The 56379-nt window shown below is 72.9% G+C and carries 53 protein-coding genes and 1 riboswitch (2 of these 54 only partly in view); of the genes, 34 read left to right on the forward strand and 19 right to left on the reverse strand.

Translation table 11 applies throughout. The features are described from left to right. From ACQEVB_RS34225 to ACQEVB_RS34245, 5 genes are all read left to right on the forward strand, one after another. Positions 1-526, forward strand: a protein-coding gene (locus tag ACQEVB_RS34225) for an IS3 family transposase (RefSeq protein WP_432972188.1); it begins 751 nt to the left of the window's first position. Within the gene, positions 1-526 belong to an annotated coding region that runs on past the window's edge; the region does not span the whole gene. A gap of 281 nt (positions 527-807) precedes the next feature. After that, positions 808-1707: a DUF4333 domain-containing protein gene (locus ACQEVB_RS34230; RefSeq protein ID WP_432981635.1), complete on the forward strand. Its 900-nt coding sequence runs from the start codon at positions 808-810 to the stop codon at positions 1705-1707. Positions 1708-1805: 98 nt separating this feature from the next. Continuing rightward, positions 1806-2516 (forward strand): ABC transporter ATP-binding protein, encoded by a 711-nt coding sequence (locus ACQEVB_RS34235; protein ID WP_432981638.1) that lies wholly within the window; start codon positions 1806-1808, stop codon positions 2514-2516. Continuing rightward, a complete protein-coding gene (locus tag ACQEVB_RS34240) occupies positions 2513-4090 on the forward strand; it encodes a histidine kinase (protein WP_432981641.1) in 1578 nt (525 codons plus the stop codon). The genes ACQEVB_RS34235 and ACQEVB_RS34240 overlap by 4 nt, the downstream gene beginning before the upstream one ends. Beyond that, the gene (locus ACQEVB_RS34245; RefSeq protein WP_432981644.1) at positions 4087-6393 is read left to right on the forward strand and encodes an FtsX-like permease family protein; all 2307 of its coding nucleotides are present in this window, start codon (positions 4087-4089) and stop codon (positions 6391-6393) included. Before ACQEVB_RS34240 ends, ACQEVB_RS34245 begins: the two co-directional genes overlap by 4 nt. A gap of 18 nt (positions 6394-6411) precedes the next feature. Here ACQEVB_RS34245 and ACQEVB_RS34250 read toward each other — a convergent pair whose 3' ends face one another. Together ACQEVB_RS34250 and ACQEVB_RS34255 are read right to left on the reverse strand one after the other, a co-directional pair. Continuing rightward, positions 6412-6798 (reverse strand): response regulator, encoded by a 387-nt coding sequence (locus tag ACQEVB_RS34250; protein WP_432981647.1) that lies wholly within the window; start codon positions 6796-6798, stop codon positions 6412-6414. A gap of 80 nt (positions 6799-6878) precedes the next feature. Next, positions 6879-7532, reverse strand: coding sequence for a response regulator transcription factor (locus tag ACQEVB_RS34255; RefSeq protein ID WP_432985435.1), 654 nt, complete (start codon positions 7530-7532; stop codon positions 6879-6881). A gap of 188 nt (positions 7533-7720) precedes the next feature. Between ACQEVB_RS34255 and ACQEVB_RS34260 the strand changes: the two genes are divergently transcribed. Continuing rightward, positions 7721-8476: an SDR family NAD(P)-dependent oxidoreductase gene (locus tag ACQEVB_RS34260; RefSeq protein ID WP_432981650.1), complete on the forward strand. Its 756-nt coding sequence runs from the start codon at positions 7721-7723 to the stop codon at positions 8474-8476. 165 nt (positions 8477-8641) lie between these two features. Here ACQEVB_RS34260 and ACQEVB_RS34265 read toward each other — a convergent pair whose 3' ends face one another. Both ACQEVB_RS34265 and ACQEVB_RS34270 read right to left on the reverse strand, forming a co-directional pair. Then, positions 8642-10540 (reverse strand): primary-amine oxidase, encoded by a 1899-nt coding sequence (locus ACQEVB_RS34265; protein ID WP_432981653.1) that lies wholly within the window; start codon positions 10538-10540, stop codon positions 8642-8644. After that, a complete protein-coding gene (locus ACQEVB_RS34270) occupies positions 10537-11964 on the reverse strand; it encodes an APC family permease (RefSeq protein WP_432981656.1) in 1428 nt (475 codons plus the stop codon). The genes ACQEVB_RS34265 and ACQEVB_RS34270 overlap by 4 nt, the downstream gene beginning before the upstream one ends. Before the next feature lie 158 nt (positions 11965-12122). On the opposite strand from ACQEVB_RS34270, the gene ACQEVB_RS34275 reads away from it, so the two are divergent. Genes ACQEVB_RS34275 through ACQEVB_RS34300 form a run of 6 tightly spaced genes read left to right on the forward strand, consistent with a single transcriptional unit; the run spans position 12123 to position 17310 of the window. Next, positions 12123-13550 (forward strand): APC family permease, encoded by a 1428-nt coding sequence (locus tag ACQEVB_RS34275; protein ID WP_432981659.1) that lies wholly within the window; start codon positions 12123-12125, stop codon positions 13548-13550. Beyond that, positions 13547-14287, forward strand: a complete 741-nt coding sequence (locus tag ACQEVB_RS34280) for an IclR family transcriptional regulator (RefSeq protein WP_432981661.1) — start codon at positions 13547-13549, stop codon at positions 14285-14287. The genes ACQEVB_RS34275 and ACQEVB_RS34280 overlap by 4 nt, the downstream gene beginning before the upstream one ends. A gap of 21 nt (positions 14288-14308) precedes the next feature. Continuing rightward, the gene (locus ACQEVB_RS34285; protein WP_432981664.1) at positions 14309-15109 is read left to right on the forward strand and encodes a helix-turn-helix domain-containing protein; all 801 of its coding nucleotides are present in this window, start codon (positions 14309-14311) and stop codon (positions 15107-15109) included. Between the two features lie 26 nt (positions 15110-15135). Further along, positions 15136-16032 (forward strand): alpha/beta hydrolase, encoded by an 897-nt coding sequence (locus tag ACQEVB_RS34290; RefSeq protein ID WP_432981667.1) that lies wholly within the window; start codon positions 15136-15138, stop codon positions 16030-16032. Further along, positions 16029-16862: an NAD(P)H-binding protein gene (locus ACQEVB_RS34295; protein ID WP_432981670.1), complete on the forward strand. Its 834-nt coding sequence runs from the start codon at positions 16029-16031 to the stop codon at positions 16860-16862. The genes ACQEVB_RS34290 and ACQEVB_RS34295 overlap by 4 nt, the downstream gene beginning before the upstream one ends. Before the next feature lie 4 nt (positions 16863-16866). Continuing rightward, the gene (locus tag ACQEVB_RS34300; protein ID WP_432981673.1) at positions 16867-17310 is read left to right on the forward strand and encodes a nuclear transport factor 2 family protein; all 444 of its coding nucleotides are present in this window, start codon (positions 16867-16869) and stop codon (positions 17308-17310) included. A gap of 9 nt (positions 17311-17319) precedes the next feature. Here ACQEVB_RS34300 and ACQEVB_RS34305 read toward each other — a convergent pair whose 3' ends face one another. The 5 genes from ACQEVB_RS34305 to ACQEVB_RS34325 are packed head-to-tail and all read right to left on the reverse strand — an operon-like array spanning position 17320 to position 22687. After that, positions 17320-18753: an aminobutyraldehyde dehydrogenase gene (locus tag ACQEVB_RS34305; protein WP_432981676.1), complete on the reverse strand. Its 1434-nt coding sequence runs from the start codon at positions 18751-18753 to the stop codon at positions 17320-17322. 10 nt (positions 18754-18763) lie between these two features. Then, positions 18764-19567, reverse strand: a complete 804-nt coding sequence (locus ACQEVB_RS34310; protein ID WP_432981679.1) for an ABC transporter permease — start codon at positions 19565-19567, stop codon at positions 18764-18766. Position 19568: 1 nt separating this feature from the next. After that, complete coding sequence (locus ACQEVB_RS34315; protein WP_432981682.1) at positions 19569-20399, reverse strand: ABC transporter permease; 831 nt, start codon at positions 20397-20399, stop codon at positions 19569-19571. Between the two features lie 34 nt (positions 20400-20433). Further along, on the reverse strand, positions 20434-21639 hold the full coding sequence (locus ACQEVB_RS34320) for an ABC transporter substrate-binding protein (protein WP_432981685.1): 1206 nt from the start codon (positions 21637-21639) through the stop codon (positions 20434-20436). 13 nt (positions 21640-21652) lie between these two features. Beyond that, entirely contained in the window at positions 21653-22687 is a 1035-nt protein-coding gene (locus tag ACQEVB_RS34325; RefSeq protein WP_432981688.1) for an ABC transporter ATP-binding protein, read from the reverse strand. A 116-nt stretch (positions 22688-22803) separates the two neighbouring features. On the opposite strand from ACQEVB_RS34325, the gene ACQEVB_RS34330 reads away from it, so the two are divergent. The 3 genes from ACQEVB_RS34330 to ACQEVB_RS34340 are packed head-to-tail and all read left to right on the forward strand — an operon-like array spanning position 22804 to position 26592. Beyond that, complete coding sequence (locus tag ACQEVB_RS34330; RefSeq protein ID WP_432981691.1) at positions 22804-24252, forward strand: FCD domain-containing protein; 1449 nt, start codon at positions 22804-22806, stop codon at positions 24250-24252. Between the two features lie 18 nt (positions 24253-24270). Beyond that, positions 24271-25617, forward strand: coding sequence for a 4-aminobutyrate--2-oxoglutarate transaminase (gabT, locus tag ACQEVB_RS34335; RefSeq protein ID WP_432981694.1), 1347 nt, complete (start codon positions 24271-24273; stop codon positions 25615-25617). 33 nt (positions 25618-25650) lie between these two features. Next, positions 25651-26592 carry an aldo/keto reductase gene (locus ACQEVB_RS34340; protein WP_432981697.1) on the forward strand — a complete coding sequence of 314 codons (942 nt, stop codon included), beginning with the start codon at positions 25651-25653 and terminating at the stop codon, positions 26590-26592. Here ACQEVB_RS34340 and ACQEVB_RS34345 read toward each other — a convergent pair. Beyond that, positions 26501-27952, reverse strand: coding sequence for an MFS transporter (locus ACQEVB_RS34345; protein WP_432981700.1), 1452 nt, complete (start codon positions 27950-27952; stop codon positions 26501-26503). The two genes, ACQEVB_RS34340 and ACQEVB_RS34345, sit on opposite strands and share 92 nt — an antisense overlap. 99 nt (positions 27953-28051) lie before the next feature. Here ACQEVB_RS34345 and alr point away from each other — a divergent pair, with 99 nt between their 5' ends. Then, on the forward strand, positions 28052-29170 hold the full coding sequence (alr, locus tag ACQEVB_RS34350) for an alanine racemase (RefSeq protein ID WP_432981703.1): 1119 nt from the start codon (positions 28052-28054) through the stop codon (positions 29168-29170). Then, positions 29160-30209, forward strand: coding sequence for a D-alanine--D-alanine ligase family protein (locus ACQEVB_RS34355; protein WP_432981706.1), 1050 nt, complete (start codon positions 29160-29162; stop codon positions 30207-30209). The genes alr and ACQEVB_RS34355 overlap by 11 nt, the downstream gene beginning before the upstream one ends. A gap of 42 nt (positions 30210-30251) precedes the next feature. Here the strand turns inward: ACQEVB_RS34355 and ACQEVB_RS34360 are convergent, their stop codons facing one another. Beyond that, positions 30252-30803 carry a TetR/AcrR family transcriptional regulator gene (locus ACQEVB_RS34360; protein WP_432981708.1) on the reverse strand — a complete coding sequence of 184 codons (552 nt, stop codon included), beginning with the start codon at positions 30801-30803 and terminating at the stop codon, positions 30252-30254. A 69-nt stretch (positions 30804-30872) separates the two neighbouring features. Here ACQEVB_RS34360 and ACQEVB_RS34365 point away from each other — a divergent pair, with 69 nt between their 5' ends. The 3 genes from ACQEVB_RS34365 (at position 30873) to ACQEVB_RS34375 (ending at position 32988) form a co-directional block, all read left to right on the forward strand. After that, positions 30873-31316, forward strand: coding sequence for a nuclear transport factor 2 family protein (locus ACQEVB_RS34365; RefSeq protein ID WP_432981711.1), 444 nt, complete (start codon positions 30873-30875; stop codon positions 31314-31316). 424 nt (positions 31317-31740) lie between these two features. Beyond that, positions 31741-31905 carry a hypothetical protein gene (locus ACQEVB_RS34370; protein ID WP_432981714.1) on the forward strand — a complete coding sequence of 55 codons (165 nt, stop codon included), beginning with the start codon at positions 31741-31743 and terminating at the stop codon, positions 31903-31905. Positions 31906-32493: 588 nt separating this feature from the next. After that, positions 32494-32988, forward strand: coding sequence for a hypothetical protein (locus ACQEVB_RS34375; protein WP_432981717.1), 495 nt, complete (start codon positions 32494-32496; stop codon positions 32986-32988). A gap of 413 nt (positions 32989-33401) precedes the next feature. On the opposite strand, the gene ACQEVB_RS34380 is transcribed toward ACQEVB_RS34375, so the two are convergent. After that, a complete protein-coding gene (locus ACQEVB_RS34380) occupies positions 33402-34451 on the reverse strand; it encodes a ribonucleotide-diphosphate reductase subunit beta (protein WP_432981720.1) in 1050 nt (349 codons plus the stop codon). Then, positions 34448-37234 (reverse strand): ribonucleoside-diphosphate reductase subunit alpha, encoded by a 2787-nt coding sequence (locus ACQEVB_RS34385; RefSeq protein WP_432981722.1) that lies wholly within the window; start codon positions 37232-37234, stop codon positions 34448-34450. The genes ACQEVB_RS34380 and ACQEVB_RS34385 overlap by 4 nt, the downstream gene beginning before the upstream one ends. A 101-nt stretch (positions 37235-37335) precedes the next feature. Continuing rightward, a riboswitch (cobalamin riboswitch) is annotated at positions 37336-37543 on the reverse strand. Positions 37544-37621: 78 nt separating this feature from the next. On the opposite strand from ACQEVB_RS34385, the gene ACQEVB_RS34390 reads away from it, so the two are divergent. From ACQEVB_RS34390 to ACQEVB_RS34400, 3 genes are all read left to right on the forward strand, one after another. Beyond that, entirely contained in the window at positions 37622-38038 is a 417-nt protein-coding gene (locus ACQEVB_RS34390) for a nitroreductase/quinone reductase family protein (RefSeq protein ID WP_432981725.1), read from the forward strand. A 138-nt stretch (positions 38039-38176) separates the two neighbouring features. Continuing rightward, positions 38177-38506, forward strand: coding sequence for an ArsR/SmtB family transcription factor (locus tag ACQEVB_RS34395; RefSeq protein ID WP_432981728.1), 330 nt, complete (start codon positions 38177-38179; stop codon positions 38504-38506). Further along, entirely contained in the window at positions 38506-39147 is a 642-nt protein-coding gene (locus tag ACQEVB_RS34400) for a cation transporter (protein ID WP_432981731.1), read from the forward strand. Before ACQEVB_RS34395 ends, ACQEVB_RS34400 begins: the two co-directional genes overlap by 1 nt. A 66-nt stretch (positions 39148-39213) precedes the next feature. On the opposite strand, the gene ACQEVB_RS34405 is transcribed toward ACQEVB_RS34400, so the two are convergent. Then, on the reverse strand, positions 39214-39702 hold the full coding sequence (locus ACQEVB_RS34405) for a hypothetical protein (RefSeq protein ID WP_432981734.1): 489 nt from the start codon (positions 39700-39702) through the stop codon (positions 39214-39216). A gap of 136 nt (positions 39703-39838) precedes the next feature. Next, positions 39839-41020: an FAD-dependent monooxygenase gene (locus ACQEVB_RS34410; RefSeq protein WP_432981737.1), complete on the reverse strand. Its 1182-nt coding sequence runs from the start codon at positions 41018-41020 to the stop codon at positions 39839-39841. Between the two features lie 250 nt (positions 41021-41270). On the opposite strand from ACQEVB_RS34410, the gene ACQEVB_RS34415 reads away from it, so the two are divergent. From ACQEVB_RS34415 to ACQEVB_RS34425, 3 genes are all read left to right on the forward strand, one after another. Beyond that, positions 41271-42074 (forward strand): hypothetical protein, encoded by an 804-nt coding sequence (locus tag ACQEVB_RS34415; protein WP_432981740.1) that lies wholly within the window; start codon positions 41271-41273, stop codon positions 42072-42074. Positions 42075-42186: 112 nt separating this feature from the next. Beyond that, positions 42187-43470, forward strand: coding sequence for a hydroxyacid-oxoacid transhydrogenase (locus ACQEVB_RS34420; RefSeq protein WP_432985438.1), 1284 nt, complete (start codon positions 42187-42189; stop codon positions 43468-43470). Positions 43471-43489: 19 nt separating this feature from the next. After that, complete coding sequence (locus ACQEVB_RS34425; RefSeq protein WP_432981743.1) at positions 43490-46330, forward strand: FAD-binding and (Fe-S)-binding domain-containing protein; 2841 nt, start codon at positions 43490-43492, stop codon at positions 46328-46330. A gap of 80 nt (positions 46331-46410) precedes the next feature. Here the strand turns inward: ACQEVB_RS34425 and ACQEVB_RS34430 are convergent, their stop codons facing one another. Next, entirely contained in the window at positions 46411-46749 is a 339-nt protein-coding gene (locus ACQEVB_RS34430) for a cytoplasmic protein (protein WP_432981746.1), read from the reverse strand. A gap of 17 nt (positions 46750-46766) precedes the next feature. On the opposite strand from ACQEVB_RS34430, the gene ACQEVB_RS34435 reads away from it, so the two are divergent. Next, complete coding sequence (locus ACQEVB_RS34435) at positions 46767-47351, forward strand: TetR/AcrR family transcriptional regulator (protein WP_432981749.1); 585 nt, start codon at positions 46767-46769, stop codon at positions 47349-47351. A 7-nt stretch (positions 47352-47358) separates the two neighbouring features. Here the strand turns inward: ACQEVB_RS34435 and ACQEVB_RS34440 are convergent, their stop codons facing one another. Beyond that, entirely contained in the window at positions 47359-48429 is a 1071-nt protein-coding gene (locus ACQEVB_RS34440) for a winged helix DNA-binding domain-containing protein (RefSeq protein WP_432981752.1), read from the reverse strand. A 235-nt stretch (positions 48430-48664) separates the two neighbouring features. Between ACQEVB_RS34440 and ACQEVB_RS34445 the strand changes: the two genes are divergently transcribed. From ACQEVB_RS34445 to ACQEVB_RS34455, 3 genes are all read left to right on the forward strand, one after another. Further along, positions 48665-49822, forward strand: a complete 1158-nt coding sequence (locus ACQEVB_RS34445) for a DUF222 domain-containing protein (RefSeq protein ID WP_432981755.1) — start codon at positions 48665-48667, stop codon at positions 49820-49822. Continuing rightward, complete coding sequence (locus tag ACQEVB_RS34450) at positions 49752-49919, forward strand: HNH endonuclease signature motif containing protein (protein ID WP_432981758.1); 168 nt, start codon at positions 49752-49754, stop codon at positions 49917-49919. Before ACQEVB_RS34445 ends, ACQEVB_RS34450 begins: the two co-directional genes overlap by 71 nt. 303 nt (positions 49920-50222) lie before the next feature. After that, on the forward strand, positions 50223-50495 hold the full coding sequence (locus ACQEVB_RS34455; protein WP_432981761.1) for a hypothetical protein: 273 nt from the start codon (positions 50223-50225) through the stop codon (positions 50493-50495). Here ACQEVB_RS34455 and ACQEVB_RS34460 read toward each other — a convergent pair. Beyond that, complete coding sequence (locus ACQEVB_RS34460; RefSeq protein ID WP_432981764.1) at positions 50486-51448, reverse strand: helix-turn-helix transcriptional regulator; 963 nt, start codon at positions 51446-51448, stop codon at positions 50486-50488. The two genes, ACQEVB_RS34455 and ACQEVB_RS34460, sit on opposite strands and share 10 nt — an antisense overlap. Positions 51449-51490: 42 nt before the next feature. On the opposite strand from ACQEVB_RS34460, the gene ACQEVB_RS34465 reads away from it, so the two are divergent. Both ACQEVB_RS34465 and ACQEVB_RS34470 read left to right on the forward strand, forming a co-directional pair. Beyond that, positions 51491-51928, forward strand: a complete 438-nt coding sequence (locus tag ACQEVB_RS34465; protein WP_432981767.1) for a VOC family protein — start codon at positions 51491-51493, stop codon at positions 51926-51928. Continuing rightward, positions 51928-52479: a YdeI/OmpD-associated family protein gene (locus ACQEVB_RS34470; protein ID WP_432981770.1), complete on the forward strand. Its 552-nt coding sequence runs from the start codon at positions 51928-51930 to the stop codon at positions 52477-52479. Before ACQEVB_RS34465 ends, ACQEVB_RS34470 begins: the two co-directional genes overlap by 1 nt. 52 nt (positions 52480-52531) lie before the next feature. Here the strand turns inward: ACQEVB_RS34470 and ACQEVB_RS34475 are convergent, their stop codons facing one another. After that, the gene (locus tag ACQEVB_RS34475) at positions 52532-53806 is read right to left on the reverse strand and encodes a hypothetical protein (RefSeq protein WP_432981773.1); all 1275 of its coding nucleotides are present in this window, start codon (positions 53804-53806) and stop codon (positions 52532-52534) included. Positions 53807-53990: 184 nt separating this feature from the next. On the opposite strand from ACQEVB_RS34475, the gene ACQEVB_RS34480 reads away from it, so the two are divergent. After that, complete coding sequence (locus tag ACQEVB_RS34480) at positions 53991-55625, forward strand: glutamate--tRNA ligase (RefSeq protein ID WP_432981776.1); 1635 nt, start codon at positions 53991-53993, stop codon at positions 55623-55625. A gap of 115 nt (positions 55626-55740) precedes the next feature. Beyond that, a protein-coding gene (locus ACQEVB_RS34485) for an alpha/beta fold hydrolase (RefSeq protein WP_432981779.1) crosses the window boundary here: on the forward strand, positions 55741-56379 show its 5' portion. It continues 495 nt past the right edge of the window; the window shows 639 of its 1134 coding nt (coding positions 1-639); its start codon is at positions 55741-55743; its stop codon lies off the right edge, out of view.

Consider the following 56379-nt stretch of genomic DNA (forward strand, 5'->3'; position numbering starts at 1 on the left):
CACCTACGTGTGGACCGCGGCCGGGTTCTGCTACGTCTCGTTCATCACCGATGTGTACTCACGTCGTATTCTTGGCTGGCGGGCATCGATGGACAGATCCGCAGATCTGGTCACCTCGGCGCTGGAGCAAGCATTGAGCACCCGACGCCGGACGGTCTACGGTTTCACCACCAATGGACTGATCCATCATTCCGACGCCGGCTCCCAATACACCGCCATTGCGATGACCGAGGCGTTGGCCGAGGCCGGTATCTCCGGGTCGATCGGGACGGTCGGCGACGCGCTGGACAACGCGCTGATGGAATCGACGATCGGACTGTACAAGACCGAACTGATCAACACCCGTGACCGGGGCCGAAACTGGACCGGACGCCTCGAGGTCGAACGCGAGACCGCCGACTGGGTTCACTGGTACAACAACGACAGAATCCACTCATCAATCGACTACATGACACCCGTAGAACGGGAAATGGTGTACGCTGACACCATCACCCAACGGGTAGCCCACCCAGCCGAGGTGGCCTGAACCCGAGCCTCTCGCGAACCCAGGGCGGTTCAGACAGCACCTGGCTGCAGTCGCCCCGGCACCCCGGCGCCGTCTGGTTCGAGGTCGACGTGCCGGCGGGGCAGCCGTCGAAGTGGCTCACCCTGTACGCGACGCGGGTGCTGCGCTGGTGGGACGCCGCGCGGTAGCGCACCAGCGGAGGTGGTGTCAGCACCACCCCCGGTTGACCTGGAGACAACGTGTCCGCGAGGGGTCGTGTCCGGCGAGAGTTCTCGCCGTCACACCGACCCTGGAGAGAAGCGATGACCGTCGACCGCGCGATGCCCGGCAGCACCGACCCGACCGTGGCCCAGTGGCCGCAGCCTGCGCCGTACGTGCCCGGCCAGCACCCGTACGAGGCCCCCGCCGGCCTCGGCGGCATGCCCGGTTACGGCCCGCCGATGCCGCCCCCTCCGCCCGCGCGCCGCACCGGCGTCATCGTCGCCGTCATCGCCGCGGTCGTGCTCGTCCTGGGCGCGCTCGGGGCCGGCGCCTGGTTCCTGCTGAGCCACGCGTCCATCGACCCGGACACGGTCGCGAAGGAGATCAGCCGGGTCAGCCAGGAGAACGACAAGGCCGCCCCGACCGACATCCGCTGCCCGGACGACGTGCCGTTCGAGAAGGGCCGCACCTTCACCTGCACCGGCACGCTGCTCGGCAAGCAGACCACGTACACGATCACGCAGAACGACGACAAGGGCGCCATCACGATCAACTACCAGCGCCCGGTGCTCGACCCGGCGCAGCTGCAGAAGGAGATCGTGCGGGTCACCTCGTCCGAGGTGGCGATGAACCCGACCGACGTGCAGTGCCCCTCCGACATCCGGTTCGAGAAGGGCGCCGCGTTCACCTGCTCCGCCACCCTGGACGGCCAGCAGCTGAAGTACACGATCACGCAGACCGACGGCCAGGGCGGCCTGAACATCGCCCACGACCGCGTGCTGAAGGCGAAGGAGGTCGCCGACGAGCTGGCGGCCACCCTGAGCAAGGACGTCGGGGAGAACATCGTGGCCGTCTGCGGCGCCGACGGGCAGACCGTGCTCGTCAACCCGCCCGGCCAGCCGATCCAGTGCGGTGCCGCGAACGCCGCGCACCCCGACCGCAACGCGCCGGTCTCCGTGACGGTCGACCAGAACGGCAACCTGAGCTACCAGGTCCAGTAGCCGTATTGCGTCCGCGGCGCAGGTCTCGCTCGGGGGGACCTGCGCCGCGGTTCTGTGCGCGCGTTAACGCGGGGGGATGGTTGCACGAGCACAGATCGATGTCCGGCTCACCCGCCGCCGGGTCTCCCGCGCTGGAGGTCCACGGCCTGCGCAAGACCTACGACGCGCGTTCTGCCCCCGTGCGCGCACTGCGGGGCATCGACCTCGTCGTCGACGCCGGGGAGTTCGTGGCGCTGACCGGGCCGTCGGGGAGCGGGAAGTCGACGCTGCTGCACGTGGTGGCCGGTCTCGAACCGGCCGACGAGGGCACGATCGCGCTGGCCGGTACCGCCCTGGACGGGTTGTCCGCCGCGCGGCTGGCCCGGGTCCGGCGCCGGCACGTCGGACTGGTCTTCCAGTTCTTCAACCTCGTCGACCACATGACGGCACTGGAGAACGTCGCGCTGCCCGCGCTGATCGCCGGCGCCGGGGCGAGTGCTGCGACGGACCGGGCCCGCGACCTGCTGGACCGGCTCGGCCTGCTCGACAAGTCCGCCGAGCTGCCGCCTGCGCTGTCCGGCGGGCAGCGCCAGCGCGTCGCGATCGCGCGGGCGCTGGTGAACCAGCCGACCGTCCTGCTCGCCGACGAGCCGACCGGTGCACTGGACTCGGCGGGCACCGCCGACGTGCTCGAGCTGTTCAGCCGGATCAACGAGCTCGGGCAGACGATCCTCGTGGTGACCCACAGCCCGGAGGTGGCGGCGGCGGCCCGCCGGCAGGTGCAGCTGCACGACGGCTGCATCGTCGAGCCCGTGCCGGCAGTGCCGTGACCGGGAGCGCCCGGCGGACCCTGGTACTGGCCGGCCTGGTGACGGCCGCCGCGATCGGCTCGGTCGCGCTCGCGGCGGCGCCGCTGCGCGCCGGGCCGTCGTGGGGCGTCGTGGCGATCCTGTGCGTGCTCCCGCTCCTGCTCGCCGTCGTCGCGGGGTACAGCGTCCGCGCCCGCCGGGCCAGCACGGCCGTGCTGGTGTGGGCTGCCAACGTCGCCGGTCTCGCCGCCGCCGTCGACCTCGGCCTGCTGGTGACGCTGCTGCTGTTCGGCCGATTCCCGGTCGGCGCGCAGGTCGACCTGGTGAACGCTGCCCTGGTGGGCATCCTGCTCGTCGGGACGGCAGCGGGCCCGCTCGGCCGCCGGGCCGCCCGCACGGCGCGGGCGCTCGTCGCCGGCGTGCGCCGCTCCCCGGACGAGCTGCTCGCGGCGTTCGGCGACCGGTCCGCCGAGGGGACACCGGCGGCCGAGCTGATGCGCCAGCTCGCCGAGGCGCTGCGGCGGGACCTCCAGGTCTCCGCGGTCCGCCTCTGGTGGGCGGAGGACGAGGCCGCGGGCGAGCTCGACCGGCAGGTCGTGGTGCCCGCCAACGCCCGGCCGGGCCCGTCCCACCTCGACGGTGCCGACCTGGACGTCCTCGCCAGGGCTGGGGTCGCCGGCAACGGCTGGCTGCGGGCCTGGCTGCCCGCCCTCATGCCGACCTCCGCGCTCGCGCTGGTGCCGCAGCTGCGCATCGCGCCGGCCGTGCACGCGGGCCGCGTGCTCGGGCTGGTGCAGGTGGAGCGGCCGGTCGACGCCGGCGCGTTCAGCGCGGCCGAGGATCGGGCGCTGGGCGAGGTGGCCCGCCGGCTCGGCATCGTGCTGCGCAACCGCGCCCTCGACGCCGCCCTGCAGTCCACGCTCGCCGACCTGCGGCGCAGCAACGCGGCCCTGCAGGCGTCCCGCACCCGGCTCGTCACCACCGCGGACGCCGAGCGCCGCCGCATCGAGCGCGACCTGCACGACGGCGCGCAGCAGCACCTCGTCGCGCTCGCCGTCGGCCTGAAGCTGCTGCGCGACTCCGCCGGACCCGCGGCCGCGGACACGGAGCTGATCGACGAGCTCGACGCGGGCGTGCGCGAGGCGATCGGTGCGCTGCGCGACCTCGCCCACGGCATCTACCCGCCGCTGCTGCGCGACGCCGGGCTCGCCGAGGCGCTGCGGGCCGCCGGCAAGCGCACGGCGCTCGACGTCACGGTCGCGACGGGCGACCTGGGCGAGCTGAGCGAACCGGTGCAGGCCGCGGTGTACTTCTGCTGCGTCGAGGCGCTGCAGAACGCCGCGAAGCACGCGCCGGACTCGACGGTGGCGATCGATGTGGAGATCGACCGGTCGCGCACACCGGGCATGCTGCGGTTCTCCGTGGCCGACGACGGGCCGGGGTTCGAGACGGCCGCCGGCAGCACGGGCCACGGGCTGCAGAACATGGCGGACCGGGTCGGCGCGCTCGGCGGGGACCTGGAGATCCGGTCGGCGCCCGGTCGCGGCACGGCGGTGGTCGGCACGGTCCCGCTGGACGCCCAGGTTCGACGGTGAGCTCGTTCTGCTGGGCGGGGGTCCGCGCGGTCGCGCGGGCGGAGCGCCGCCGCCGCGGCCTGCTCCTGCTGGCCGTGCTCGCGGGGATCGTCGGGGCGGTGGTGGCCGGTTCGGCGGCGGTGGCGGAGCGTTCGGCGACGGCCTATCCGCGGCTGGTCGCGAAGGTCGGCCTGGACGACGCGCGCGTGCTGGTGCCGGCCGACCAGCCGGCGCTCGCCCGCGCCGTGCCGGAACTGCCCGGGGTCGACCACGCATGGTCGACGAGCGGCTGGGTGGCTCGGATCGCCGGCCCGGCGCTCGCGTACGTCTCGCTGGGCGCCGGTGCGGACCGGCCCGGCGACCTCGTGCGGCCCGTCGTCGTCGCCGGTCGCGCCCCGGATCCGGCGGCGCTCGACGAGGTGCTCGTCGGCGAGCCCGTGGCGGCCCGGTTCGGCGTGCGCCTCGGGGACGAGCTGCGCCTGGAGCTGCTCACCCTGTCCCAGATCGCCCGGTTCGACGTCGGGTTCGGCACGCCGGACGGTCCCGCGGTCACGCTCCGGGTCGTCGGCGTGGGCCGGATGCCGGCGTGGGGCGGCACGTTGGCCAACTTCTGGGCGTCGGAGGCGTTCGCCCGCACCTACGCTCGGACGGCGTCGGCGCACGCCGTCTTCGTCCGCACCACGGGCCCGTCCGGCACGGCGGCCTTCGCCGAGGCCTACCTGGCCGCTGCGCGGGCCGCGCCCAAGTCGATCGCCGACCGCTACCTGCCCCCGGGCGTGGAGCTGCCGACCAGCGAGGTCGACCCGTCCGTCCGCGCCGCTGAGGGGGCGATCGTCGTCGGGCTGGCCGTGTTCGCGCTGGTGGTGGCCGGGGCCGGCGCGCTCGTGGTGGGGCAGGGGTTGCTGCGCCACCACGCCGGTGGGCGCGCAGCGCAGGAGGTGGAGCTGGCGCTCGGCATGACGACGGGGGAGCGGGTGGCCGCGCGGGTGCTGGCGGCATGGCCGGCCGCGGCGCTCGCCACCGCGATCGCGCTGGCCGGTGGGGCCGCGGCCGGGCTGCTCGAACCGCTCGGCAGCCAGGCCCGCTTCGAGCCGGAGCCGGGGTTCCGGCTGCCCGTGCCGGTGCTGGTGGCCACCGTTCCGGTCGGGATGCTGCTCTTCCTCGGTGGGACGGCGCTGACCGCCGCGGCCGTCGTGCGCGCCGCCGCTCCTGGGGTCGACGTGCGGCGGCCGCTGCCGCTGACCTGGCTGCGGCGCTGGCCGGCCGTCCTGGTGGGGGTGCGGCTCGCGGCACGCGGGCGATCGGCGGCACTGGCCGTCGGGGCGTCCGCCGTCGCGACGGCGGGGGTGGTTGCCGCCGTCGTGTTCGGGGCGAGCCTCGATCGTCTCGTCGGCGAACCGGCGAGGTACGGGGCCGGTGCCGACTTCGCGGTCGCCGACGCCCGCCTCGGCGAGATCGAGCGGCTCGCGGCCGACCCGCGGACGGCCGCCGTCACCGTCATCCGCACGTCGACGGCGACGCTCGCCGGCGGGCGCACCGTGCCGGCCGTCGTCGCGTTCTCCTACAAGGGCCCGGTCGGCGTCACCGTCGCTGCGGGCCGGCTGCCCGCGCGGGCCGGGGAGATCGCGATCGGGCAGCGGCTGGCCGGCGCGACCGGGGCGCAGATCGGCGACGTCGTGCCGGTCGAGGGCACGGGCGGGGTCGTGCCGCTGACGGTCACGGGCATCGTCGTCGCACCCCCGACGGACCAGCGCTACCGGCTCGGCGACGACATCGTCCTCGCCGGCGAGCAGGCCGTCGGCGTCACGTCCGGGGCGGCGCTCTACTCGGCGTCGGTGCTGGCGATGCCCGGTCAGGCGGACGCGCTCATGACCGAGCTGGGTGCGCGGTTGGAGATCGAACCGCGGCAGGTCCCGACGGAGATCCGCACGCTCGCCGACCTCCGCTCGCTGCCCGAGGTGCTGGCGGCGGCGCTCGGGGTGCTCGTCGCCGCCGGGGCGGTCTACGAGCTGACCGCGACGCGGCGGCGGTACGCGCGGGAGATCGCCGTGCTGGCCGTGACCGGGCAGACCCCGGCGCAGGTGCGGGCCACGCTCGCGGTCGTCGCCGTCGCCACTGTCGGGCCGGGGTTGCTCATCGGCGTGCCGCTCGGGATCGGGGTGGCGCGGGTGCTGTGGTGGCAGGTGGCCACCGCCACGGGCGTGGGCGCGGAGATCGTGGTGCCGGCGGTGGTGCCGGGCGTCGTGTCGGGGGTGCTGCTCGTCGCGCTGGGTGCGGCGGTCGTCCCGGTGCTGCGGGGTGTCGGGGTGCTGCGGGTCAGCTGATCCGACGTCGGGGTGCTGTCACGCCGGTGGGCCGAGCCGTGCCCACAGGTCCTGCAGCGCGCTCGGCCGCAGCTCCTCCTTGTGCAGGTAGGCCGCCACGCCGGGGCTGTTCAGGGGGAACGGCAGGTCGTCGCGGCGGTACGTCGAGCACAGCACCACGACCGCGGCCGGCACCGCGCACGCCACCTGCGACGCCGCCTCGATGCCGCTGATGCCGGGCAGCTGCACGTCCATCAGGACCAGGTCGGGACGCAGGTCGCGGGCAGCGGTGACGGCGTCCTCACCCGTCTCGGCCTGCCCCACCAGCTCGAACCCCGGCGTGCGGGCGGCCACCCTCGCAGCGACCGCGCGGAAGGGCTGCTGGTCGTCGACGACCATCAGCCGCACGCTCGTCCCCCCGGTCATGCGACCCAGTGTGACTGCCGCGCCGGGGCCCTGCCAGGAGGCCCTCCTGGTGGACCGGGGGTGTAGCTGGTACCACCACGTCAGCGGTTCTGCAGGTACACCAGCACCGCGCTGACCCGGCGGTTGAGGTCCCGCTCCTCCGACAGCCCCAGCTTGGAGAAGATCGAGTTGGTGTGCTTCTCCACCGCGCGCTCGGACAGCACCAGCGACGCGGCGATGGCCGCGTTCGACTTGCCCTGCGCCATCTCGCCCAGCACCTGCGTCTCGCGCGGGGTCAGGGCGTCCAGCTCGGAGGGCTGCTGACGGTTGGCCGCCACCAGCCCCTCGACGACCGTCGGGTCGATGACCGACCCGCCCGCCGCGACCCGGCGGATGGCGTCGACCAGCTCGTCACCGTCGGCGACGCGCTCCTTCAGCAGGTAGCCGCGCCGCGCCGTGCCGTCGGACAGCAGCCGCAGCGCGTACGTCGCCTCCACGTACTGCGACAGCAGCAGCACCCCGGTGCCGGGACGTTCGGTGCGCAGCCGGGCGGCCACGGCGATGCCCTCGTCGCTGTGCGCGGGAGGCATGCGGATGTCGGTGACCACGACGTCCGGTGAGTGCTCCTCGATCAGCTGCTCCAGGCCCGGCAGGTCCGCCGCCGAGCCGAGCAGGATGATGTCGTCGGCTGCGCCGATGAGCCGGACGAGCCCGTGCCGCAGCAGCGCGTTGTCCTCGGCCAGGACCACTCCGATACCCACGCGCACACACTCCAGGACGGAGTCCCGCATGAGCAACTCACCGCCGGTTCAGCCTTCCTGCATCGCCTCGTCGAGAACGAACTTACGGTGATCAACAGGGCCTGTTGATCACCACAAGTTCGTTCTCGACGGAGGCGGGGCGGGCGATCATGGGGGCCACACCCCGACTTCGAGGAGACGCCATGGGCACGCTGGACGGCCGGACCGCGATCGTGACGGGCGGGTACCGCGGGCTGGGCCTCGCGTTCGCGCGCGAGCTGACCCAGGCCGGCGCCGACGTGGTGATCGGCGCCCGCGACGGGGCGGCCTCCGCGGAGGCGGCGGCCGCGCTGGCCGCGGAGACCGGCCGCACCGTCGTCGGCACCACCCTCGACGTCACCGACCGGGCCTCGGTGCGCGCCGCCGTCGCCTCCGCGGTGGAGGCCACCGGCCGGCTCGACGTCGTCGTCAACAACGCCGGCGTCTGCTACCACCGGCCCGCCCTCGACGTCCCCGACGAGGAGTGGGACGCCGTCTTCGACATCAACGTCAAGGGCCTGTGGCTCATGTGCCAGGAAGCCGGCCGGCACTTCGCCGGGCACGGTGGCGGCACGATCGTCAACGTCGGCTCGATCTCCGCCATGATCGTCAACCGGCCGCAGTGGCAGCCCGCCTACAACGCGTCGAAGGCGGCCGTGCACCAGCTGACGAAGTCACTGGCTGCTGAGTGGGCGCCGCTCGGCATCCGCGTCAACGCCGTCGCCCCGGGCTACGTGCGGACCGAGATGGCGCCCGTCGACGATCCGCGGTTCAAGGCCCGCTGGATCGACGACGCACCCCAACAGCGTGCCGCCCTACCAGCGGAGATCGCCCCACTGGTGGCGTTCCTGGCGTCGGACGCCTCGGCGTACATGACGGGTTCGGTGGTGACGATCGACGGCGGCTACACAGTGTTCTAATTGCGTCCGCTCCTTCGTCGCCGGCCGCGGGCTCGCGCGCTCTTGTGGCGACGACTTCTCCTCCGGTGCTCGCGGCCCCCGCGTCGTCCCTCCGAGGGGCCGCTGCGCGCCTCCCCCGAAGTCGTCGCCGCGCGCTCGCGGCCGGTGTGCGGAACGGGCCGCCGCTCAGTGGCAGTGCTTCGCCTCCGTCGCCGGGATGTCCAGCGCCGGGTTGCGGTCGAAGAAGCCGACGGGCTTCAACGTGAAACCGGTGTACTCCACCGGCATCACGGGCCAGTCCTCCGGCCGCGGGAAGTGCGTGGTGCCGAACGTGTGCCAGACGACGACGTCCTCGCCGTCGATCGACCGGTCCGCCGCCACCCACGCCGGGAGGCCGGCGCCGCCCGGGTTCTGGTTCACGAAGTCGCCGGCCGGGTAGCGCTCGGCCGGGTCGTAGCGGGTCACCCACAGCGCGTTGGTGGCGAAGGTGGCGCGCGCGTGGATGGACGAGGCGGGGTCGGCCAGCATCGTGGCCCTGCCCTCCGGGATCAGCGCGTACCCCACCGGCTGGCCCAACCCGTTGAGCTTGTCCGGGTTCACGATGTGCCACGTGCGCACCCGCTCCTGGGCCGATGCCCGCTGCGCCTCCGACTCCCGGGTGAGCCGGGTGCGCCGGCGCCGGAACGCGTTGCCGTACGGGTTGCCCTCCCCGATCGGCACGGTCGCCGCCTCGACCTCGTCGACGGCGTTGGCGACCCCGTCGACGGTCATGTCGAGGCGTGCGGAGAACAGGTGCTGGTGGAACGGCGCGCCCAGCCCGGGCGCCACCTCGGTGGCGTACTCGCCGGGGGTGCCGGAGGTGAACAGGAGGCCGGTGGCCTTGACCTCGAGCTGGATGGTGCCGTCGAGGTAGAGGTACCAGTAGAAGCCGTAGTCGTAGTTGCCGATCGGGGTGAAGAACGAGATCACCAGCCGGCGCTGGCGGCGCACCTCGCGCGAGTTGGTGAAGAGGTCGGAGTGCTTCCACAGCACCCCGTAGTCCTCCTCGTGCATGCAGATGGCGTTGGCGATGGTGCGCGGGTTGCCGAGGTCGTCGGCGATGACCGCGTCGACGTAGTGGATGTCGCCGAGGCAGTCGCAGCCCAGCTGCAGCGAGTCGGCGTAGCGGGCGAACATGTACTCGCCGCAGTCGAAGTAGTTCTGCCAGAACCGCACCGGTGACGGGTCGGCGTACGGCACCACCATCTCCGCGATCGACGCGCGGTAGCAGATGGGCCGCTGGTCGAACGCGATCTGGTGCAGGGTGAGTCCCTCGCGCTCGTTGAACCCGATCCGCAGGTCCCACTTGCCCCAGCGCACCCGCCCGTCCTCGACGGTGAACGAGCGGCCCTCCGGCTGCGTGATCTCGATCGGCTTCAAGGAGTCGAGCGGCGGACCCTGCACCTCGGGGTCGTCGAAGTTGCCGCTGGTCGCCGGCACGGGGACGAGCTCCTCGTCGATCACGCGGTCGACGGTGCGGGCGGTGAGGTCGACGTAGGCGACGAGCCCGTCGATCGGGTGCGCCCACGGGTGGTCCTTCGCGTGGTCCTGGCGGAACCCGAACGAGCGGACGATCCGGCGGCCGGCCTCCTCCGGGTAGTCCGGGTAGACCCCGGCCGACAGCGGCACCGCCCGCACCGACGCCGGGTCGATGCCGCGCCGCTCCAGGGCGGCGAGCCAGGCCGGCTCGGCGCCGAGGATGTCCTCGACCAGCTCGAACTCCGTGTCGATGATCGGCGGCTGGCCGTCGACCGGGGGATCGAGCTCGCGGCTCGACACCACGGTGCGCGAGGTCGCCGAGACGACGGTGTCGAACGACCGTCCGGTGGCGAGGTCGAGCAGCACCGCGCGGAAGCGGCGGTCCACGTCGGCGCCGGGGGTGTGCGCGAGGACGTCGGCCTTCGCCGGCTCCTCCGGCGCGAAGAACGCGACGCGGACGTGCTCGGTGAGCAGTCCGGCCTCGACCAGCACCTCGCGGACGGCCGCCACCTCGGCCTCGGTGGTCATGCTCAGCGGGTGGCCCGTGCGGGCCTCGAGCGTCGTCACGAACGGCTCCTCTCCAGCGCAGGTGCGGATGCAGGACGGCGCGACCAGGCCGCACCGAGGACGAACGCCGCCGCGAGGACGGCACCGATGGCGGTGGCCAGTGCCGGCGATCCACCGATCAACGTAGGGAAGTTGGCGATCGTCAACCAGAGGCAGACGAGCAGCCCGGCCAGCCCGAGCGCGGGCGCGACCAGCGTGTGCCACGGGCGCGTGTCGGCCCGCGTGCGCCGGAAGAACACGATCACCGCAGCGCAGGTCAGCGCCATCAGCACCAGCACGCCGAGGGTGGCGGTGCCTGCCATCCACGCGAACACCTGCGTCACCGGGTCCATGCCGAGCAGCGCGAACGCCACGATGAAGACCAGCGCGGTGACGGTCTGGGTGAGCGACGCGACGTGCGGCGACGTGTGCCGCGGGTGGCTGCGCCCGCACGTCGCGGGCAGCGCGCCGGAGTTGCCGAGTGTGAAGAAGTACCGCGCCAGCACGTTGTGGAACGACAGGATCGCCGCGAACATGCTGGTCATCAGCAGCACCTGGGCGAGGTCGCCGCCCACCGTCCCGAGGACGTTCGTGATCGTCGTGACGAGCATGTTCCCGGGGTCGGCCGTGGCCTGCTCGACGGCGGCGGTGTCGCCCCACGCGGAGACGACGGCCCAGCCGGACAGCGTGTAGAAGACGCCGATGAGCAGCAGCGCGGTGTAGGTGGCGCGCGGGATGGTGCGATCCGGGTCGCGGGCCTCGTCACGGAACACCGCGGTGGCCTCGAACCCGATGAACGACGCGATCGCGAACATGATCGCGACGCCGAGCGCGCCGGAGACGAACTGCCCGGGCTGCAGGAAGGCGGTCGACAGCCCTTCCGGCGAGCCGCCCCCGGTGGCCGCGACGACCACGTCGAAGATCAGCACGATCGCCACCTCGGCGATCAGCAGCACGCCCAGCACCCGGCCGGACAGCTCGATGTGCCGGTAGCCGAGCGCCGCGACGATCGCGAGGACGACGACCGACCACAGCCACCACGGCAGCGCCGGCCCGCCCCAGTGCTGCACCAGCCCGTCGATGACGGCACCGATGTAGCCGTACACGGCCAGCTGCACCGCCGTGTACGTGACGAGCGCGAGGAACGCGGAGCCCAGGCCCGGTGCCCGGCCCAGGCCGCGCTGCACGTACGCGTAGAACGCGCCCGCGTTCGGCACGTGCCGGCTCATCGCGCAGAACCCGACGGCGAACAGGAGCAGGATCGCGCAGCAGAGCGCGAACGTCGTGGGGAACGCGGCGCCGTTGCCGGCGGCGATGCCGATCGGCACCGAGCCGGCGATGACGGTCATCGGTGCCGCGGCGGCCACCACCATGAAGACGATCGATCCGACGCCGAGCGAGCCGGCGAGGGTGTGGGGTTTCTCCGTGCTGTGATCAGGGCCCATGTCCGGTCTCCCACCGGTCGAGCGACGGCGACGGCGGTCACCCTCACCGGGCCGCGGGGCGCCGGTCAAAGGCCGTTCCCGCCCCGCGGTAAACCGGCCGGCGGAATTCTCATTCGCCCCGTGGCCGGCGGTGACCTGCGGTGGATACGGTGCGCCGCATGCCCGCATGGGTCCCGCCGACGCTGCGCGACCGCTCCCCGGTGGCGGGGTTGCGGCGCCGCCGGCTGGGGCCGGTCGAGGTGTTCGCGCAGTCGGTGTCCGGCGCGGCACCGTCGGCGGCGATGGCGGCCACCCCCGTGATCGTGGCGGCGTCGGCCGGCCGCGCGACGGTGGTGTCGTTCCTGGTCGCGACGGTGCTGATGCTGCTCGTGGCGACCTGCATCGGGCAGTTCACCCGCCGGATGGCCGCACCGGGCGGGCTCTACAGCCTCACCGCGAAGGGCCTGCCGCCCGGTGCGGCGTTCGCGTGCGCGATCGGCCTGATCGCCGGCTACGGGCTGCTGGCGGCCGCCGCGCTCGCCGGGGTCGGCGCCTACGGGGAGGCGCTGCTCGCGACGGCGGGGGTGCGGGCGGGCCCGCTGCCGACGGCGGCCGGGATCGCCGTGGTCGGTGCGCTCGTCGCCCTGCTGGCGCTGCGCGGCGTGCGGCTCTCGGCCCGCGTGGTGCTGCTCGTGGAGAGCGTGGCGATCGCCCTGATGGTCGGGGTGTTCGTGGTGCTGCTGGTGACCGGGCCGACCCCCGGCCCGCCCGCCGACCTGCCGGCGCCGGGGCTGGGCGGGATCGCGGTCGGCGTGGTGCCGGCGATCGCGGCGTTCATCGGATTCGAGGTGGCGACCGTGCTGGGGGCGGAGGCCCGCAAGCCGTTCCGCAGCGTGCCGCGGGCCGTCGGCGCCACGGCGGCGGTCGCGGGAGTGCTGTACCTGTTCGCTGCGCACGTCCAGGTGGTCGGGTTCAGCACCACGCCCGGCGGGCTCGCCGCCCAGCAGGAGCCGGTGAACGCGCTGGCCGCCGCCGGCGGATGGGCGTGGGTGCCCGTCGTGCTCGACTCGGCGCTGGTCATGTCGTTCGCCGCCTGTGCGCTCGCGACGGTGACGGCGCTGGTGCGCGTGCTCTTCTCGCTGTCGCGGGACGGGCTGGCGCCGGCCGCTTGGGGTCGTACCCACCGCCGCTACCGCACGCCGCACGTGGCGCTCGCCGTGGCCGTGCCCGTGGTCGTCGGTGCGCTCGCCGTGCCCGTCGCGACCGGCCTGCCGATCCTGCCGGTGCTCATCGTGCTGCTGACGATGGCGACCTGCGGCTTCCTCGTCGCGTACGTGCTGGTGTGCGCGGCCGCCCCGGTGTTCCTGCACCGCATCGACGAGCTGACCCGACCCGCGGTCGTCGCCGCCGCCGTGATCGTGCCCGTCCTGCTGTTCGTGCTGGTCGCGTTCGTGCTGGTCTCGCCGTTGCCGTCGATGCTGCTCGGAGGGCTCGCCGTGGCGGGCCTGGCCTGGTACGCGTGGCTGCGCCTCGCCCGGCCGGCCGAGCTGGCAGGCATCGGCGTCTACGACGAGACGGTCGCCGCCGACGTGCTGGGCACCCCGTGACGACGCCGCTCTCCGGCCGCCAGCCCAAGGCGGTGCGCAGCGCGCTGGCCGTGCTGGAGGAGGTCGTCGCGGCCGGCCCGGGCGTCACGGCGAAGGAGATCTCGGCGGCGCTGCGGCTGCCGTCGGCCACGACCTACCGGCTGCTCAACCTGCTCGTCGCCGACGAGTACCTGGTGCGGCTGCCCGACCTGAAGGGGTTCGCGCTGGGCCGGCGCGCCGCCCGGCTCGCCCTGCCCGCCTCCGGCACCGTCCCGACCGCGGCCCGCGCCGTCGTCGAGCACCTGCGCGGGCAGGTGCGCTGGGGCGTGCACCTGGCGTCGTTCACCACCGGGCAGGTCGTCGTGGTCGACGCCGACCCGGACCACCCGCCGAGCGCCGCCGCCGTCCTGGCCAGGTTCCCGCAGGCCAGCGCGCTGGGCCGGTTGCTACTGGCCGAGCAGCCCGACTGGCGGGCGCTGGTGCGCGAGCTGCGCCCGCTCACCCCGCACACCGTCCAGGACGCGGCCGCGCTCGACGCCGTCCTCGTCGAGGTTGACGCCGCCGGCTGGGCCCGCCAGCTCGGCGAGCTCTCCGCCGAGCGCGGCTGCCTCGCCGTCCCGATCCGGGCGCCGGGCGACGGCCGGCTCGTCGCCGGGCTGGCACTGGCCGGTCCCGTCGCCCGCGTGGCGGAGCCGAACGAGCCGCTGCTCGATCTCCTGCGCCAGCACGCCGAGCGCTTGGCCCCGCTGCTCGCCTGACTCCGTGGTTACCGTGGACCCGTGCCGAGCTCGTCGATCCAGTGGCCCGGAATGCGGTCCGAACACCACGCCCTGCCGCCGAGCGACCGAACGACCACCACGAAGGCCGACCAGGTCGGCGTCTCGTTCTCGCAGCACACCGCGGCCGTCCGGACCGTGGGCGGGCGCTCGACGAAGGGCGACGTCGCCGCGGGCGCCGTGTTCGTCACGGGCGCCCACGCCATCGCGTGGAGCGAGATCGGCGAGCGGACCGAGGCGGTGGAGATCTACCTCGACCCGGCGCTGCTGCCCGCGCGGCCCGTGGGGACGGCGCTCGACGTCCGCGACGGGGTGGTGCTCGGCGCCGCGCACGTGCTGCGCAGGGCGCACGTCACCGGGGGTGGGCTCACCGACGTGGCGGCGAGCACGCTCGCCCACCGCCTCGCCCGGCACCTCGACGAGGTGTACGCGCCTGGCGGCCGGAGACCGCGCGCCCCGAGCGGTGCGCTGGACCGCCGGCTGGTGGACCGCGTCGCGCAGTTCGTCGACGCGCACCTGCAGGAGACGCTCAGCCTGGACCGGCTCGCCGGCGTCGCCGCGCTGAGCCCGTTCCACTTCGCGCGCGCGTTCCGCGCGGCCACCGGCGCCACCCCGCACCAGTTCGTGACGGCCCGCCGCATCGAGGCCGCCCGCGCCCGGCTCCTGGCGACGCAGGCGAGCGTCGTCGACATCGCCCACGGCGTCGGGTTCTCCAACCTGAGCCACTTCCGCCGGGTGTTCCGCCGCGAGCTGGGGATGCTGCCCGGTGATCTTCGAGGACAGCAGGATCGGACCCTCTCCTGACGGCGGCGGCGTGCCAGCATCCGGCTGTGATCCACTCCCGTCCGTTCCAGTTCTTCAACGGTGACGTCCCGCTCGCGGCCCGTGTCCACCGCAACGTCGACGACCTGCTCGAACCGCAGCCCGCGGTGCTGGTCACCGGCTCGTGGCTGACCGTCAAGGAGCAAATGGCCGACCGGTACGCCGCCGAGCTCGCGGCCCGCGGGTACACCGCGGTCACGTTCGACTTCGCCGGCTGGGGCGCCAGCGGTGGCACGCCGCGGCACGCGGAGCTGCCCGCGCGGAAGATCGACGACATCGTCGCCGTGGCGCGTGCGGTGTCGACGCTGTCGTTCGTCCGACCTGGCGCGATCGGGTACCTCGGCGTGTGCGCCTCGGCGCAGTACGCGCTGCGCGCGCTGGCGGCGGGCGCCCCGATCGCCTCGATGGTCAGCGTGGCCGGGTGGTTCCACGACACCGCGACGGTCGCGCCGTTCTACGGCGGAGCGGACGGCGTCGCGCTGCGCCTCGACCGCGCGGCCGCGGCGTTCGAGCTCTACCAGCACACCGGCGAGGTGCGGACCGTCCCGGCGTACGAGCCGGGCAACGACCGCGCGGGCATGTCGTTCGAGCTGCCCTACTACGCCGAGCCCGGCCGCGGCGCCGTCCCGAACTGGGAGAACGCGATGGCCGAGTTCAGCTGGGCCTACTGGCTGACGTTCGACGGCCTCTCCGCCGCCCCGGCGGTGTCGGTTCCCACGCTGTTCGTCCACAGCGAGGACTGCGTGCTGCCCGACAACGTGCGCCACGTCGCGGCGGCGCTGCGCGGGCCGACGGAGATCCTATGGGCCGACGGCACCCAGATCGACTTCTACGACCAGGAGGCACAGGTGACGCTCGCCGTCGACGCAGCCGACAAGCACTACCGCACTACCCTCCCGTCATGATCGTCGTCACGGGTGCGACCGGGAACGTGGGGGGCGAGCTGGTGCGGCAGCTCGCGGAACGGGGCGAGGCGGTCCGCGGGGTCGTGCGCACGGCGACCGCCGCGCTCCCCGACGGCGCCGAGCGCGCCGTCGGCGACCTGAACGAGCCGGAGAGCCTGCGCGCGGCGTTCGCCGGCGCCGATGCGCTCTTCCTGCTGGCCGGCTACCCGGACGCGGTGCTGGAGGAGGCCCGCGCCGCCGGCATCACCCGGGTGGCGCTGCTCTCCGGTGGCTCGGCGGCCACCGGGCGGACCGACAACGCCGTCTCGCAGTACATGATCGCCACCGAACGGGCCGTGCAGGCCTCCGGGCTGGACTGGACGTTCCTGCGCCCGTCCGGGTTCATGTCGAACACGCTCCAGTGGACGGAACAGCTGGCTGCGGGCGACGTCGTGCGGGCGCCGTTCGCGGACGTACCGATCGCCGTGATCGACCCGGCCGACATCGCCGCCGTCGCGCTCGAGGCGCTCACGTCCGACGGGCACGCCGGGAAGGCGTACCTGCTGACCGGCCCCGAACCGCTGCTGCCCGCCGATCGGCTGCGCATCCTCGGTGACGTGCTCGGCCGCGACCTGCGGTTCGAGGCAGAGCCCAACGACGAGGCGTGGACACGGATGTCCGCGAGCATGCCCGAGCGGTACGTGCGCGCGTTCTTCAGCTTCTACGTCGACCGGACGCTGGACGAGTCGATCGTGTACCCGACCGTCGCCGAGGTCACCGGACGCCCGCCGCGCACGTTCGAGCAGTGGGCGACGGCGCACGCAGCAGCTTTCGGAGGACGCAGTGGGTGATCCCATGACCGTGCTGACCCGGCTGCTGCACGCCGTCGACGCGCTGGACTGGGCCGCGGCCCGGGCGACGTTCGCCGACACCGTCCGCGCCGACTACACCGAGCTGGCCGGCGGCGAGGTCGAGGACGTCGCCGCCGACGAGCTGATCGGCCGCTGGCAGGCCGTCTTCCCGGGGTTCGACGCCACGCAGCACGTCACCGGCCCCGGCGTCGTCACGCCCGAGGACGACGGCCTGCTGCGGCTGGACACCCACGTCCGGGCCTTCCACCGGATCGCCGACGCCGAGGGCGGCCCGCTGTGGGGCGTCCACGGGCACTACGTCGTGCGCGTCCGGGCCGGCCTGATCGTGGGGATCACGCTGCAGCTCTACTACCAGGAGGGCAACCTGACCCTCCCCGCCCTGGCCACGTCCCGCACGGTCACGCAGCCGCGAACCCCGCGCACCTGACCTGGAGAGTCAGTACGTGCTCATCACGTGCTTGACGCGCGTGTAGTCCTCCAGCGCGTACGACGACAGGTCCTTCCCGTAGCCGGACTGCTTGAACCCGCCGTGCGGCATCTCCGCGACGAGCGGGATGTGGCAGTTGATCCACACGCAGCCGAAGTCGAGCGCGCGGGAGAGCCGGATGGTGCGGCCGTGGTCGCTGGTCCACACGCTCGACGCGAGGCCGTAGGTCGTGTCGTTGGCCAGCGCGACGGCCTCGTCCTCGTCGTCGAAGGTCTGCACGGTGATCACCGGGCCGAAGATCTCGGTGGAGACGAGCTCGTCGGTCTGGCGGAGGCCGCTGATGACGGTCGGCGGGTAGAAGTACCCGCCGCCGTCCGCCGCGGACCCGCCGCAGAGCACCTGCGCGTGCGCCGGGGCCCGCGAGACCAGCCCGGACACCTTCGCCAGCTGGTCCGGGTTGTTCAGCGGCGGAATGAAGAAGTCCTCCGACCCGTCCGTCTCGTCGCGGGAGAAGCGGATGTCGGCGGCCTGCTCGACGAGCTTGGCGGCCAGCGCCTCGGCGACGGACGCGTGCGCGATCACGCGGGTGCCGGCGGTGCAGTCCTGGCCGGCGTTGAAGAACCCGGCTGCGGCGATGCCCTCGGCGGCCGCGTCGAGGTCGGCGTCGTCGAACACGACGACCGGCGCGTTGCCGCCCAGCTCCAGATGCACCCGGGTGACGCGCCGCGCCGCCGACTCGGCCACCGCCTTGCCCGCGCGGGTGGAGCCGGTGATGGCGACCATCGCGGGGATGTCGTGGTCGGTCATCGCGGCGCCGGTGGCCCGGTCGCCGCACACCACGTTGAGCACGCCGGGCGGGAGGATCTCGTTGAACAGCTCGCCCATCCGCACGCTGCTCGCCGGGGTGGTGTCGGACGGCTTGAGCACCATCGTGTTGCCCGCCGCGATGGCCGGGCCGATCTTCCAGATCGCCATCATCATCGGGTAGTTCCACGGCGTGATCGACCCGATCACGCCGAGCGGCTCCCGCCGGATCGTCGACGAGTGCCCGGCCATGTACTCGCTGGTCGCGGCGCCCTGCAGGTGCCGGGCCGCGCCGGCGAAGAAGCGCAGCTGGTCGGCCATCGGGCCGATCTCCTCCGACAGCGTGAGGCCCTTGGGCTTGCCGGTGTCGCGCGCCTCGATCTCGACGAGCTCCGGCCCGTGCTCCTCGACGGCGTCGGCCATCTTCAACAGCGCAGCCATGCGGTCGGCGGGGGTGGTGTCGCGCCAGCCCTCCCGGAACGCGCGCTGCGCGCACGTGTACGCCGCGTCGACGTCGGCGGGGCCGGAGAGCGGCGCCGTCGCGTAGACCTCGCCGGTGGCGGGATCGACGATGTCGAGCGTGCGCCCGTCGGCCGCCGCCACCGGCTTGCCGTCGATGATGTTGTGGAACGTCTGCACAGCTGTCCCCTCACTTGGTCACGGTGCCGGCGGAGTCGCCGGAGAGCCGGTTGGCCAGGTAGACCGGCAGCACCGAGATCACGACGAGCACGACGGCCGCCACGTTGACGACCGGGCTCTGGTTGGGCCGGAACAGGTTCTGGAAGATCCACAGCGGGAGCGTCTGGATGCCGGGACCTGCGGTGAACGTGGTCACGATGATCTCGTCGAACGACAGGGCGAACGCCAGGAGCGCGCCGGCGAACAGCGCGCCGCGCAGCGCCGGGAAGGTGACCAGCCGCCACGTCGTCCACGGGGTGGCGCCGAGGTCCATCGACGCCTCCTCGGCGGTGCCGGACATGCGCCGCAGCCGCGCGGACGCGTTGTTGACGACGATGACGATGCAGAACGTGGCGTGCCCGACGACCAGCGTGAAGAACGTGAGCCCGCCCAGCGCCTGCGTGAACAGGGTGTTGAGCGCGATGCCCGTGACGATGCCGGGCAGCGCGATGGGCAGCAGCACCAGCAGGGAGACGATCTCCTTGCCGAAGAACTCGTAGCGCACCAGCGCCATCGACGCGAGCGTGCCCAGCACCACTGCGACCACCGTCGCACCGGCCGCGACCTGCACGGACGTCCACGCCGCGTCGATCACGCCCTGGTTGGTGGCGGCCACCTGCCACCAGCGCAGCGTGAACCCGGGCGGCGGCCAGGTGAACGTGGCGCTCGCCGAGAACGAGTTGAGCAGCACCAGCGCCATCGGCACGTAGATGAACAGCAGCACCACGACCGCTGCGGTGCGCAGCAGCCAGCGGGCGGTCGCCGAGAGCACCATGTCAGAGCCTCCCGAGCGCGCCGGTGCGGCGGATCGTCAGCAGGTAGAACGCCATCACGACGAGCGGCAGCACCGCCACCGCGGCCGCGAACGGCAGGTCGGTGGAGAACGTCTGGTAGACGACGTTGCCGAGCATCTGGTTGGTGCCGCCGACGAGCTGCACGGTGATGTAGTCGCCGAGCGACAGGGAGAACGTGAACACCGAGCCGGCGGCGACCGCCGGACCGAGCACCGGGAACACGACCGTGCGGAACGCCGTCCACGGGCGGGCGCCCAGGTCGGCCGCCGCCTCCAGGAACGAGCCGCGCATCGAGCTGATCCCGGCGTAGACGGGCAGCACCATGTACGGCAGCCACAGGTAGGTCAGCGTGACGACCACGGCGACCCACCCGTAGCCGGGGGAGAGGCCGCCGAGCGGCCCCTCCGGCGCCAGCAGGACCCGCCACGCGTACACCTTCACCAGGTACGACGCCCACAACGGGGTGAGCACCAGCGCCACCAGCACCGGCCGGCTGCGCGCGCCGGCCGCCAGCGCCATGTACGTCGCGAGCGGCAGGGCCAGCAGCAGGCACAGCAGCGTCACCCCGACGGCCACGCCGACCGTCCGCAGCACCGTGAGCAGGTACGCCGGCTCGGTCAGCACGTTCAGGACGTTGTCGAGCGTGAACGAGTAGGTGATCCGTCCGGTGAAGCTGTCGGTGCCGAAGAACGCGGTGGCGAGCAGGAACCCGAGCGGCACGACGTAGAACAGCCCGAGCCAGATCAGCGCGGGCGTGAGCAACCCGGAGAGCCGCAGCCGGGGATGCCGGTGCAGCACGGCGGCAACGGACAAGACTCCACCTCCTGTGGTCCCCGGGTGACCGCGCCTACGAGCTACGCAACTGCGTCCACGCCCGCACCCACTCGTCGTACGGGATGCACTTGGCGTCGGTGCGCCCGTCGACGCAGCTCTCGACCGGCGTGGTCCAGTAGTAGACGTTGTTCCAGAACCCGGTCTCCTGCGCGTGGTACTGGGTGCAGTGGTCCTTGTTCGTGGTGAGCGCGCAGGACTTCGAGTTGGCCGGCGCCTCCCCGAAGTACTCCGCGATCTGCGCGTTGACCTGCGGCGACACGACGTGGTTGAGCCACAGGTACGAGCAGTTGATGTTCGCGGTGCCCTTCTTGACCATCCACGTGTCCGACCATCCGGTTGCGCCCTCGGTCGGCTTGGTGGTGCCGACCTTGCCCGGCGCGTCGGCGTTGGCGAGGTTCGCGGTGAGCTGCCAGCCCTGGCCCTCCAGCAGCGAGCCGGACGCGAGCCCCTGGCCCTGCTTGACGACGTCGGCCCAGTACTCGGCGACGAGCGGCTTCTGCTGCTGCAGCAGCGCGATGGCGGCGTCGAACTGCTTCCTGTCCAGCGCGTACGGGTTCTTGATGCCGAGCTCGGGCTTCGTCGACATCAGGTAGACGGCGGCGTCGGCGATGTAGATCGCGTCGTCGTACGGGCTGATCTTGCCCTTGGCCGGGGACGCCGGGTCCCACATGTTCTTCCACGACGTGGGCGGCGTCGGGTTGGCGGCGGTGTTGTAGAGCAGCAGGTTGGCGCCGCGGCCGTGCGGGATGCCGTAGTTCTGGCCGGCGACGGTGTTCCAGGGCTTGTCCTTGAGCTCGCCGATGACGTCGGCGTAGTTGGGCACGAGCGCCGTGTTGATGGGCTGGACCCGGTCGCCGTAGACGAGCCGCAGCGACGCGTCGCCCGACGCGGAGACGACGTCGTACTCGCCGGTGGAGAACAGCTGCACGGCCTCGGCGGACGTCGCGAACGTCTTCACCGTGACCTGGCAGCCGGTCTGCTGCTCGAACGGGGTGACCCAGTCGACCTTGGGGTCGGTGGAGCCGTCCTCGGCGTAGCCGGGCCAGGCGAGCACGGACAGCTTGCCCTCGCCCTTCCCGACGGGCCCGGCGTAGGCCTGGGCCGCCGGTGGCGCCGCCCCGCCGCCGGGTGCGCTGCCGCCGCCACTTCCGCACGCGGCGAGCACGAGCCCGACCGCACCGATCAGCGCTGCAGTGCGCGCTGCTGCCATGACCCGCATCTGTCGCTCTCCTTCACTGGTGCAGTGGGACTTCGTGGTCGTGCCGCCAGGTGAGCCGGACCCGCGCGCCGCGGTCGGGCACCTTGTCGTCCTCCGGTCCGGCGAGCAGCAGCACCGACAGCTGCCCGCCCGCGTCGAGCTCGACGACGCAGCGCGTGGTCGGGCCGGTGTAGACCAGCTCCTCGACGACTCCGAGCGCGGCCGATCGGCCGGCGGGCACCGGGTCGGTGGGGTCGCTGATCGCGATCTTCTCCGGCCGCACGCTCCAGCTGCCGGCGCGCCCGATGATCGCCTGCGCGGCCTCCGAGCCCAGTACGTTCGACGTGCCGACGAACCCGGCGACGAACGCCGACACGGGCCGCTCGTAGACCTCCTGCGCCGAGCCCGCCTGCTCCACCCGCCCGTCGTTGAACACGACTACCCGGTCGGCCAGGGTCAGCGCCTCGTCCTGGTCGTGCGTGACCAGCACGAACGTGATGCCGGAGGCGCGCTGGATCTGCTTGAGCTCCACCTGCATCTGCTCGCGGAGTTTGAGGTCGAGCGCGCCGAGGGGCTCGTCGAGCAATAGGACGGCCGGCCGGTCCACGAGCGCGCGGGCGAGCGCGACGCGCTGGCGCTGGCCGCCCGAGAGCGCGGTGGGCGCCCGCTCGGCCATGGCGTCCAGCCGCACGGTGGCCAGCGCCTCCAGCGCGCGCCGGCGGCGCTCGGCCCGGTCGACGCCGGCGATGCGCAGCGGGTACTCGACGTTGCGCAGCACCGACAGGTGTGGGAACAGCGCGTAGTCCTGGAAGACGGTGTGCACGTCGCGGTCGAACGGGGCGTTGCGCGTGACGTCCCTGCCGGCGAGGGAGATCGTGCCGGCGGTGGGGCTCTCGAAGCCCGCGATCAGCCGCAGCACCGTCGTCTTGCCGGAGCCGGACGGGCCCAGCAGCGTGACGAACTCGCCGTCGGCGATGTCGAGGTCGAGGTCGTGCACGGCGACGACGCCGCCGGGGAACTCCTTGCGCACGCCGCGCAGCGTGATCGCCGGGGACGGGTCAGACGGCACGAGCGCTCCCGTTCGTCCGGTTGTGGCAGCAACGTGGGCGAAAAACTATGAGTTCATAGGTTTTATGTCAATGCCTGTGGCAGAGTGAGCGCGAAGACCCAGCGAAGGAGTGACGCGTGCGCAACACCGCCCATGCGGCGGGTGGCCGGGCGGCGGTGTTCGCACCGCTCGACGTCGGCAAACGGGCCGACGCCGTCGTCCGCCGGCTCTCCGAGGGCATCCACCTCGGCCTGCTCGCCCCCGACGAGCAGCTGCCCAGCGAGACCGACCTCGCCGAGGCCTTCGGCGTCTCGGCCGTGACGGTGCGGGAGGCGCTCACCGCGCTGCGCGGGCAGGGCCTGCTGGTCACGCGCCGGGGCCGCAACGGCGGCAGCTTCGTGCGCGGGGGGGCCACCGACGAGGGCGCCGAGACCGCGGTGCTGCGCGAGCGCCTGCGCGCGGTCAGCCCGTCCGAGCTGCGCGACCTCGCCGACCACTACGGCGCGCTGGCCAGCACCTGCGCCGCCCTCGCCGCCGAACGCGCCGGCGAGCTGGACGTCGCGCTGATCGCCGACAGCGTGGCCGCGCTGGCCGGCGCCGGGGACCTCGGGGCCCGCCGTCGCGCCGAGTCGCGGTTCCACGTCGAGCTGGCCGCTGCCGCCCAGTCACCCCGCCTGACCAGGGCCGTCATCAGCATGCAGGCCGAGATCGGGCCGCTGCTGTGGCCGTCGCGCGGCGAGTCCGACGTCGTCGCGCGCCATCGCGGCATCCTCGACGCCGTCGCCGCGGGGGACGGGCCGGGCGCGCGCGGGCTGGCCGCCGCGCACCTGTCCACGGCTCTCGCGCGGGCGAGCACGCTGCAGCTCACGTTCCTCGGTGAGCCCGACGGCGAGTCGGATCCGCCGAGCGATCCGGTGGCGGCCGTGATCGAGCGGGTCGCGACGATCTGCGAGAGCACGTTCGCTGCCATCGAGGGCATCCGCGGCGCCGCCGAGCAGCTGCTGCGCCCGCTCGCCGGGCCGGCGCTCCTGCGCCCCGAGGACGTCGAGCCGATCTCGCGCGTCGTGCGGCCGCTGCTCGACACCGACGGCACACCGCTCGTCGGTGCCGGCCTCGTGCTCGAACCCGGGCTCGTCGAGGGCGCCGGCCACTGGATGGAGTGGTGGCACCGCACCCCGGACGGCAGCTCCGTCGAGCGGCTGGAGGTGGATCTGGACCCTTCTGCCACGGCCTTCTACGACTACACCGTGCTGCCGTGGTTCACGGTGCCCCGCCGCACCGGTGCCCGGCACGTCGTCGGGCCGTACGTCGATCACCTGTGCACCCAGGAGTACACGCTCACGTTCACGGCGCCGATCAGCGTCGGCGGCCGGTTCCTCGGGGTCGTCGGCGCCGACATCGTCGACCGCTGGCTGGAGCGCACGCTGCTGCCGCAGCTCGGGGCGATCCGCCGGCCGGCCGCGCTGGTGAACGACGGGGGCCGGGTGGCCGTCGCCAACGATCCCGCACTGGTCGTGGGTTCGGTCGTCCCCGGTGGTGAGCTGCACCACCTCGACCGCCTGCCGCTCGCGCTGCTGATCCGCTGACCCGCGAAGGAGCCACCCATGACCACCACCGCCCCCGGCGCGCTGACCGGTGGCCCGGCGCTGCCCCAGCGCCGCGAGCTGCGCACGGCCGTGCCCGGTCCGCGCTCGCTCGAGCTGCAGGAACGCCGCGCCGCGGCCGTGGCCCGCGGCGTCAGCTCGACGATGCCGGTGTACGCGGCGGCGGCCGGTGGCGGCGTGCTCGTCGACGTCGACGGCAACTCGTTCATCGACCTCGGCTCGGGCATCGCGGTCACCACGGTCGGCAACAGCCACCCGCAGGTCGTCGCCGACGCCGGGGCGGCGCTGGCCCGGTTCACCCACACCTGCTTCATGATCACGCCGTACGAGGGGTACGTGCAGCTCGCCGAGGAGCTGGCCGCCGTCACCCCAGGCGACCACGACAAGCGCACGGCGCTGTTCAACAGCGGCGCCGAGGCCGTGGAGAACGCGGTCAAGATCGCCCGGTACGCGACGGGGCGCAGCGCGGTCGCCGTCGTCGACCACGCCTACCACGGCCGCACCAACCTCACGATGGCGCTGACGGCGAAGAACATGCCGTACAAGGACGGGTTCGGGCCGTTCGCGCCGGAGGTGTACCGGGCGCCCACCTCGTACCCGTTCCGGGACGGGCTCGACGGTCCGGCCGCGGCGGCCCGCACGATCGAGGTGCTCGAACGCTCGGCGGGGGCGAACCGGCTGGCGGCGCTGCTGATCGAGCCGATCCAGGGCGAGGGCGGGTTCGTCGTGCCGGCGCCCGGCTTCCTGGCGGCGCTCGCCGCGTGGTGTCGCGAGCACGGCATCGTGTTCATCGCGGACGAGGTGCAGACCGGCATCGCCCGCACCGGCGCGTGGTTCGCCTGCGACCACGAGGAGGTCGTGCCCGACCTCGTCACGATGGCGAAGGGCATGGGCGGCGGGCTGCCGATCGCCGCGGTCACCGGCCGCGCCGAGCTGGTCGACGCCGTCCACCCCGGTGGGCTCGGCGGCACCTACGGCGGCAACCCGGTGGCGTGCGCCGCTGCGCTGGCCGCGCTGGGTGCCGTCCGCGACGACGGGCTGATCGGGCGCGCCCGCGAGATCGCCGACCACGCACTGCCGCGCCTGCGGCAGCTGGGTGATCCGCGCATCGGCGACGTGCGCGGGCGCGGCGCGATGATCGGCGTCGAGTTCGTCCGCCCGGGCACCGACGAGCCCGACGCCGAGCTCGCCAAGGCCGTCGCCGGCGCGTGCCATCGGGCCGGGGTGATCGTGCTGACGTGCGGGACGTGGGGCAACGTGGTGCGGCTGCTGCCGCCGCTCGCGATCCCGCAGGACCTCCTCGTCGAGGGGCTCGACGTGCTGGAGGAGGCGCTCCGCAGCGCTTGACCTGGAGCGCGCTCCAGGGGGAACGCTCGGCGCATGACCGATCGACCCATGTTCGTGCTGGGCACGATGCTCTTCGGCAACACACAGGACGAGCAGCTCTCGTTCGAGCTGCTCGACCGCTTCGTCGACGCAGGTGGCACCGTCCTCGACACCGCCGACTGCTACGCGTTCTGGCTGCACCCCGACGGCCACGGCGGCACCAGCGAGGAGCTGCTCGGCCGCTGGCTCGCGGCCCGTCCGGGCATGCGGGACCGCGTGCGGATCAGCACCAAGGTGGGCGCCGAGCCCGTGCCGCCCGGCGAGTGGCCGGACAACCGCGAGGGCCTGTCGCCGACCGCGATCAAGGCGGGCATCGAGGGCAGCCTCCGCCGCCTCGGGGTCGACCACGTCGACGTGTTCTGGACCCACGTGGACGACCGGAGCGTCCCGCTCGTCGACGTCGTCGGTGCGCTCGGCGAGCTGGTGGCGGCCGGCACGGTCGGGCAGCTCGGGGTGTCCAACCAGCCGAGCTGGCGGGTCGAGCAGGCCCGGCAGCTCGCCGCCGCGAACGGCCATGCGGGCTACACCGCCGTGCAGCTGGCGCACACCTACCTGCAGCGCCGCCCGGTCGCGTACGTCGACGGCGACTTCGACCAGTTCAGCTGGGCCACCCACCACACCGTCGACCACGTGCGGAGCGAGGGGTTGGAGCTGTGGGCCTACACCCCGCTCCTGAGGGGCGGGTACACCCGGCCGGACCGGATGCCGGCCGAGTTCGACCACCCCAACAGCACCGCCCGGCTCGCCGCGCTCGACGAGGTCGCCGCCGAGCTCGGCGCCACCCGCAACCAGGTCGTGCTGGCCTGGCTGGCCGCCGACCCCACCGTCCGCCCGATCGTCGGCGTCAGCTCGGCGGCGCAGCTGGACGAGGCAGCGGCCGGCATGCGGCTGGAGCTGGCCCCCGAGCAGCTCGCGCGGCTCGACGCGGCCGGCTGAGTGTCGTCGAGCCGAGGTGCACGATCACGGCCAGCATCGCGACGACGGCGACACCGACCGCGAGGCGGTAGCCGCCGAGGGGGTCGGCGGCGAGCGCGGCGACCGCGCTGAGCGCCGGGATCCCGACGGTGATGGCGACCTGCTGGGTGGTCGAGGCGAGCCCTGCGGCGAGCCCCTGCTCGCCGTCGGGCAGGCCGGAGGTCGCGGTGACGGTGGCGGCGACGATGGCCGCGACGTGCCCGAAGAACCCGACGAACAGCGCGGGCACGAGCACGAGCAGCGCGGAGCGGTCGGTGCCGAGCGCGATCAGCGGGACGATCGCGAGCATCTGCACCGCCATGGCGACGACGAGCACCCGCCGGAGCCCGATCCGCCCGATCGCCCGGCCGGCGACGATGCCCGCGACGATCGACGCGAGGCCCGGGATGCCGAACACGAGACCGGTCGCCAGCGGCGACAACGCCAGCACGTGCTGGAGGTAGAGGGTCGTCAGGAAGATGACCGCCGGCTCGACGAGGAAGATCGCGATGCTGGCGAGGTTGCCCTGGACGACGCCGGGCCGGGCGAGGATCGCGATCGGCACCAGCGGAGCCGGGGTGCGCCGCTCGATGCGCCAGAACGCCGCCAGGGCGACGACGCCGACGACCGCGGCGGCCGCCGAGGCGACCGAACCGGCCTCCAGCACCGCGTAGACGAGCGCGACGAGCCCCGCCGTGCCGGTCACGGCGCCGGCGACGTCGAGGCGCGTGCGGTCGGGGCGGCGGCTCTCCGGCACCACGAACGGCGCGGCGACGATCACGACGACGGCCAGCGGCACGTTGACGAGGAATGCGGCGCGCCAGCTCAGCGCCTCGACGAGGGTGCCGCCGGCGAGCGCGCCCACGGTGAAGCCGCCGCAGGCGAGCGCGCCGTTGAGGCCGAGCGCGCGTTCGCGCAGCGGGCCATCGCCGAAGGTCGTGGTGATCAGCGCGAGCGCGGAGGGAATGGCCATCGCCCCGGCGAACCCTTGCAGGGTGCGCGCGGCGAGCAGTGCGGCCGGTGTGGTCGCGATGCCGCCGAGCAGGGAGCCGGCGGCGAGCACCGCCATCGCGACGAGGAGCATCCGGCGCCTGCCGAACTGGTCGCCGAGGCGTCCGAACAGGAGCATGCAGCCGGCGGCCGGCAGCGCGAACGCGGTGGCGATCCAGGGCAGCTGCTCGTCGGACATCCCGACGCCGGCGCCGGCATGCGGCAGCGCGACGTTCAGGATCGAGAAGTCGATCGACAGCATGAAGGACGCGCCGAGCAGGACGGCCAGGATCAGGGCCTCCTGGCGCGAGAAGCGGGTGGGGGCGGAAGCAGCAATCGTATCGCAACTCATGGGTTGCATTCTTGATGCAACCGGAAGGTTGCGTCAAGCGCTGGGTCTGCGCGACGGCCGTGAAAGCACGCTGAAACCCGGGAGGGCGACGGTTCACCCGTGCCTCGCAGAACCCCGCCCCGCAGCGCGGAGGCGGTCGTCGATCTCGCGGCGATCGCCACCAACACCAAGATCGTCCGGTCGCGGACGTCGGCCGCGCTCATGGCCGTGGTCAAGGCCGACGCGTTCGGGCACGGGATGGTGCCGGTCGCGCGGGCGGCGCTCGACGGCGGCGCGACGTGGCTCGGCGTGGTGTGGCCGGGCGAGGCGATGGTCCTGCGCAGCGCCGGGGTCACCGCGCCGGTGCTGGCCTGGCTGTATCCGCCCGCTGCCGAGCTCCGGCCCGCGATCGCGGCCGGGGTGGACCTCGCCGCGTCGACGTTCGAGCAGCTCGCCGGCATCGCGGCGGCGACGACCGGGGACCGGCGGGCGCGGGTCCACCTGAAGGTCGACACGGGACTGGCGCGGTCCGGGGCCGCGGCGAGCGACTGGCCGGCGCTGGTCGCCGCGGCCCGCCGGTACGAACGGGCCGGCCGGATCGAGGTGGTTGCCGTCTGGTCGCACCTGGCCGACGCGGACGCCGACGACCCGGTGCTGGTCGCCGCGCAGGTCGCGCGGCTGGCCGCGGCGGTCGACGTCGCGACGGCCGCCGGTCTGCGCCCGCAGCTGCGGCACCTGGCGAACTCCGCGGGCGCCCTGCACCACGCCGACACCCACCTCGACCTCGTGCGGGTCGGCATCGCCCTGTACGGCTGCGAGCCCGTCCCGCAGCGTCCGGTCGGGCTGCACCCGGCGATGACGCTGCGGGCGCCGGTTGTGTCGGTGAAGCGGGTCGCGGCGGGCACCGGTGTGTCCTACCGGCACGAGTACGTGACGCGGACCGCCACCCGGCTCGCACTGGTCCCGGTCGGCTACGCGGACGGGATCCCGCGGGCCGCAGCCGGCGCAGCGCAGGTGTGGACGGGAACCGAACGGCGTCCGGTGGCGGGGGTGATCGCCATGGACCAGCTGGTCGTCGACATCGGGCCGGCCGGGCCGGACCCGTCCGAGGTGGTGCTGTTCGGGCCGGGCGTCGACGGCGAACCCACCGTCGCGGAGTGGGCGGCGTGGGCCGACACGATCCCGCACGAGCTGCTGTGCCGCGTCGGCGCCCGGGTGGAGCGTCGCCATGTCGGATGAGCGGCTCTGGGTGGCGGTCGTGCACGGCGGCACCGGCGGTGAGCACGACGTGTCCTGCCGCTCCGCGGAGGCGATCGTCCACCACCTCGACCCGACCCGGTTCCGGCCCGTGCCGGTCTACATCGAGCGGGACGGGCGGTGGACGGTCGCCGGCCCGGCCCGGCAGTGGGGGAGCCCGGGGTCGGGGGTGGCCGCGAGCGTCGTCGCCGGCCTGGACGCGGTGCGGCGCTGCGACGTCGCGTTCCCGGCGATGCACGGCGAGTTCGGCGAGGACGGGCACCTGCAGGGCGTGCTGGCCGCGCTCGGCGTGCCGACGGTCGGGTGCGGGCTGCTCGCGAGCGCGCTCGGCATGGACAAGGTGCTCACCAAGACCGTGCTCGCCGCGGCCGGCCTGACCGTCGCCGATGGTGTCGTCGTGGACGTCCGCGACGCGGACCTGGCCGCGGTAGCCGACCGGTTGCCGCTGCCGGTGTTCGTGAAGCCGTCCCGCAGCGGGTCGAGCATCGGGTTGACGAAGGTGTCGCGCTGGGCGGACCTGCCTGCGGCGATCGCGGTGGCGGCCGCCGTCGACCCGGTCGTGCTCGTCGAGGCGGCGATCCCCGGACGCGAGATCGATATCGGGGTGCTGGAGCTGCCCGACGGGACGTTGCGGGCGAGCCCACCGCTGGAGATCATCCTCCCGGACGGCGTGGTGTTCGACTACGCGACCAAGTACGACCCGGCGATCACGCGCCTCGACGTGCCGGCCGCGCTCGACCTCGCCGTCTACGAGCGGATGCGGGAGCAGGCGCTGCGGGCGTTCCGGGTGCTGCAGTGCGCGGGCCTGCTGCGGGTGGACTTCTTCGTGCGGCCCGACGGTGAGCTGGTGCTCAACGAGGTCAACACGTTCCCCGGGTTCACCTCGGGCTCGCAGTACCCGCGCATGTGGGAGGAGGCCGGCCTGCCGTTCCGCTCGCTGTTGACGACCCTGATCGAGACGGCGCTGGCCAAGGCTGGGGTCGCCGCCCCGGCCGCCTCGTCGAGAACGACCATATCGTGATCAACAGGCCCTGTTGATCACCGCAACGTCGTTCTCGACGCGTCAGCGGGGGCGTAGGCCGTCGCGGACGATCTGCAGGAGCCGGCCTGCCGGCGCGGTGTCCGGGCCGTCGAGCGTGGCCCGGACGAGCCCGCCGACCAGTGCCGACACCTCGGCGGCGGTCACGTCCGCACGGATCGCGCCGACCTCCTGCGCGCGGGCCAGCAGCACCGCGAGGGCGGCGCGCAGCTCGTCGGCCGCGGCGCGCACCTCGGCCGATCCGGCACCGGTCAGCACCTCCGGCAGGTCGCGCTTGGCGATGGCCTCGGCGGCGAGCCGATCGAGGAAACCGTCGAACGCGGCGGCCGGATCGGGCTGGTCGGCGCGGCTGCGCGCGTCGGCGACGACGTCGCGCACCCGGGCCTCGGCGACGGCGGCGAACAGCGCCTCCTTCGAGGGGAAGTGCCGGTAGACGGTGCCCGGACCCACGCCCGCTCGGGCCGCGATGTCGTCGAGGGACACCCCTGGGCCGCCCTCGGCGAACGCGGCGCGCGCTGCGTCGAGGACGCGTTGCCGGTTGCGTGCGGCGTCGGCGCGCAGCGGCCGCTCAGCCACGGTTGCCAACCGGGGCGAGCGTTCCGTATCGTCTAAACGGGGCCATCGTTCCGATTGTAGGAGGGCGTCATGAGCAGGTCACCGCGCGAGGTCGCCGAGCGCGTCGCCCGGATGGTGAGCGGCGAGGCGCTGTCGTTCGCCGACATGTTCGCTGCCGACGGCGTGCTCACCTACCCGTTCGCCGCTCCCGGCACCCCCGCGGAGCTGCGCGGCCGCGAGACCATCCGCGAGCACTTCGCCGCGATCGCCGACGGCAGCGGCGCGATCCTCGACATGGCGGGCATCGACAGCGTCATCCGGGAGACCGACGATCCCGAGGTCGTCGTCGCCGAGATCACCCATCATGGCCGCTCGCGCATCACCGGCAAGCCGTACCGGATCGCGGCGGTCGGGGTCATCCGCGTCCGCGACGGCGAGATCGTGCACTACGACGACTACATGGACCCGGTCGCCCTGTCCGCCGCGCTGGGACGCACCCCGCAGTTGGTGGCCGCGCTGACCCGAGAGGGGTGACGACCGCCGAATCTGCTCCGGTCGACCCGCGGTAATCGTTGTGGCATGCACACGATGACGTCCCCGACCCGCGTCCGCGGGATCACGCTGCGCGCCGCCGTCGCGGCCGACGTACCCGCGGTGCAGGCGATCATCCACAGCGCCGTCGACGGGCTGCTCGAGGGCCTGCACTTCGGTGCAGCCGAGCTGGCGGCCGCGCGCAGCGCCGGCATGTTCACCCTCGACGCCGGCCTCGTCCGCGCCGGCACCTACTGCGTGATCGAGATCGACGGCCGGATCGTCGCCAGTAGCGGCAGGAGTCCCGGCGGCGAGGCGATCGCCGGCGGCGCCCCGCGCAGGACGACACCGCCGTCATCGCGCCAGCTACGTCGACCCGGCCTGGGCGCGGCGCAGCCTCGCCGGCCTGCTCGCCCGCACCACGGAGATGGCCGCGCGCATCACGGGCTTCGCCCGGTTCGAGGCGCTCTGCACACCGCCGAGCGAGGCACCGCGCCGCACCCCCGGCTACGCGCTGGTCGCGCGCGAACCCGTCGAGGCCGCACCGGGGGTGATGATGTCCGGGGCGCGGATGCGGAAGGTCATCGGCTGAGCCGCCGCACGCCGGCGATCGTCGTCTCGAGGTCCCGCAGCGCGGAGTGCCGGGTCGGGATCGCAGATGTGCTGCAGGACCGCCCGTCGATGCTCGCGACGGTCTTTCACGATGCACATGGTGGACGCCCGTACTGTCGTCTCGCTGGACGGCGCCGACCTCGGCGCGGTCGCCCATACCCTCTCGGCCGTTAGCGTTGCGTGCGACAAGGTGCAGGCGGCGCCACGTCGAGCGTCGGGCCGCTCGATGCAACGTGGTGGCGGTGGCCCCGCGCCCACTCGACGACAGCGCCAAAAACCCGACGCCCCGTCTCGCAGCTGAACGACGCGCTGGAGGTCGTGCGCCTGGCGCAAAACGGCCGTGACCGGATTCGGCCCGTCATCACGGGATCGCCGCGCTCGGACGCCCCGGGCGCTTCGGGGAGCACGGCCGCCCGTGCGGACGCATTTGTTGGCGGAGCGCAACCGGATGACCGGCGCCGCGGTTGCGGCGCGTGCAGGGATGGACGGCAGGCAGATCACCGATCTTCCACGTGGAGCTCGCTGGAGCGCCGTAGCCTCGGTACATCGGTGAGGAGGGGGATGCAGGATGGCCGATCACGGTGAAGACAGTTCCCGAGTGCCATCGAATGATGAGGTCGAAGCCGCACGGGGGCGCTGGGAGGAGCTCACGGGTGCGCACGGGCAGGACGACGATCGAGCGGTGGCTGCCGCAGAGCACCTCGCACTGCTGCACTACGCCCGGCGCGAAACCGCCGCCGCGTTGCCGTTGATGCGCCTGGTGACCCGGGCCAGACCAGCCGCGCTCGGCAGCAGGCGCCTGCTCTCGACCTTGCTGCGACGCAGCGGGAACTACGAAGAGGCGCTGGTCGAGCACGGCCAGGTCGTAGCGGCGACGGTGGCCGAATCGGGCGCGGAGTCGCGCGCGGCCCTCGCATCGAAGTACAACCACGCGATGCTCCTCCGCGAGGCAGGGGATGTTGATAGCGCAACTCGGCTGTTCACCGAGGTAGCCCAGCAGGCCACGCGCGCGCTCGGACCCGACGACGTCGTCACCCAGGCGGCGCGCGACCAGGCGGGTTGAGCGGGCGCGGTGCCTACGGCACCGCGCCCGCAGCTGTCAGTAGCCCTGCCAGTAGTAGCCGATGGAACCCGCGTCGTTGTGCGGCGCGCACTCGTACAGCCAATTGTCGGAGCCGAGTTTCAGCGTTCCAACCTCACTGTGGTCGCAAACCCCGTCTGATGGATCGCTTGCCAAAGCGGTCCCTGCCCCAGCGACGGACGTAATCAGCGCTACCAGCGCGCCCAGTACGGTCAGACGGAGACTCTTGCGCATATCGGTCCTCCCTGATGCGGCGGTTCGGCTCATCCGAACACGATGCAACCGTTCCGCGGGCGCTGCGCACGCGTTGCCGTTTGACACTTGTTCGCCCGATCGTCGCAGTCCCCTCCTCCATGAGCGTGTCTTCGCCTGAACAACCGGACCGGGGCTGCGGCTCAGTCCCAGTCCAGCGTTCCGCCCGTCTGGTACTCGATCACCCTCGTCTCGAAGAAGTTCTTCTCCTTCGCCAGGTCCATGGCCTCGCTCATCCACGGGAACGGGTTCTCCGTCTCGCCGAAGAGCGGGGCCAGTCCGATCTGCTGCGCGCGCCGGTCGGTGATGAACCGCATGTACTGCTCGCACGCCGTCGCCGAGAGGCCGAGCATGCCGCGCGGCATGGTGTCGCGCGCGTAGGCGATCTCCAGCGCGCACGCCTCGCGCAGCATCTCCCGGATCTCCTCCGTGAACGCCGCCGTCCACAGGTGCGGGTTCTCGATCTTGATCTGGTTGATGCAGTCGATGCCGAAGTTCAGGTGGATCGACTCGTCGCGCAGGATGTACTGGTACTGCTCGGCGATCCCCACCATCTTGTTGCGGCGGCCGAGCGAGAGGATCTGCGCGAAGCCCGTGTAGAACCACATGCCCTCGAACACCACGTAGAACGCGACGAGGTCGCGCAGGAACGCCTGGTCGGCGGCGGGCGTGCCGGTGGTGAAGTCGGGATCGGACAGGCTCTGGGTGTAGCGCAGCGCCCACGCGTCCTTGTCGGTGATCGACGGGACCTCGCGGTACATGTTGAACAGCTCGCCCTCGTCGAGGCCGAGGCTCTCGCAGATGTACTGGAACGTGTGGGTGTGCACGGCCTCCTCGAACGACTGCCGCAGCAGGTACTGGCGGCACTCGGGGTTGGTGAGGTGGCGGTAGACGGCGAGCACGATGTTGTTGGCGACCAGCGACTCCGCCGTGGCGAAGAAGCCGAGGTTGCGCTTGAGCATCGTGCGCTCGTCGTCGGTGAGGCCGTCCCGGGACTTCCACAGCGCGATGTCGGCCTGCATCGCGACCTCGGTCGGCATCCAGTGGTTGCTGCAGCCGGCGAGGTACTTGTCCCACGCCCACCTGTACTTGAGCGGCAGCAGCTGGTTGACGTCCGCGCGCGCGTTGATCATGCGCTTGGTGTCGGCGTCGACGCGGCCACCCGAGCGGTCGATGGCGCCCAACCCGTTCACTGGCAGGCCTCGCAGTCCGGGTCGTCGATGCGGCAGGCGGCACCGTCGATCACGGCCGGGACGCCCGTCAGCTTGCCGTCGGTGCCGGCCAGCGTGCTCTTCTCGACGTGCGTGGCGGACTGCGCGCGCAGGTAGTAGGTGGTCTTGAGGCCCTTGTGCCAGGCGAGCCGGTACAGCTCGTCGAGCTTGCGGCCGCTCGGGGCGGCGATGTAGAGGTTGAGCGACTGGGCCTGGTCGATCCACTTCTGCCGGCGCGACGCGGCCTCGACGAGCCAGCGCGGCTCGATCTCGAAGGCCGTGGCGTAGAGCGCCTTCAGGTCGTCGGGTACGCGATCGATCTGTCCCAGCGACCCGTCGAAGTACTTCAGGTCGGCCACCATCACCCGGTCCCACAGCCCGCGCTCCTTGAGGCTGCGCACGAGGTGCGGGTTGATCACCGTGAAGTCGCCGGACATGTTCGACTTCACGAACAGGTTGCGGAACTGCGGCTCGATCGACTGCCCGACCCCGCAGATGTTGGAGATCGTCGCGGTCGGCGCGATGGCCATGACGTTGGAGTTGCGCATACCGACGGTCTGCACGCGCTTCCGCAGCGCGGCCCAGTCGAGCGTCGTCGACGTGTCGACGTCCAGGGCGTCGCCCTCCCGAGCCTCCTCCAGCAGCGTCAACGAGTCGACGGGGAGCACCCCGCGGCTCCACAGCGACCCGTCGAAGCTGGCGTAGCGACCGCGCTCGGCGGCCAGGTCGGACGAGGCGCCGATCGCGTAGTAGGAGAGGTGCTCCATGCTGCGGTCGGCGAACTCGACGGCCGCGTCGCTCGCCAGCGGGATGCCCTGCTCGAAGAGCGCGTCCTGGAAGCCCATCAGCCCCAGCCCGATCGGCCGGTGGCGCAGGTTGGAGCGGCGCGCCTCCGGGATCGTGTAGAAGTTGATGTCGATCACGTTGTCGAGCATCCGCACGGCCGTGGTCACGGTGCGCTTGAGCTTGTCGGTGTCCAGCCCGTCGGACGTGACGTGCGCGAGCAGGTTGACCGAGCCGAGGTTGCAGACGGCCACCTCGTCCTTGCTGGTGTTGAGCGTGATCTCCGTGCACAGGTTGGACGAGTGCACGACGCCGACGTGCTGCTGCGGGGAGCGCAGGTTGCACGGGTCCTTGAACGTGATCCAGGGGTGACCGGTCTCGAACAGCATGGTGAGCATGCGTCGCCACAGCGCGGTCGCGGGCACCCGCCGGAACACCCGGATCTCGCCGCGGTCGGCAGCGGCCTCGTACTCCCGGTACCGCGTGGCGAACGCGGTGCCGTACAGATCGTGCAGGTCGGGGGTCTCGTCGGGGGAGAACAGCGTCCACTTCGCGTCGGCCTCGACGCGGCGCAGGAACTCGTCGGGCACCCAGTTCGCGGTGTTCATGTCGTGGGTTCGGCGGCGGTCGTCGCCGGTGTTCTTGCGCAGGTCGAGGAACTCCTCGACGTCGATGTGCCACGTCTCCAGGTACGCGCAGGCGGCGCCCTTGCGCTTGCCGCCCTGGTTCACCGCGACCGCCGTGTCGCTCGCGATCTTCAGGAACGGGACGACGCCCTGGCTCTGCCCGTTGGTGCCCTTGATGTGCGCGCCCAGCCCGCGCACCGGCGTCCAGTCGTTGCCCAGGCCGCCGGAGTACTTCGCGAGCAGTGCGTTGTTCTTGTAGGCCTGGAAGATCGAGTCCAGGTCGTCCTCCACGGTCGTGAGGAAGCAGGACGAGAGCTGGGCGCGAGTGGTGCCCGAGTTGAACAGCGTCGGCGTCGAGGCCATGAAGTCGAACGACGAGAGCAGCTCGTAGAACTCGATGGCACGGTCCTCGCGGTCGACCTCGCGCACCGCCAGCCCCATCGCGACGCGCATGAAGAACGCCTGCGGCAGCTCGAACCGCGTGCCGTGCTCGTGGAGGAAGTAGCGGTCGTAGAGGGTCTGCAGGCCGAGGAAGGTGAAGTCGAGGTCGCGCTCGGGGCGCAGCGCCGCGGTGATCCTGGCGAGGTCGAAGCGCTGCAGCTCGGGGTCGACCAGCTCGAGGCCGACGGCGTGGTCGAGGTAGCTGCGGAAGTACGCGGGGTAGCGCGCGGTCATGTCGGCGTGGCTGGGCTGCTCGCGGGTGCCGGCCAGGTGCGAGACGGCCTCGGTGCGCAGCGAGTCGAGCAGGAGGCGCGCGGCGACGGTGGAGTAGTTCGGCTCCGACTCGACGAGTGTGCGCGCGGCCATGACCTGCGCCAGTGCCAGCTCGTCGACGGAGATGCCGTCGTAGACGTTGCGCTTGGCTTCGGCCAGCACGGGTTCGGCGGCGACGTCGGCGATGCCGGCGACGGCCTCGCCGACGACGTGCTCGACGCGCGCCCAGTCCAGCGGGCGGCGGGTGCCGTCGGGGTCGGTGACGTGCACGTCGGCGGACGGCGCCGGGGTGGCCGCGGTGCGCGCCTTGGCGTGCTCCTCGCGGTAGAGCACGTAGTCGCGGGCGACCTTGTGGTGGCCGCCGCGCATGAGGGCGAGCTCGACCTGGTCCTGGATGTCCTCGATGTGCACGGCCGTGTCGGGGCCGACGTGTCGCAGCAGCGCGGCGCTGACCTGCTTCGTCAGCTCCTCGACGAGGTGGTGCAGCCGCGACGACGTGGCCGAGTCGCTGCCCTCCACGGCCAGGAACGCCTTCGTCATGGCGACCGAGATCTTGGCCGGGTCGAACGCGGAGACGCTGCCGTCGCGGCGCACGACCCGTACCTGCTGGACGGTGCGGTCGATCGTTGCTGTGGGTGTCACGCTCTCTCCTCGCGAGCTCGACATCGGGGTCGCGAGGGGAGCAGGCCGGCGATGCCGGTCTGCCGGATCCGTCCCGCGAGGCCCCGGACAGCGCGCGCCGGGCGGCGCGCGCACCGATGGCAGGTCTTCGGACTCGCGGGCGTCGTTCGTGCTCCTACTGGCCGTCGCTTCCCGGGGTGCGCACCCCAGTGCGTCGTGACGGCGGTCGTTCCCGCTCACCGCTGCGGGGCAGTCCCGGACTCGCACCGGGTTCCCTCTCGCCTCGCCCCGCCTGGGTTGACGGGGCGAACCATCAGCGATCATGACCCTACATGTCGTGCCTCGCGGCGCAAGTACCCCCATATGATGTATCTGGAACAGCGTGAGCGCTCAATCGTTGTTAGGTGTATGGCTTCGTTCAACGACACCGTGATCGAGAACTTCCGGGCGAACGACGGCGTGCTCGGCGGTCACTGGGAGGGCAAGACGACCCTCCTGCTGCACGTCCGCGGCCGGAAGTCCGGCAGGGACCTCGTCAACCCGCTCGTCGCCGCGCCGGACGGCGACTCGTACGTCGTCTGCGGCAGTGCCGGCGGCGCACCCGACGACCCGCAGTGGGTGGCCAACCTCGAGGCGACCGACGGCCCGGTGACCGTCGAGCTGGGCGCGGAGACGCTGAAGGCGGACGCCCGCGTCGTCCGTCCTGGGGATGCGGACTGGGAACGCCTCTACGGGGTGTGGCGCGACTACTGGCCCGACGCCGCGGACTACGAGACGAAGACGGACCGCAAGTTCCCGGTCGCGGTGATCACGGTCCACCGCTGAGCGGGGTGGCGGCCGCCCGCCCGGGTTCTGCGTCGAGAACGACGTTGTGGTGATTTTGAATCGATTCAGTTCGCCACAACGTCGTTCTCGACGCGTACCTCGGCTGCGACGGTACAGCGAGCGCTGTACTGTTCTCGCGTGGAGACGTTGGCCTACGGCGAAGTGCTGGCCCGGTTCGGGCACGCCCTGTCCGACCCCACCCGGGCCCGCCTCCTGATGGCACTGCGGGACGGCCCCGGCTACCCGGCCGAACTGGCCGAGCTGCTCGGGGCCACCCGCCAGAACGTGTCCAACCACCTCGCCTGCCTGCGCGGCTGCGGACTCGTGGTCGCCGCGCCCGAGGGTCGGCGCACCCGCTACGAGCTGGCCGATCCGCGCCTGGGGCACGCGCTGGGCGACCTGCTCGGGCTGGTCCTCGTCACGGACCCGGACGCCTGCCCGGATGCGCCGGCCGAGGAGTGCTGCTGATGGCGTGCGAGGACGGGTGTGCGTGCTGCGGCGGGCCGGTGCTCGCTGCCGAGCGACGGACCGTGCTGAACCGCCGGGTCCGGCTGCTCGTGGGCGCCACCATCAGCTACAACGTCGTCGAGGCCGTCGTCGCGATCTCCGCCGGCACCGTCGCGTCGTCGGCGGCGCTGATCGGGTTCGGGCTCGACTCGGTGATCGAGGTGGCGTCCGCCGCGGCCGTGGCCTGGCAGTTCTCCGGCCCTCATCCCGAGGCCCGCGAGCGCACCGCGCTGCGGGTGATCGCGCTGTCCTTCTTCGCCCTCGCCGCGTACGTGACGGTGGAGTCGGTGCGGGCGCTGGCCGGCGTCGCCGAGGCGGCACCGTCGACCGTCGGGATCGTGCTGGCCGCCGTGTCGCTGGTCGTGATGCCGGTGCTCTCCCACGCGCAACGCCGGGCCGGCCGCGAGCTGGGATCGCGCAGCGCGGTCGCCGACTCCCATCAGACGCTCCTGTGCACCTACCTGTCCGCGGTGCTGCTGGCCGGCCTCGTCGTGAACGCGCTCCTGGGCTGGACGTGGGCCGACCCGGTCGCCGCGCTGGTCATCGCCGCGGTGGCGGTGAAGGAGGGCCGGGACGCCTGGCGCGGGCAGCACTGCTGCTGACGCGCGAACGGCACGTCAGTGCTGTTCCGGACGCGCAGAACTACCGTGGTGTGCCGTTCGCGCGCGTCACGCGGCGCGGCTGGCCAGCGCCACGAGGCGGGTGTAGCGGCCGGCGTCGGCCAGCACCTGGTCGGCCTCGGTGTGGTGGGCGCCCTCGTACTCGATGCCGAGCAGCGCGTCGGGGTAGGCGAGGTGGAGCCAGTTCGCCGTCCGCGTGACCGGGTCCTGGACGGGCCACTGCACCTCCGGGCGCGGCAGCCCGGATCGGACGAGCAGCAGCCGCAGCCGGGACTCCGGCACCGAGCCCGAACGCCGGTCGGTGTACGCGAGCATCTCCGGCACGTCTGCGTTCCCGCACATGCCCGGGCACCGGACGAGCATGTGCAACAACAGGTTCGGGTCGAACCGGCACCGGTTGGCGAGCCGGTCCACCGCCACCACGGCATCGGCCAGGTCGAGCCGGCGGGCGAGGTCGAACGCCGTGCGCACGCCGGTGGTGACGCGGACGCCGGCCCGGGACGTGATCTCGTCGAACGCCAGCACGTCCCGATGCACGACGAGTTCGGCGTCTGCCGGCGCGTAGACGTCCGGGTAGATCCGCTGGAAGCGGGGCCCGCGCAGCCGCCCGGGCGTGACGAGCCCGGCCGCGACAGCCGCCGACCCCGGAAAACGGGCGGCAGCCCCGAAGCGCTCATGAGCGGGAGCATCCCCGATCGCCCACCCGGCCCGTGGCCGTTTCGCCGATCGCGCGGGTCATCGCGGGGGCTGCCACCGGTTCCGGCAGGGTGAAGTCGTTGGCCAGCGCCGCGATGGACGGGCCGTCGGCGCCGTCGCAGGCCAGCGCCTGGGTGCGTTCGACCCACGGTCGCAGCGTCCGTTCGTAGGTGGCGAAGGCGGCGGCCGGGTCTGGCTCGGTCGCGAGTGCTCCGGCCAGCACGTACGCCCCGACGAGGGCGAGCGCGGTGCCCTGCCCGGACAGCGGTGACGGGCAGAACGCGGCGTCGCCGAGCAGCACGACCCGCCCGCGCGCCCAGGTGTCGAGCACGACCTGGGAGAACTCCTCGAGGAACAGGTCGGACGTGTCGTCGATGGCCGCCACCAGCCGCGGCACCTCCCAGCCCATCCCGGCCGAGCGCTCGCGCACGATCCGCAGCGCCTCCTCCGGCTCGTACGGGCCGGGCGGCAACCCGTCGGACGGGAACCCGAGGAAAGCGGCGGCCGAGCGGTTGCCGTCGACCGGTCGGATGCCCACCATCCGGTCGCCGTCGGCGTGCTCGAGCGCCCGATCCTGCAGGCCCAGGTGGTTGGCGGTGCGCCACCACGCGGCGTGCACGCCCATCGGCCGCACGGCGTCCGGCGACTCGCCGAACACGAGCCGCCGCACCTGCGAGTGCTGCCCGTCCGCGCCGACGACGAGGTCGTGGCGTTCGCGCGCACCGGAGCCGAACGTGACGTCGACGCCGTCCGCGCCGGGCTCGATCGCGACGACCTGTTCGCCGAAGCGGTAGCCGACGCCGGCCGTCGCGTCGTGGAGGATGCCGGCGAGGTCGCTGCGCAGGATCTCGAGGTCGGAGAGCTGGCCGTCGCCGCCGAAGTCGTCCGCCCGCATCGTCTCGATCGGGGCACCGTCGCCGTCGACGAGCGTGACGTCGACGGTGACCAGCCGCGCCGCCCGCACGGCCTCGAGCACCCCCATGCGGGCGGCGACCGCGCGCGAGACCCCGCGCAGGTCGACCGCGTGCCCGCCGCGGCGCAGTTGCGGCGCGCGTTCGACGACCGTGGGGCGGAACCCGTAGCGCTGCAACCAGAGCGCGAGCGCGGGGCCGGCGATCCCGGCGCCGACGATCAGGACGGTGGACGGACGTCGCGGCACGGAGGTCAGTGATACGGCAACGATCGTGCCGCTGGCACGCGATTTCCGGCCGTACCGGCGGTACGCCCATTCGGGGGTACGACGATTTGGGCGTTCGGCGATAGATCATCGCCGTTCGTCTCGATCTACGCCCGAACGGGTGGCGCATTCGGAGGGTCTTCCCCTGGGATGAATGCGCGTTGTGGCTCCCCGTGACGGCCGAAGGTTCGTTGCGACAACGACTGTGTTCCCCCGAGAACAGAGGACATGCATGTCGAAGAACTCTCGTCCCAGGCACACCGCCGAGGGCCGGACCGGGCGCATCGCGCGCCGCGCGGCCGTGGGCGTGCTCGGTGCCCCGATCGCTCTCCTCGCGGCGGCCGGCCCGGCCGGCGCTGCCACGGTCGACGGCGCCGCCGACTCCGATGAAGGTGACGCCGCCGCTTCGTACGACTTCACGCCGTCGGCCGCCGCCCTCCCGGGTGTCGACCTCGGCAACTTCACCGGCGCCACCCCGGAGCTCCCGGGCCTGCCGTCCCTGCCGGGCGTCGCGACCGTGACCGACCTGGTCTCCCAGGTCACCGGTGGCGGCGCGGGCCTGGGCCTCGCGCTGCCGGGTGTCCCGAGCCTGCCCGGCGTGCCGAGCCTCGGCACCCCGAGCCTGCCCGGCGTCCCGAGCCTCCCCGGCGTCCCGAGCCTGCCCGGCCTGGGATCGCTCGGTGGCGGCAACGGCATCAGCGGCCTCGCGGCGCTGCAGGCGCCGCTCGCGGCCCTCGAGGTCTCCGACACGATCGACACGGCGGTCGACGGTCTCGGCCTCGACCGTGTCACCGACGTCGTCGGTCTCGTCGGCGGCAACCGCCTCGACGACCTCGACGACCTCGACGACTTCGCCCTCACGGCCAGCGGCGGCAACATCGCGCTGCTCGGGGCCACCGAGGACGACGAGGACGACGAGGAGAACGAGGGCAGCCCGTACTCCAAGAAGGGCGAGGAGGGTGGCGGCTCGGGTTCGGGCTCGTCCAACGACTCGTTCAGCGTGAACACGCTCCTCGGCGGAACCGGGCTCTTCTGATAGACCCCGGGAACGGCGGACGGCGACCTGCCGTCCGCCGTTCTCGCGTCCGCGTTGCACGGGCTCCCGCCGGGTGCGACGCTGCCTGCGCGGACAGGAGGCGGACGTGACGGTGCCGGAGCTCACCGAGGAGACGATCTTCACGTGGGGCGCGCCGCCCCTGAAGTTCGGTGCTGGCGCGATCGACGAGATCGGCTTCGAGCTGACGGCGTACGGGGTCGGGCGCGTCCTCATCGTCACCGATCCCGGGGTGCACGCGCTGGGCGCACCGCAGCGGCTGGCCGACACCTTGCGGCGCTACGAGATCGCCTCCGAGATCTTCGACGGGGTGCACGTCGAGCCGACCGACGACTCGATGGCGAAGGCCGTCGAGTACGCCCGCGCCCAGGGCCCGTGGGACGGGTTCGTGGCCGTCGGGGGCGGGTCCGCCATCGACACGGCCAAGGCGATCAACCTGCTGACCAGCCATCCCGGCGAGCTGATGGACTACATCAACAAGCCGATCGGCAACGCGAAGGTGCCGCCCGGGCCGCTGAAGCCGCTCATCGCCGTCCCGACGACGGCCGGTACGGGCTCGGAGTCCACCGCGATGTGCGTGCTGGACGTGCTGTCGATGAAGGTCAAGACCGGCATCAGCCACTGGCGGCTGCGCCCCACGCTGGCCGTCGTCGACCCGTTGCTGACGATGACCCTGCCGCCCGAGGTCACGGCCGCGGCGGGCATGGACATCACCTGCCACGCGCTGGAGAGCTACACGGCCCGCTGGTACACCACGTTCGACCGCAAGAAGCCCGAGGAACGCGTCACCTACTGCGGCTCGAACCCGGTGTCGGACCTGTGGTGCGAGAAGTCGATGACGCTGCTCGCCCAGTCGTTCCGCGCCGCCGTGCAGCGCGGCACGACCGACGTCGAGGCGCGCGCGAACATGATGCTGGCGGCCACGTTCGCGGGCATGGGCTTCGGCAACTCCGGCGTGCACATCCCGCACGCCAACGGCTACCCGATCGCCGGCATGGTGAAGGACTACCGGCCCGCCGGCTACCCGCAGGACGAGCCGATGGTGCCGCACGGGCAGGCGGTGTCGCTGACCGCGCCCGAGGCGTTCCGGTTCTCCTTCGACAGCGCGCCGGAACGCCACCTGCGGGCCGCCGCGCTGCTCGATCCGGGCGCGGACGAGCACAGCGACCCGCGCGAGCAGCTCCCGTCGGTGCTCACCCGGCTGATGCGGGACATCGGCATCCCGAACGGCATCGGCGGAGTCGGCTACACCGAGGCCGACGTGCCCGATCTCGTGCCCGGCACCATGAAGCAGCAGCGGCTCCTCGCGACCTGCCCGAAGACGCCGACGGAGGACGACATCACCGCAATCCTGACCAGATCGGTCGAGAACTGGTGACTCGTTCACACTGTTGGGCGTGAGCACGACCGAACTGACCGGCCCCACCAGAGCGCTCGCCACCGATCTCGCGAAGGTCGTCGGCGGTGAGGTGCGGTTCGACGCCGCGTATCGGGCGATGTGGGCGGCCGACGCGTCGAACTACCGGAAGGTGCCGATCGGGCTCGTCCGCCCGCGCGACGAGGCCGACGTCGAGGCGACCCTGCAGGTGTGCCGGGCGCACGACGTGCCGGTGCTCCCGCGCGGGGCAGGCACGTCGATCGGGGGCCAGGCCGTCGGCGCCGCGGTGATCCTCGACTTCACGCGGCACATGAACAAGGTGCTGGAGCTCGATCCCGAGGCGCGCACGGCGCGCGTCCAGCCCGGCGTGATCTGCGACCAGCTGCGCGACGCGGCCGCGCCGCACGGGCTCACGTTCGGTCCCGACCCGTCCACGCACAACCGATGCACGATCGGCGGGATGATCGGCAACAACGCGTGCGGCTCGCACTCGGTGGCGTGGGGCAAGACCGTCGACAACACCGAGCGGCTGGAACTGCTCACCTACCGTGGGGAGCGGTTCGACACCGCCGACCCGACGGGCGTCATCCCGACCCGGTTGGCCGGGCTGCACGAACGCGTCGGCGACCGGGTGCGCGAGACGTTCCCCGACCTCACCCGGCGCGTCTCCGGCTACAACCTCGATCAACTGCCGCACGACCTCGCCAAGGCGCTCGTCGGCGCCGAGGGCACCCTCGGCGTGATCACCGCGGCGACGATGCGCCTGGTGGAGTCGCCGCCCGTCCGCGCGCTGGCCGTGCTCGGCTTCCCCGACGCGTACGTGGCCGCCGACAACGTCATGGTCGTGCGCGAGCTCTCCCCGCTGACCATCGAGGGCATGGACTCGGGGCTGATCGCGGCCCTGCGCGCGCACAACCCCGTCGAGACGGCGTCGAAGGCGCTGCCGCCCGGCGGCGGCTGGCTGTACGTCGAGACCGGCGGTGTCACCCGGGAGGAGGCGGTCGCGGCCGCGCAGGCCGTCGTCGCGGCGATGCGGCCGTACGGGCTCACCGAGGCGGTCGTGGAGGCCGATCCGGCGCGCATGAAGGCGCTGTGGCGCATCCGCGAGGACGGCGCCGGCATCGTCACCCGCAACGTCGACGGCGGCGAGGCGTGGCCCGGCTGGGAGGACGCGGCCGTGCCACCGGAGCGCTTCGGCGCGTACCTGCGGGAGTTCGACAAGGTGCTGGAGCGGCACGGCCGCCGCGGCATCTACTACGGCCACTTCGGCGACGGCTGCCTGCACGTCCGCATCGACTTCGACCTGCAGTCGCAGCAGGGCATCGCGAACTTCCGCGCGTTCATGGAGGACGCCGCCGACACCGTCGTCGCGCACGGGGGGTCGCTGTCGGGCGAGCACGGCGACGGGCGGGCCCGCTCGGAGCTGCTGCCGCGGATGTTCCCGCCGGACGTCATCGCGGCGTTCGAGGAGTTCAAGGGCATCTTCGACCCGGACGACCGGATGAACCCCGGCTGCATCGTGCGCTCGGTGCGGATGGACGAGGACCTGCGCGTCTTCGTCGGGATGCCGAAGCTGACGGGGGAGCAGCACCTCGCGTTCGAGCACGACCGCGGCGACTTCGGGCGCGCGCTGCGCCGCTGCCTCGGCGTCGGCAAGTGCGTCACCGCGCACGGCGGCGTGATGTGCCCGAGCTACCGGGCGACGGGGGAGGAGCGGCACTCCACCCGCGGCCGCGCGCACCTGCTCTACGAGATGGCCACCGGTGAGGTGATCACCGGCGGCTTCGGCGACGACGACGTGGCCGAGGCGCTCGATCTGTGCCTGTCGTGCAAGGGCTGCAAGACCGACTGCCCCGTCGGGGTCGACATGGCGGCGTACAAGACGGAGTTCCTGGCGCGGCGGTACCAGGGGAAGATCCGTCCGGCCAGCCACTACGCGATGGGCGCGCTGCCGCGGTGGATGCACCTGGTCGGCAAGCTGCCGGCCCGCGCCGTCGACGGCATCAACCGGCTCGCGCGGGTGCCGGCTCTGGCCGCGATCGCGAAGAAGGCCGGCGGCATCGCGCCGGAGCGGTCCATCCCGCCGATCGCGCGGGAGCGCTTCACGAAGACCCGACACGTCGCGCGACCGGGCAGCCGCGGGCGGTTGCTGCTGTGGGCCGACACGTTCACCGACCACTTCGATCCCGAGATCGCCGCCGCCGCGGTGGCCGTGCTGGAGTCGCTCGGGTACACCGTCGAGCTGCCACCGGCGCAGGTGTGCTGCGGGCTGACGTGGGTGTCGACCGGGCAGGTCGGCACGGCGCAGAAGGTGCTGCGCCGTTCGCTGGCCACCATCGGCCCGTGGCTCGATGCGGGGGTGCCGGTCGTCGGGCTGGAGCCGTCGTGCACGGCGGCGCTGCGCGCCGACGCCACCGAGCTGCTGCCCGACGAGCCGGCCGCCAAGGCCGTTGCCGGCGGGGTGCGCACGTTCGCCGAGGTGCTCGCCGCGCACGCCGACGAGCTGCGGCAACGGGCATCCGGTTCGCGGAAGGCGCTGGTGCAGCTGCACTGCCACCAGCACGCCGACCTCGGCTCGGAGGCCGACCGCGCGGTCATGGCCGCGCTCGGCATCGACGCGCAGGTGCTCGACTCGGGCTGCTGCGGCCTCGCCGGCAACTTCGGCTTCGAGAAGGGCCACTACGAGGTGTCCATGGCCGCGGCCGAGCGGGTGCTGCTCCCGGCCGTCCGTGCCGCAGGCCCCGACGTCGAGGTGCTGGCCGACGGCTTCTCCTGCCGCACCCAGCTGCGCCAGGCCGGCACGCGGGAGCCGGTGCACCTGGCCCAGCTCGCGGCCCAGGCGCTCGGCCTGCCGATCTGACCGACGTCACACACCGTCGGGCCCGTTCACACACGTTCTGACATGTGTGAACGGGCCCAACCATGTGTGAGGTCGGCGGTTCACGACGCCGATGGGCCGATCCTCGGCACCGCTGCCGCGCCGGTGCTCTCCTTCAGCTCCACGAAGATCGAGTGGGTGTCGGTGTCGCCGACGTTGCGGCCCTGGTGCTGCTGGGCGTCCAGCCAGCGGACCTGGTGCGCCTCCAGCGCCACGTCCACGTCGCGCCCACCTGCGGTGATCACCCGGCGGAACGACCCGAGCGTGATCATCACGCTGTCCGGGTGGGCGTGCAGGTGGGTGGCGTCGCCGGGGTGGTCCTGGTACTCGAGCACCCGGACGCGGTCGTTCTCGAAGAGGAGGCGGTAGAGGCCGGGGTCGGTCACGAGGGGGTCAGTCATGGCATGATAGTCCCATCATGGGCACCTCAGTACCATATGAGTCGACCGGACGGACGCAGCAGAAGGCCCGCACCCGTCAGGCCCTGGTTGCCGCGGCCCGGCAGTTGCTCGCCGACGGCGACACCCCGACCGTCGAGTCCGCGGCCCAGCTCGCGCAGATCTCGCGCACCACCGCGTACCGCTACTTCACCAACCAGCGGGACCTCCTGGCTGCCACCTTCCCGGAGATCGACCGCGACTCCCTGCTCGGCCCGGACGCCCCCGCCGACGTGGCTGCTCGGCTCGACCTCGTGATCGCCGAGCAGACGCGGATCCTGCGCGCCTGGGAGCCGCAGCTGCGCACGGCGCTTCGGCTGTCGCTCGAACCGGGCGCCGCCCAGCCGGTGATGCGCGGCGGTCGCGCGATCACCTGGATCCGCGACGCGCTGGCGCCGCTCGACGGCACCGCCGTCGACGTCGACCGGCTGGCCATCGCGATCCGCGCCACCTGTGGGATCGAGGCGATGGTCTGGCTCGTCGACGTCGCCGGGCTCTCCCGGGCCGACGCGGCAGCGCTCATGCGCTCGTCCGCCCAGGCCCTGCTGACGGCCGCGCGTCGCTGACGGCGGCCTACTCGAACTGCACCTTGCCGGGTGTCCCGTCGGCCAGGAACGCCGTCAGCTCGACGCCCTCCTGCTCCACCTCGTCGCGCTCGGCCGGTGTGAGGGGGCGCAGTGGGTGGACCGTGACGCCGTCGGCCGAGCTCGTCCAGGTGGCCGCGACCCGCCCGTCGACGAGCAGGAGCCGGGCACCCGCGACGGACAGGTTGCGGTGCTCGACGTCGATGATGCGGGTTCGGTCGTCGTAGCCGAGGACGGCGTTGTCGAACGCGGGCAGGAACCGTGGCGGAGCCGGGGTGTCCGGGTCGGGCAGCGGCCCGTCCGGGACGTCGAGCAGCTCGCGTCCGCGCGCGTCGCGGAACGTGCGCAGCTGCGGGCGGACCTCCTTGATCACGGCGGGCAATCCGGCCAACCCCGACCACGAGCGCACGTCGGCGCTGGTCGCGGGCCCGTACGCGCGCAGGTAACGCAGTACCAGCTCGCCGGCGTCGGCCGGCTCGGGGTCGGGTGCGCGGCCCAGCCACGCCTCGATCGTCGTGCTCGCGGCGGGTGCGCCGCCGTTCCCCCAGATGCCGCGCGGCGGAACCTGCACGAGCTCGACGAGGCTGGTGAGCGCGTCGCCGAGGTCGCGCACCTTGATCTCGGGCCAACGCTCCGCCACCCGCCGTGCGACGTCGGACGAGCGCAGCGGCTCCGCGTGGAAGTGCGGTCGCCCGGCCGCAGTCAGTTCGTCGAGGTCGACGCCGGGCAGCACCCGCTTCAACGTCCCGTACATGCGCTGGACGAGCATCGGCTGGAACAGCGACCGCAGCGCCAGCGTGTCCGCGGCCGTGAGCAGGTGGATGGTGCGCCGCTGCAGGTGCGTGCGCACCACCGTGCGCTCCTCCATCAACCCGACGAGCTCGGCGGGCGCGAATCCGGCGACCCGCGACCACAGCCCGACGTACGGTTCGAGAGGCTCCTGCGCCTGCAGCCCGACGAGGTGGTCGATCACCTCCAGCGCAGGGCGTTCGGCCCGTTCGAGGAGCAGCTGGCGGGCCAGGGTCGCGCGGTTCAGGGCGCGATCGTCGAGGACCGTCACGACGTTGACTCCCATTGACGAGGCGAGCAGTCCCTAAGCGTCCCGGGTGCGTCCATGGCGGGACCGTATCGGGTGGGTTGTCCGCGGTTGCGGTTCCTGCTTCCGGGGCTCCGCCCCGGGCCCCGGCGTCTCCCTCTGGTGGAGCTGTTTCGGGCCTCTTCAGGCTGGCGCTAAATGGTGTCTGACCTGCGATAACCGGCGCACTTTCGAACCTGTGTTCGGGTATCATGGAGGCATGACCGAGAACCCGCTCGCACAGGCCGCGAGCCTGATCGAGCAGGCGTTCACGGCCATCTCCGACAACCCCGACCCCCTCGCCGCACTCCTCGTTCTCGAGGGTGTGTCCCGCCAGGTCGACCGGGCCAAGGTTGCCGCGATCGCGGCTGTCGAACGCGACGATGTACTGGCCGAGAAGGGCTACCGCACCACCGTTGCCGGGTTGAAGGATCTGCTCGGCTGGGACCACGACACCGCCCGCCGGCATGTCACCGTCGCCGAACACGTCGGGCCGCGCACGACGCTGGATGGTGCGCCGTTGGAGCCCGTGCTGCCGGCGACCGCGGCCGCGTTCGCCGATGGTGCGGCCACGATGCGGCATGTGGACACCATCGCCGCGCTGATGAACTCCCGCCCGGCCGCCCGGATCAGTCTCGCGGATCGGATCGCGATCGAGGCCAGCCTCGGTGAGGCCGCGCGCACCTTGACCCCGCGGGAAGTCTGTCTGATGGGGCTGGAGCTGTTGGCGGCGGCCGACGTGGATGGGCCGGAGCCGGATGAGCGGCCCGGTCGTAACGAACTGCAGATGGGTGCCAACGCTGATGGCAGCGGGTGGCTGCGGGGGCAGTTCGAGGATCCGTTGGCGTTCGCGGCGATCCGTACCGCGATCGAGGCCCGTACCCGGCCGACTCCCGAGAACCGGGGCACCACCGCGGCGGAGCGCAACGCTGCCGCGTTGGCCGAGATCTGCGGGTTCGCCCTCGACTTCGACGACACCGGCGAGGTGGCCGGGGAACGGCCCCGGCTGGTGGTCACCATCAACCTGACCGACCTGGAGAACCGGGCCCGCTCCGCCATGCTCGACACCGGCGGCCAGCTCACCCCCGGCCAACTGCGCCGGCTGGCCTGCGACGCCCAGCTCATCCCGGTACTGCTGGACGAGCGCAGCGAACCGGTCGACATCGGCCGAGCCAGCCGCACCATCAGCCCCCGCCTGCGCCGCGCGGTCGCCGCCCGCGACCACGGCAGCCGTGGTCGCCGCCCGCGACCACGGCTGCGCCCACCCCGGCTGCGACCGGCCACCATCGTGGTGCGAAGTCCACCACGTGGTCGAGTGGCAACACGGCGGCGCCACCGCCTTGGACAACCTGGTCATGTTGTGTTGCCAACACCATGATCAAATCCATTCCACCGAGTGGCGCATCGACATGTCGTCCGGGAAACCGAAGTTCATCCCGCCACCCTGGATGACCGACCTCTGGACCCAGGCATGAGCGCGGCACCACTGTGCCCGCGGCACGGTGTGAGGCTCCACCGTCGATCGGGCGTGCGCCGCAACGCCGCAGCGCCGGTCCGGCCGCAAACACGTTTCACCGTTTGCGGGCGGGCCGGGGCTGTGGCATCCCGTCAGGGCGACCGGTCGGCGGTGGAGCCGACCCGCTCGTTCCCGCTCCACCAGAGGAGGGCCGGGGTTCGGGGCGGAGCCCCGAGGTCACTGCGCGATCTACGCTCTCGGGGTGCGACTGGTGGTCACTGCTTGCCGTGGTTGTTGTTGCGGCACCGACAAGCACCCCGGCGTGGATCATGCGGCGTTGCTGGAGCGGCTCACGGTCGGGTTGGGGGGCGGTGCTCGGGTGCGGACCAGTGGCTGCCTCGGGCCGTGCGAGGAGTCCAACGTGGTCGTGGTGGCGCCGACACCTGCTGCTCGACTGCGTGGGGCGCGGGCGGTGTGGCTGCGTGGTGTGCTCGACGAGGCCACCACGGACGCGGTCGTCGACTGGGTGCGGGCGGGTGGGCCGGGGGCCGTGCCGCCGCCGGACGGGCTCGCGTTCCCGCGACCTCAGGGCTGATCGGCGGCGGCGAGCGCGCGGGCCGCGAGCGTGCGCAGCTCCGCCCGCAGCTCCGGAGGGTCGAGCACGACGAACGGCAGGCCGAGGCCGACGAGGAAGCGGGCGAGGTCGGGCAAGGAGTCGCTGCCCGTCTCGACGAGGCAGCTCGTGTCGTCGATCGGGGTGAGCAGGGCTGAGCCCGAGGTGATCCGGTCGTGCGCGGCCGCGACCTGCATCGGCACCAGGAACCGCAGCCGAGCCGGGTACCGGTACGCGGTCGACGCGGCCCCGCGGACCACCCGGCGGGCCGCGTCCTCCGGCGGATCCCGCGGGACGAACCGTGGACCCGTCGGCAGGTGCGGGGTGATGCGGTCGGCACGGAACGTCCGCCAGTCGTCGCGGTCCCGGTCCCAGGCGAGCAGGTACCAGCGTCGACCCGTGTAGACGAGCCGGTGCGGCTCCACGCTGCGTGGGCTCGACGCGCCGTCGTGGTCGGTGTAGGCGAATCGCAACCGCTCGTGGTCGCGGCACGCCCCGGCGAGCACCGTGAGCGTCTCGGCATCGACGGTCGGACCGCCGCCGGTGTGGGTCACGGTGGCCGTCCGCAGCGCGTCCAGCCGCGGACGCAGCCGCTTCGGCAACGTCCGCTCCAGCTTCGCCAGCGCGCGCAGGGCCGTCTCCTCGATGCCGGTGATCGAACCGCTCGCGCCGGCCCGCAGCGTCAACCCGACGGCGATCGCCTCCTCGTCGTCGAGCAGCAGTGGCGGCACGGCCGTGCCGGCGGCCAGCCGGTAGCCGCCCGCCGTGCCCGTCCGGGAGGTGACCTCGTAGCCCAGCTCGCGCAGGCGCTCCATGTCGGTGCGCACCGTGCGGGTGCTGACCTCCAGCCGGCGCGCGAGCTCCGCACCCGACCACTCGCGCCGGGCCTGCAACAGCGCCAGCAGGCGCAGCAGCCGAACGGAGGTCTCCCGCATTGAGGAAGGGTATCTTCCACAAGGGGTTCTAGTGTTGTCTGCATGAGCCTCAACGGATTCGCCACCCTGAACTACTTCGTCGACGACGTCGCCGCGGCCGCTGCGTGGTACGAGCGGTTCCTCGGCGTCGCCCCGTACTACCGCGTCGACGGGCCCGACGGGCGGCCCGCCTACCTGGAGTTCCGCATCGGCGACATGGAGGACGAGCTCGGCTTCATCGACCGCCGGTTCGCGCCCGCCGGCGCCGCCGCCGGTCCCGGTGGCGCCGTCATGCACTGGCACGTCGACGACCTGGAGGGCACGCTCGCGCGGCTCGTCGAGCTCGGCGCCACGGTGTACGAGCCGATCACGCCGCACTCCGAGGCGTTCGTCACCGCCTCGGTCGTCGACCCGTTCGGCAACGTGCTGGGGATCATGAACAACCCGCACTACGCCGAGATCGCCGAGAAGATCGCTGCGGCCGGCGTCGTGGTCGGCTGATGGAGCTGCTGGAGTTCGCCGACGCCGCCGCGTGGGACGCCTGGCTCGGGACGCATCCCGACGCGGGCGAGGCGTGGCTGCGGATCGGGCGCGCCGGTCGGGGCGCGCCGTTCCTGCCGATCGGCGACGCGCTGGAGGTCGCCCTCTGCCACGGCTGGATCGACGGGCACCGCAAGGGCCTGGACGACGTGTCGTTCCGGCAGCGGTACTCGCCGCGGCGGCGGGGGAGCGCGTGGTCGGCCGTCAACGTCGCCAAGGCGGAGGCGCTGATCGCCGCCGGGCGGATGCGCGCCGGCGGGCTCGCGGAGATCGAGGCTGCCCGCGCCGACGGGCGGTGGGCGGGCGCCTACGCGTCGCAGGCGACCGCGGAGGTGCCGTCGGAGCTTCTGACGGCGCTGGCCGCCGACCCGCGGGCCGCCTCGGCCTTCGCGGCACTCGGCCGGACGGAGCAGTACCGGGTGCTCCTCCCGGTGTTGAAGGCCCGCACCCCGGCCGCACGACAGGCGCGGGTCGCCGGGGCCGTGGCGCAGCTCGCACGGCCGGTTCGTTGATCATGGGCAAAACGTTGCAGAACAAGATCGACGAGCGACGTTTTGCCCATGATCAACCCAAGCCGGGCCGCGCGCCGGCGCGGTCGTGCACCGGGGTGCGCTGCGCGGGGATGTGCACCTCGGGGGCGGGGGCTGCAACAACCGGCGGGCGCCGTCCGGCCAGGCGGCCCACCAGCCGCCGCCACTCCGCACGGACGGGCGCGCGGTCACCCGCGGCCCCGAACGCGCCGGTCCGCTTCGTCCGGCGGGCCAGCGCGGCCACCACCTCGACGACGTCCAGCCGGCGGCGCAGCGCCGCCACCACGAGCGAGCGCGGGAACGCGGACTCGTGCACCCACACCGCGGGCCGCGGGGGGACGGGCGCGGGCTGCGGGCGGCGCAGCGCGTCGCGGTAGGCGGCGACGGCGAGGTTCGCGCCCGCCGCGGTGGCCAGCGCGGACTGCAGGTTGGGCCGGCCGATGGTCGGTTCGGTGATGTAGAGCTGCCCGTCGCGGGTGCTGCGCCGCACCTCGAGCGACCCGAACCCGACGTGCCCCGCGGCGTCGAGCAGCCGGTGCGTGAGTGCGTGCAGCTGCGGGTGCTCCGCGGTGACGGCGAGCGCGGACGAGCCGGTGTCCACCGGCCACTGGGTGATCTTGCGGCCGACCTGGGAGATCACCTCGCGGCCGGTGCGGTCGCGGTAGGTGAGGCAGAACCAGACGTCGGAGTCGAGGCCGGGGATCCACTCCTGCACGACGAACTTGTCGGCGACGTCGAACGGGCGGAAGCCCCAGGTGTCGAGGTCGGCGGCGGAGTCGAGGCGGCGCACCTTGTCCCGCCTGCTGACGGCCTGCCAGCCTGCGGTGCGCTCGAACGGCTTCACCACCACGGGGAACGTCATCGTGGCCAGCGCCGCGTCCAGCTCGGCCGGCGAGGTGACGACGGCGGTGGCCGGCACCGGGAACCCGTGCTCGGTCGCCCAGGCGTGGAACGCGGTCTTGTCCAGCAACGGTTCGACGCGGCTCCAGTCGGGGAGCACGATCTCGGCCAGCGCGTCGACCTCCGCGCGGTGCTCGCCGACGATCCGCACCACCGCGTCGTCGGCGAGCAGCAGTACGCAGCGGCCGTAGCGGGCGTGGGCCGTGCGCAGCGCGGCCAGCCACGCGCCGGCGTCCGTCCCGTCGACGGGCAGCACGGCCGTCCACGCGGCGGAGGAGCACGTGGGAGCGGTCGGGTCGCTCGCCATCGCCACGACGGTGACACCCTCGTCCTGCAGTGCTGCGGCGAGTGCGAGGCCCGTGGGCGTGTCGGCGCCGGCGACGAGCGCCGGAACGGTCTGGGTGTCCATCTGCGTCCCACCGATCAGGTCAGGCCCCCACGCCCATTTCCAGGATGCGCGCGCCTGCGGCGATGCGCGATCGCCGCCGGTGTGGATCTGCTGTGCGTTTCCGTGCAGCCCTGCCTCACCGCTCGGCAACCCCGGGGTAGCCTCGCCGGGCCGGTTCAACCCCTGGAAGTGAGACAGATCCCCGATGCTCGACCGCGCGGTCGTCGACGCCCTGTTCCCCGCTGACCTGCCAGAACCCGAGCGCTGGGAGGCGCGCTACCCCGAGCGCGGGCTGCCGGAGGGGGCGCACGTCGTCCGCTTCGGCCCGTCCCCCACGGGTTACGTGCACATCGGCGGCATCTACACCGCGATGATCAACAAGGACGTCGCGGGCCGCTCCGGTGGCCGCTACCTGGTCCGCGTCGAGGACACGGACCAGGCGCGGGAGGTCGCCGGCGCCGTCGCGCAGTTCGACGCCGCGTTCGCCTACTTCGATGTGGTGCCCGACGAGTCGGCCACCGCGGGTGGCGAGTACGGCCCGTACCTGCAGTCGCAGCGCGAGCAGATCTACCTCACCTACGTGCGGCACCTGCTGCGCCAGGACAAGGCCTACCTGTGCTTCGCGACGAAGGACGAGCTGGCCGACATCACCGCGCGCCAGCAGGCCGCGAAGCTGCCCACCGGCTACTACGGCGGCTGGGCGATCTGGCGCAACGCCGGCCCGGCCGACGTCGCCGCGAAGCTGGAGGCAGGGGCGCCGTACGTGGTGCGGTTCCGCGCCCCGGAGGAGGCGGGGGGCCGGCGCGTCCGCTACACCGACGTGATCCGCGGGCCGCTGGAGCACGAGGACAACCGCAACGACGTGGTGATCCTCAAGTCGTCCGACCAGTCGCCGCGGCTGCCCACCTACCACTTCGCGCACGCCGTCGACGACCACCTGATGCGCGTCGACCTCGTGATCCGGGCGGAGGAGTGGATCTCGTCGGTGCCGCTGCACCGGCAGCTGTTCGCCGCGCTCGACTTCCCCGAGCTGTCGTACGCGCACATCGCGCCGCTGATGAAGCAGATCCCCGGCGGCAAGCGGAAGCTCTCCAAGCGCAAGGACGACGAGGCGTCCGTCGACTTCTACCTGAGCGCGGGCTACCCCGCGAAGGCCGTCCAGTACTACCTGCGCGGCCTGGCCAACGGCCGGCTCGCCGAGCTGCCGCTGGCCGAGGCGCTGGCGGAGCCGATCCGGCTGGAGGAGTGCGGGGTCGCCGGGCCGCTCGTCGACCTGGTGAAGCTGGAGGACATCTCCGGCGACCACATCGCCACCCTGTCCGGCCAGGAGGTCTACGACGCGGTGCTGGCCTGGGCCCGCACCTACGACCCCGACCTGGCCGCCGTGCTGGAGGCGGAGCCGGAGCTCGCGCTGCGCGCGATCGCGGTCGAGCGCGACGGGGACAACCCGCGCAAGGACCTCCGCAAGTGGTCGGACTTCCGGCCGGCCTACGGGTTCTTCTTCCCGCAGCTGTTCGCGTTCACTCCCGAGCTGCTGACCCCGCTCGGGGTGGCGCCGGACGTCGCGTCGGCGTTCCTGGCCGACCTCACCGACGGCTACGACCACGACCGCGAGGACTGGTTCGGCCAGGTCCGCGAGCTGGCCGCCAAGCACGGGTTCGCGCGCAACGCGAAGGAGCAGAAGTCCGACCCGGAGCGGTTCGTCGGCTCGATCCGCGAGGCGTCGCAGCTGGTGCGGGTGGCGCTGACCGGCTCGACCCGCAGCCCCGACCTGCACGCGGTAAGCCGCGCACTGGGCGCCGAGGTGGTGCGCGAGCGGCTGCAGGCCGCCGCCGGCTGACGTCACACAGCGCGCGGCCACCTCGCACACCGCCCAACCTGTGTGAGGCGGCCGCAACCTGTGTGACGTTGCTTGACATGCCGCGCAACCGATCGGGATGCCGTACGCTGCTCCCATGTACGCGCGGCTCGCGGCCTACCACCTGGAGGCGGCCGCCGAGGCTTCGGCTACCGCCATCCGCGCGTGGAGCGGCTACCTCGCCACCGCGGACCCGCTCACCATGGCCACCGACGGCCTGCGCTGGTGGACGACCGTGCTCGACCGCCGCCCGCCCCGCTGGCACCTGCCGGCCGAGGTCCGCTTCCGCACGCCCATCGCCGCGCTCCGCGACGTGACCGCGCCGGCCGACCGTGCCGCCGCCACCGTCCCGACGCTCGTGCTGCCGCCGCAGGCGGGGCACTCGTCGTCGATCGTCGACTTCTCGCCGGAGCAGAGCCAGCTCGCGACCCTCCGTGGCGCCGGGCTCGTGCGCCTGGCCGCACTCGAGTGGCTGCCCGCCACCGCCGCCACCCGCGACGCCACCATCGACGACTACCTGGCCGTCGTCGGCCGCGCGGTGGACGATCTGGGCGGGCGGGTCAACCTCGTCGGCGACTGCCAGGGCGGCTGGCTCGCCGCGATCTACGCAGCTCTGCACCCCGAGAACGTCCACACGCTCACCCTCGCCGGCGCCCCGCTCGACTTCCACGCCGGCGACGCCGTCATCGCGCACTCGACGCGCCTCCTGCACGACCTCTACGGCATGGCGCCCTAC

Source organism: Pseudonocardia sp. CA-107938 (genome assembly GCF_050936315.1).
Classification (GTDB): Bacteria; Actinomycetota; Actinomycetes; order Mycobacteriales; family Pseudonocardiaceae; genus Pseudonocardia.

Bases quoted from the DNA above. Each gene is read 5' to 3' on its own strand.
- ACQEVB_RS34230 (WP_432981635.1), top strand. From the start codon at position 808: ATGACCGTCGACCGCGCGATGCCCGGCAGCACCGACCCGACCGTGGCC.
- ACQEVB_RS34235 (WP_432981638.1), top strand. From the start codon at position 1,806: ATGTCCGGCTCACCCGCCGCCGGGTCTCCCGCGCTGGAGGTCCACGGC.
- ACQEVB_RS34250 (WP_432981647.1), bottom strand. From the start codon at position 6,798: ATGACCGGGGGGACGAGCGTGCGGCTGATGGTCGTCGACGACCAGCAG.
- ACQEVB_RS34260 (WP_432981650.1), top strand. From the start codon at position 7,721: ATGGGCACGCTGGACGGCCGGACCGCGATCGTGACGGGCGGGTACCGC.
- ACQEVB_RS34270 (WP_432981656.1), bottom strand. From the start codon at position 11,964: ATGGGCCCTGATCACAGCACGGAGAAACCCCACACCCTCGCCGGCTCG.
- ACQEVB_RS34275 (WP_432981659.1), top strand. From the start codon at position 12,123: ATGCCCGCATGGGTCCCGCCGACGCTGCGCGACCGCTCCCCGGTGGCG.
- ACQEVB_RS34295 (WP_432981670.1), top strand. From the start codon at position 16,029: ATGATCGTCGTCACGGGTGCGACCGGGAACGTGGGGGGCGAGCTGGTG.
- ACQEVB_RS34300 (WP_432981673.1), top strand. From the start codon at position 16,867: ATGACCGTGCTGACCCGGCTGCTGCACGCCGTCGACGCGCTGGACTGG.
- ACQEVB_RS34310 (WP_432981679.1), bottom strand. From the start codon at position 19,567: ATGGTGCTCTCGGCGACCGCCCGCTGGCTGCTGCGCACCGCAGCGGTC.
- ACQEVB_RS34320 (WP_432981685.1), bottom strand. From the start codon at position 21,639: ATGCGGGTCATGGCAGCAGCGCGCACTGCAGCGCTGATCGGTGCGGTC.
- gabT (WP_432981694.1), top strand. From the start codon at position 24,271: ATGACCACCACCGCCCCCGGCGCGCTGACCGGTGGCCCGGCGCTGCCC.
- ACQEVB_RS34340 (WP_432981697.1), top strand. From the start codon at position 25,651: ATGACCGATCGACCCATGTTCGTGCTGGGCACGATGCTCTTCGGCAAC.
- ACQEVB_RS34345 (WP_432981700.1), bottom strand. From the start codon at position 27,952: ATGAGTTGCGATACGATTGCTGCTTCCGCCCCCACCCGCTTCTCGCGC.
- ACQEVB_RS34355 (WP_432981706.1), top strand. From the start codon at position 29,160: ATGTCGGATGAGCGGCTCTGGGTGGCGGTCGTGCACGGCGGCACCGGC.
- ACQEVB_RS34365 (WP_432981711.1), top strand. From the start codon at position 30,873: ATGAGCAGGTCACCGCGCGAGGTCGCCGAGCGCGTCGCCCGGATGGTG.
- ACQEVB_RS34370 (WP_432981714.1), top strand. From the start codon at position 31,741: ATGGCCGCGCGCATCACGGGCTTCGCCCGGTTCGAGGCGCTCTGCACA.
- ACQEVB_RS34375 (WP_432981717.1), top strand. From the start codon at position 32,494: ATGGCCGATCACGGTGAAGACAGTTCCCGAGTGCCATCGAATGATGAG.
- ACQEVB_RS34390 (WP_432981725.1), top strand. From the start codon at position 37,622: ATGGCTTCGTTCAACGACACCGTGATCGAGAACTTCCGGGCGAACGAC.
- ACQEVB_RS34400 (WP_432981731.1), top strand. From the start codon at position 38,506: ATGGCGTGCGAGGACGGGTGTGCGTGCTGCGGCGGGCCGGTGCTCGCT.
- ACQEVB_RS34415 (WP_432981740.1), top strand. From the start codon at position 41,271: ATGTCGAAGAACTCTCGTCCCAGGCACACCGCCGAGGGCCGGACCGGG.
- ACQEVB_RS34430 (WP_432981746.1), bottom strand. From the start codon at position 46,749: ATGACTGACCCCCTCGTGACCGACCCCGGCCTCTACCGCCTCCTCTTC.
- ACQEVB_RS34435 (WP_432981749.1), top strand. From the start codon at position 46,767: ATGGGCACCTCAGTACCATATGAGTCGACCGGACGGACGCAGCAGAAG.
- ACQEVB_RS34445 (WP_432981755.1), top strand. From the start codon at position 48,665: ATGACCGAGAACCCGCTCGCACAGGCCGCGAGCCTGATCGAGCAGGCG.
- ACQEVB_RS34460 (WP_432981764.1), bottom strand. From the start codon at position 51,448: ATGCGGGAGACCTCCGTTCGGCTGCTGCGCCTGCTGGCGCTGTTGCAG.
- ACQEVB_RS34465 (WP_432981767.1), top strand. From the start codon at position 51,491: ATGAGCCTCAACGGATTCGCCACCCTGAACTACTTCGTCGACGACGTC.
- ACQEVB_RS34470 (WP_432981770.1), top strand. From the start codon at position 51,928: ATGGAGCTGCTGGAGTTCGCCGACGCCGCCGCGTGGGACGCCTGGCTC.
- ACQEVB_RS34475 (WP_432981773.1), bottom strand. From the start codon at position 53,806: ATGGACACCCAGACCGTTCCGGCGCTCGTCGCCGGCGCCGACACGCCC.
- ACQEVB_RS34480 (WP_432981776.1), top strand. From the start codon at position 53,991: ATGCTCGACCGCGCGGTCGTCGACGCCCTGTTCCCCGCTGACCTGCCA.